Raw genomic sequence first — 56,756 nt, forward strand, 5'->3', positions numbered from 1 at the left:
GGACAGGATGGACTAGAATTTGGGGCACAAGGGCAATCCCCAATTCACATTCCACATAAGATTTCAGAGCCGTCATGCTACCAATTTCCATCGTGTCTAACGTGGTTATTCCATGTTCCTTCATGACCATTTCAAGTTTACGCCGATAGGGACAGATGGACGACGTAATAAGTAGGCGATGCCCTTGCAAATCTGCGGGTCCAATGCACTCCTTTTGTGCAAGAGGGTGATGTTCAGGCATCAAAACTACAAAATTCTCCTTAAATAAAGGTTCAAAATATAGTTCTGTACCTAAATCCGGAGCAGAGCATAATGCGATGTCCACATCCCCTTTGAGAATACGCTCGCTTAATGTAGGGGTATTCCCAAACTCAACAGAAATCCGAATGTAAGGATAATGGTTTAAGAATCGCTTTAAAATTTCAGGTAGTCGGTAACTGGCGGTCGGTTCAGTCACCCCTATGCGAATGTCGCCTGCGGTTCCCTTTTGCAGGTTCTCCATATTTTCCTGCAATTGCTCCATATCTTTTACAATATGCAGACTTTGCTCGTGAAACATCCTGCCCGCTTCAGTTAACTTTATTTTCTTGCCCCGTTCAATAAGCTGAACTCCTAGATCGGATTCCAGTCTCTGTATTTGCATCGTCACGGTGGATTGTGCATAATTCAACGCTTCCGCTGCACGCATAAAACTTCCGCAATTCACAATCATCTGAAATGTTTTAAGTGCTTTAATATCCATTCTCCTACTCCTAAGTCGCTCGTTTAATTCAGTTTTATTGAATTTCAAGTTCAGTTAATTCAATTATACATAATATAATACATCCTCTACAATGATCCATATTAGATCATATTATTTTTCACACAAAACTAACGAGTTGGATAAGGGGCGGACATACATGGATTTACATCAAAAAGTAGCACTGGTTACAGGAGGCGGTACAGGAATTGGGAGAGCCATATGTATGGAGCTGGCGGATCGTAAGGCTACGGTAGTCGTAAACTATTCCCGTTCTAAAGACGATGCAGAGGAAACCGTAGGTAGGATACTTGAACAGGGAGGAAGTGCAATTGCATTACAGGCAGATGTTTCCCAAGATCGGGAAGTTCGAGCGATGGTCGAGCAGATTGTTCTGCAATACGGCACGGTTGATGTACTGGTGAATAACGCCAGCATTACACATCATATTCCGATGGATGATCTAGAGGCCGTTACGGAAGCGGTGTGGAATGATCTCTTGGATGTCAATGTGAAAGGCATGTTTCACTGTGCCAGAGCCGTGGCTCCTTATATGAAGCATCGTCAACAAGGAGCTATCGTCAATCTGGGAAGTATAGCTGGACAAACAGGGCTAGGTTCCTCGCTACCCTATGCAGTATCCAAAGCAGCCGTCCACGGGCTGACCAAGTCGTTAGCACGATCGCTGGCACCTGATATTCGAGTCAATTGTATCGTACCAGGCGCGGTGGCCACAAGATGGTGGGCAGGTAGGGAAGAACAAATGAAACAATTGGCTCCCCACTTGCTGCTACAGCGCATTTCCACACCTGAGGATATTGCCAGCATGGTCTGCTCTGCTTTGGAACAGGAAGCCATGACAGGCCAGATCATTACGATAGACAGCGGACAAACGCTATAAAGTTACTGGGCTTCTAGGTAAAAAACAAGCCGCCTTCTTAGACAGAAGGTGGCTGTTAAGCTAGAACCTAAAAAGGAGAATGCTCCCGCAAGTTTGCCGGGGCGTTCTCCTCCTTATCTTATTCATAAATGATTTAAAACACTTTATTCTAATGATGATGAATACGACGTTTATTTCTCAAAATGTTGCGAATCATCTTATGATTAGGGAGCTGCCTGAATAACATATGTCCTGGATGCGGATTGGCCTCAATAATCCAGATTTGACCGCTCTTTTCAATAGCAAGATCGATGCCCAGCTCGCGAACCGGATGATTTTGGTCAATCGTGTCGGCAATGATTCTAGAAAGCTCAATGACCTGGTCCAAAATCTCTTTCATTTTCGCTCTGTCATTTTTAAAAACCCTTAAAAGCACTTTGGACAACGGCGCCGCATGTCCTCCCTTCCGATAGTTGGTAACGACCTTTCGAGGTGCAGCGACACGGCCGGTTATCCCTGAAATGACCCATTCCGATTCCGGCTTCTGCATATACACTCTGGCATCAAAAATCGAACCTTTGTACTTGGCTAACTTAAGTCCTTGCTGTACCAAATAACGACGATGAGGTCTCCGATAGCTTCTAATTGCTCTTCTTACAGCGTGGGATCTAACGACTCTGCGACTGGAGCCGCAACGAACCTCATATCTCCTCCCTACCTTTTTCGCGCGTATGATGCCGGTTCCTCCACTGCCATAATTAGGCTTGATAAAGACAGTGCGGTAGGTATCCAGCATCCGTAAAGTCCTTGCATTCGTAATCCAGCGGGTTTCGGGCAAGTGCGAGCGTAAAATGGGATGTTGTTGCATTTCCTTGTATTGAATCATCTTTCCAATGGGCACGAATATCCCTCGATTCTGTTGGGTTTTTGCACACACTACATGAATATGCATCTATATTCTATCTTGGTAACGGCGAATGCCACAGTTTGCTATGTAAGAGGCAAATCTCCTACTCTCTCTAAGCCAAGTCTTCTTTGATTTCAAAGAGAGAGAGAGGGGTACTATGGGTCTTTACATGACGCAATTATTGTAAATACCTATAAAGTTAATCCCAATAATATATTGGACCAATAACAACTCTAGATATATGATGTATTAAAAAATAACGCGAGGAGGAACGATAACATGTCTGTTTATGATTTTCAAGCAACCTCAATTAACGGGAAACCGATTGAATTGTCAGACTATAGAGGTAAGGTTCTCCTTATTGTAAACACTGCCAGCATGTGTAGCTTCTCCAGCCAATTCGCTGATCTGCAAAAGCTCTATGAAAGACGGAGAGAACAAGGTTTTGAAATCCTTGCTTTTCCTTGTAACCAATTCAATGGAAAAGAGCCGGGTAGCAATTCGGAGGTTCAGGGAATTTGTCAAATTAAGCATGGAGTAACTTTCCCATTATTTGAGAAGACGGAGGTAAGAGGATCTTCCCTTCATCCTTTATTTCAATATCTGACCCAACAGGCACCGTTTCAAGGCTTCGATACCCAGGCCAAAGACGGCCAATGGATGGACGATTTCTTGCAGGATAAATATCCAGAAATATACGTTGGCGACGGTATCAAGTGGAATTTTTCCAAATTCCTGATTGATCGCGGCGGCTATGTAAAAGCCAGATTTGAAGTAACAACGGCAACCTGTGCTATTGACCCTGTCATCGAATCGCTATTGTAGTTTTCCTGGTCACTTCTTTAGATTCTTAAACAAAGAGTATCAAATGACAAAAACGTATATTTGTCATTTGATACTCTTTGTGTTATCCTGACTTCAAGGAGGTGACTCACACGGTAAGTCAACCGTGTCTCTATGGAAAAGTCCTCAGATATACTGACCAAGGAACAGATTCTTATCGCTACAGAAGACACCCTTAGACGTTTTGGTGTAACCAAAAGCTCCGTGACGGATGTTGCCAAAGTGTTAGGAGTAAGTCACGGCACTATTTACCGACACTTTAAAAGTAAAGCCGAGCTTCTTGAAGGCGTGACCGAAAAATGGCTAAATGAAAAGATTATCGATCCGTTAACGGAGATATGCCAGGATTCATCTGTGCTAGGAATATCGCACTTAAAACGATATATACAGACCTTGGTCGAACTTAAGCAGTATTATGCCCGCGATGACGAGGAAATGTTCGAGATGTATACCCGGGTCACCGAGCAAGCCGCGGATTTAATCGACCAACATATCGCCCACATTGTGGATCAGCTCGCTGATATTATTGTGCGCGGGGGTATCACAGCCGATCAGCCGCCCCAACTGGCGCGTACGCTTTTCTATGCCACAGCCCGTTTTCATCATCCCGCACATGCTTATGAATGGAAGAATCCGACGATTGATCAGGAGTTTGCAGAAGTGTGGATACTTTTAGAAAAAGGGATATCTTAAAATATATAGAAAGAAGGCCAAACACATATGAAGCATTTGGAAGGAAAAATAGCGATTATCACTGGCTCCTCCAGGGGAATTGGACGTGCCATTGCCGAGCAGCAGGCTAATCTAGGTGCTAGTGTAGTCGTCAATTATGCCAGTAGTCCGGACAGAGCTAAAGAAGTGGTAGCAGGCATTATTCAAAAAGGCGGAAAGGCCATAGCTCTCCACGCTGATCTGAGCAAGATGGGCGATATTGAAGCCTTATTTACAAATACGATTGCTGAATTCGGCAAAGTGGATATTCTGGTTAACAACGCCGGGCTGATGATTACCAAACCTCTGGCTGAGGTGACCGAAGCTGATTTTGACCAACAATTCGCACTGAATGTAAAAGGTACTTTCTTTGCCTGTCAGCAAGCGATGAAATACATGGAGAACTACGGAAGAATTGTGAATCTGTCCACGTCCGTGATCGGACAAATGTTTCCGGCTTATAGCGTATACGCGGGTACGAAAGGCGCAGTGGAGCAATTTACCCGTCAGCTGGCCAAGGAGTTCGGAAGCAGGCAAATTACGATCAATGCCGTGGCTCCCGGTCCTGTCAACACAGAGCTTTTTCAGGCAGGAAAAACAGAGCAACAGATCGAAGGCATGAAGAAAATGAATGCTATGGGTCGTCTCGGTGAACCGGAAGATATCGCTGATGTGATTGAGTTTCTGGTCAGCGCTAAATCGCAGTGGGTTACCGGACAGACCATCCGCGTGAATGGCGGATTCATCTAAAAGCTGGAATACATGAAATGGAGGCTATACACGTTCATGATATTACACAAAGGCGAGACCTTATTTCGACAAGGGGAATCAGGCCCTTTATATCACTTAAAGAGCGGCTTGTTAAAAATTGTCCGAGTCCATGAAGACGGCTCGCAAATTTTAGTTAATGTAATTGTGCCCGATGAAATTATCCCGCACCACTCCCTCATCAGTCCCAATCCCTATTATGGTACCGCGATGGCGCTGGTCACCTCTGAGGTTGAGGTTCTGTCGCAAAAAGAATGGTACCTGAAGCTAGAGCAAGACCCGGCTCAATGTCGAGCCATTGCTTTGCAGCTACAGGATAAGCTGCGCATGATGCAGCAACGAATTGACCAGCTCACGGAGGTATCGCCTGCCGAGAAGCTTCGGAAGCTTCAACGCTGGTTCCACTCCTACATCGCACCCGCTACGTTAACAGACGTGCTGACGCAGGAGGAAATTGGGCAGTTCATCGGGCTGCGCCGAGAGACGATTAACCGGCTATTGCGTGCTTCAAGCGCTCCATCTGCAAAAGATGATGACGATAATGCATCTCGATGAGTCTAAACCACTCTCCCGCATTCAACGCGCCAAATCCGGGATGAGAGACGGTAGACGACCCTGTTGATTTCTCAACGGTCGGCTCAATCTCTCTCATTTTACGGATCACCACGTTTAATCCTTCTACAATCTCTTCTTTGCTCGTCGGTTGGGGGGGAGTATACTGCGGAGATGGTGGAACTTGTATACGTATGGGTGGAAAGCTTCCCAAGTTAAATGCAGCTGTGCCCGCCTCCGTTTTATCCCCCTTCTCCCCATTAGACTGTAGACAAAGATCTATGTTCCTAAGATGCATATAAAGAGCAGAGTTCACCAAATGAAGATACATTTGCCCAAGCGACCATTGTCCCTCCTGCGGTGTGTACTGCAATTGCTCCAAGCTGAAGCTGTCCAATTCAAGAAGATAGTGTTGTACCGTTTCTTCAAAACGCTGTAATGTTTCGCTTGTATTCATATAGTAAATGCCCCTCTCTATCAAAGTAGCTTTACTATACAAGAATGCTACTGACAGCATTATGTCAGTAGCATTTCAACATTTTTTCCACTTCCGTACGGACACGCTCGCGAAGCGATTCAGGCTCCAGCACAACCACGTCTGCACCCCATCCAAGTATCCATGATAGTAACTCCTCTGGCTGTCTGACGCGATAGAGTACATGCAGTCCATCTGCATGCTCCTCCATGGACTCCATGTAAAAATGGTTCGCTTCCTTCACTTTATCTACAATATTCGAATTGGCTTGTATGCGAACATTTACATGGCGGTCATCGGGTTGTTTATAATCCTGCAAATTAAAATCACTAGGCAACTGATAGCTATCCTCCAGCATGATCAGCTCGTCCATACGCGACAAACGGAAATGGCGCAGCTGCTGCCGCAATTCGCATTGTCCAATCAAAACCCACGAACCATGCAGCAGTACAAGACCATAAGGGGCGACCACACGCACACTTTGGCGATTCCCGTCAGCCTCTGGCAATTTTTTGGAGTAGCTAAACCGAACCTTCCGTTTGTTCAATACAGCGATGCGTAGCGTTTCCAAATACGTTTTCTCTCTCTGGTCTGCCCCTTTACCCACCGCCAGCAGTCTGATGGTCGTTCGCACCTGAGAAACTTCCCTGCGAACGCTCTCTGGCAAAATGGCTTCAATTTTTCTACGTGAAGCTTGTGCCTTCATGCCATAGTCTGTATCAAATTTTTGTTCGACAAAATCTGCTCCGATTAGCAGTGCCACAGCCTCTTCTACAGTAAAGCTTACAGGGGGCAGGAAGTATCCCTCCATCAAGGAGTATCCAATGCCCGGTGCCCCTACAATCGGCACGCCCGATTCGCTTAAAGCCTGAATATCCCGATAAATCGTTCTCACACTTGTTTCGAAAATCACCGCTAAATCCTCGGCCCGTAAAATATCGTTACGTTGTAACTCTAGCAAAATGGCCAGCAACCGGTCGGTTTTGTTCATACTACATCGCCCCGTCCTTGAAAGGATCTAAATGCACGAATTTAAAAGAGCAATAAGGGCAGTGCACGACTGCGGCTTATTGCTCTTTTATCATAAAGCAGTTGCTTCTTTACTTAAAAAACACTTTTTCAACGTTATATTTAGCCTTTTGCGAATTGATGATATAGGTCTCATAAATTTCTCGTTCCACCGCATCTTCCACAATACAGACCTCAATAATCGCCACTTCGTTCCGATTGGCCTTGATCGGCGATACGTTATCTTCAAAATGCTTTTTGATTCTTGGTCTTAGCTTTCTTGCTTTCCCAACGAACAGCAATTCCTCCTGTGCGTTGTAGAACATAAAGATACCAGCCTTATCTCTAGGGATCAGGTGGAAATCTGTAAATCCGTAAATATGGCTGAGCTCAGGGTTAACCTGTTTGGTAATCGTGATATCTGGAGTTGGAATCGTTATATTAATCACTATGTCACTTCCTCATTCTATATAGGTGTAAATACTATCATAAATCCTGCGCTAACACCATTTAATAAATCCTTGCCCGTCACTAAACAGATCGGTAGGAATTTTATGAATTACCTACTATGCGAGTAGGTTGGTTTCCGTTACAATATGTCAGTGTGATTCTGGCATCGGCAGATTGACGCGTACTTGAATATTATTGGAGGCTTCTATTTTTTCATGCAAAATGAATCTCATTCTAACGTAAAAATCATAACGGCCGATCCGAGCGCGATCGGCCTGTTTGGCTTGGCCATTGTAACGCTTGTAGCTTCATCCCAAAAGCTTGGTCTCACTGATGGCTTGAGCTTTATTATTCCTTGGGCTATTTTCCTTGGTGCCTTTGCACAGCTGTTTGCCTGCATTCAGGATGCAAAGCATAACAACACCTTTGGCATGACGGCATTTGGTGCTTACGCCTTCTTCTGGTTAGCCGTAGCTAGTAGCTGGATGATTAAAATGGGCGTATTCGGCTCAGAGCTGGCATCAGCGGTGGATGGCAGACAGCTCGGCTTTGCCTTTGCCGGCTATCTCATCTTTACGCTCTTCATGACCATTGGAGCCATGGAGACGCATAAGGTTCTATTTTTTATTTTTGTGTTGATTGATTTTCTGTTCCTCGGCCTTAGCTTCGATGCATTTGGCATCGCCCCAGAGGTGTTCCATACCATCGCTGCTTATGCTGAAATGGGCATCGGTCTACTCTCGCTGTACGGTACAGGAGCTGCTGTCCTGAATGCACATTTTGGCCGTACATTCCTGCCCGTAGGACGACCTTTCGGCATTTTCAAACCACGTCCTTAGTTGCATACGTATATCTCCAAAGCCGCCTTTCGCGCCGATCCGCGTTAAGGATGGCTTTGGGGATATAAGGCTGGAATTACTCGGCTTGCTACTAGATGCTGCTTATTAAAGTTAACTTGAAATCAAGTGTTGCCTTGTATCGCTGTATCTGAACTAAACTGCAAGTGCAGTATTGGTATAATAACAAAGTGAAAGGAGATGATATCGTTGAGAAAACGGCTGAACAATGGAGTTAATTGCACGCCGACTAAAGGCTGTCCGGTGGAAGTAACCTTAAGCATTATCGGCGGAAAGTGGAAAGGAATCATTCTGTACGAATTGCTGGGTGGAACTAAGCGGTTTCAAGAACTGCGGCGAGCACTTCCCACGGCCACCCAAAAAATGCTGACCCTCCAACTGCGAGAGTTAGAAGCAGACGGTCTCATTCACCGCGAAGTTCATCACCTTGTTCCGCCAAAAGTGGAATACTCGCTAACCCCGCTCGGGGCTTCGCTTGAGTCAATACTCACCCAAATGAAGGCTTGGGGAGAACGATTTCAAGCCGAACATCATCTCTCCGACTTTCAAACCTGAAATAACGAACCGGTGTAATAAATGAAACTGAGGATAAAAAAAGTGCCTAATTTACAAATCTCCGCGTGTCGGATTAAGCTAAAGATGCTCGCCGGCGAAATCCTAGGACGTATGATCACCGTCCGACATACAGAGGAGAATGAATATGAGCGCATATGTTATCGTAGATATAAAAGTAGAGGAAGAAGCTGTTTTCAAACAATACGCAGAGCTAGCAGATGCGCTGCTGCAGAAAGTTCCGGGATTCCGCAACCTTACGCTAGATCCACAGCCCGAGACACTGGAAGGCACATGGAAGCCGTCAATAGTCGTAGTTCACGAATTCCCGACTTACGAGGCTGCCAAGCAGTTCTATTATTCCGATGACTACGCGCCCTTAATTAAGCTGCGCCAATCAGGAACTCAAGCTAATGTTATTCTGGTTAACGGAAGAGCATAAACTCCTGTTCTGCTACTTTGCATATATTAGGACAATTCGCATTCAAATTAGGTAACTAGCTTATTTAATTTCATAGTCATTAAATAAAACAAACTGCTACGTCCTATTAAGGACGCAGCAGTTTTTCTAGTACAACGTAAAAAATGTAACCGTACACCTCCGCCAGCATCTTGTTCTCCCCCGGAATGAAGGTAACACCATTCCATAAAATTATAGAGTGTCCCCTGCGACAGGCTTCATCGTTTTCTCCGCCATTCTGTCGATTGTCCAGACTAGTCCCCCCACGGCAAGAGTGGCGATGACCGCCATAATTGCTGTTCCGCCGACATGCAGTAGCAGCACGGGAACCCACAGCAGTCCAAGTATACGATGGATGGTTCGCATCCACTTGTTACGTACTTTATTAATATAGAAACCGTACCCGGAGATAGCCAGTATAATAGCAAAGGCTGCTAGGCCGGAGTAGGTTTTGTGATCTTGAAATTTGGTAATCAGGAAATAGACACCATGAACGGCAATAAGAATCAAGGTCGCCCAACCCAGCAGTTTATGCAAGGAGTGAAACAACTTTCCGGCCTTTTGAACCAACATTGACGGTGATCTCAGTTTCTTCTTAAACCAGAACCAACAGAAAGAGGCCGCCCCAAGAAAAACGGAGATCGTTCCCAAGGTGTTAAATATTTCTCCGTTTCCCCCACCACCTTTTCCTCCGGGACTTCCGCCCATGTGCCCTGGTACATTGCCGCCTCCCGGAGGTCGCATGCCAGGCTTGCCACCGGAAACCGAGGACATGTAGTAATAGTAGATTACGAGTAGAGCCGCTACCGTAACTGCAATGATTGCCGGAATCCAAACCGTCTTTTTCGTCTTTGTTTTCATTAGTTATGCATCCTCCCCGGGAAAATTGCCTTGATTGTACCCAGTCAGGCTGAAAACAAGATGAAGGCTGGCTGAAAGTATCCCTTTTTAGGGTATATAAAATCATACAATGATAACAATGTATACAATAATTGTAGTCAAAGGGGTGCTTGTGAAAATGAAACAAGATGAAAATCATGTCGCCTTTCCGCAATTTCCAGAATCGTATTGGTTAGCTTCAACTGACATCCCCAGTTTTCCCAAGCTCAGTGAAGATATTCAGGTGGATGTTGCTATTGTAGGTGCGGGGATCACGGGTATTACCACTGCTTATTTACTGTCCAAAAAAGGGCTAAATGTCGCAGTCGTCGACGCAGGGCGGATACTTCATGGAACAACAGGCCATACGACCGCCAAAATTACCGCACAGCATGATTTGATCTACAGCGAGTTTCTTTCACATTTTGGCAAGGAGAAAACTCGGCTCTATTACGAAGCCAACCGTGATGCTCTTGAATTCATCAGACAAACGGTAGAAGAGAATCATATTGATTGTCAATTTACAGAAGAAGATGCCTATGTTTATACAAGTGCAGATACGCATGTGGAAAAAATCGCCGACGAGTATAAAGCTTATAAGGAACTTGGCATCCCGGGAAGTTATGTCGAACAAACACCTCTGCCTTTCTCAACTAAAGCAGCTATTATGATGGAAAACCAGGCTCAGTTTAATCCGGTTCCTTTCTTAAGGTATTTGGCAAATCAAGTCATTCGGCAAGGCGGGAAAATCTATGAACAGACTACCGTTGTGGGTGTGGATAAAGGAAACCCTGCCATCATTAAAACAAGCGACGGGCATAAAATTACCTGCAACCATGTCGTATCCTCCTCTCATTTTCCGTTTAATGATCCAAACAGTCTTTATTTTGCGCGATTGCATGCCGAGCGGTCTTATGTCCTAGCCGTCAAGACGGACAAAACCTATCCGGGTGGCATGTACCTAAGTGCGGAAACCCCCAAACGTTCGCTTCGCTCTGTACTAATAAACGGTGAACCGATGGTCATCGTCGGCGGCGAAGGCCACAAAACGGGTCAAGGAATCTGCACATTTCAATACTATGAAGCTTTAGAAAAGTTCGCAGAGCAAACATTTGGGTTAAAAGAAATCGTCTATCGCTGGTCGGCCCAGGACCTGTATTCGTTAGACAAGCTCCCTTATATCGGGCAGGAATTAGCCGATGTTCCTAACATCCTCTTGGCTACGGGTTATAGAAAATGGGGGATGACCACAAGTGTCGCAGCGGCTTTATTAAATACGAATCTGATTACCAGAAAGGAAAGCCCGTATCAGGATCTTTTCTCCCCTTCAAGATTTCATGCGGACCCCGACATTAAAACATTTGTGACACAAAATGCGAATGTAGCTAAACACTTGATTGCCGGGAAGCTGGGAATCAGCCACAAAAAAGCCGAAGAACTCCAGCAAGACGAAGGGGCAGTCATTCGGCTGAATGGCAAAAGGGCAGGCGCTTACCGAGATTTACAGGGGACACTGCACCTAGTAGACACAACGTGCACCCATATGGGCTGCGAAGTTGACTGGAACGAGGCGGAAAGAACATGGGATTGCCCATGTCATGGCTCTCGCTTTTCATATCAAGGCGAAGTAATTGAGGGACCCGCTAAAAAAGCACTTGGCAAGGTTGAAGCCGAATAGAACGATCCTTTCGGAATAAATCTAGTTATGCTGGACAACATACCTTCGAGAATCATAAAAGAAAGGTGATCCTATGATAAGCCAACAGCCTACATTAGCGGCGCATGAGTCCCTAGAGATCCATGAAGTGCTTAACTTCAAAACGTTATGTTTAGCCAAGTCCAAATTAATGCAGGGCTTAGTATTCGATCAAGAGCTAAAGGATTTAATGGAAAAAGATGTTCAGCAATCTATTCAGGCTATTGCTGATTTGCAAGCAATCTACGCTAAAGCACCGTTTCAAGCACCTGTTCCTGACTCCCGTCCAACACCAATTTTAAATTGAGGTGAATGATGTGACACCTAGCCAGACCCAGTCCGCCAAAATGGATTATGTGGACCCAAAAAACTCATTAAATATGCCCGAAATGGCAGACACGACACTTGCAATGGATTTTCTGGTTCGCGTCAAGGAAGGGGTTCGGAACACAGCAGTAGCTTTAACAGAAACCGTCTCTACCGATGCCAGAACCCTATTGCGCCATCAACTGCATCAAGGTATCGCGCTTCATCAGGAAATTACTGAACTGATGGTACGAAAAAAATGGTTTCATCCCTATGATTTGCAAAAGCAATATCAATTGGATCAACTGTCAGCCAATAAGACGGTGGACATTAGCAAGATGAAACTGTTCCCAGACGATACCACACGCAAAGGTATGTTTGACCGCACGCCGGACGAACATATTGGAGGGAAGCAGGCATGAAGGCAGTGACCTACCAAGGTATCAAAAATGTTGTCGTTAAAGACGTTCCGGACCCACGTATTCAAAAAGCCGATGATGCGATTGTCAGACTGACAACAACCGCTATTTGCGGTTCAGATCTGCATCTCATTCATGGAATGATTCCGAATCTACAAGAGAATTATGTAATTGGGCATGAGCCGATGGGGGTTGTAGAAGAAGTCGGCAGCGGCGTGACTAACTTGAAAAAGGGAGATCGCGTGATCATTCCGTTCAACATCGCGTGTGGTGAATGCTTTTACTGTAAAAACCAATTGGAAAGCCAATGTGATCATTCGAATGAAAATGGAGAGATGGGCGGTTTTTTTGGCTATTCCGGAACAACCGGTGGATATCCAGGTGGACAAGCTGAATATTTACGTGTGCCTTTTGCCAACTTCACTCATTTCAAAATTCCGGAGAGTTGCGAACATTCTGATGAGAAGCTTTGCCTGATTGCTGATGCTATGACTACTGCATTTTGGAGCGTCGATAATGCCGGAGTGAAGGCTGGGGATACTGTCATTGTTATTGGCTGTGGACCAGTAGGTCTATTAGCGCAAAAATTCGCCTGGTTCAAAGGGGCAAAACGAGTCATTGCGGCAGACTATCTGGATTATCGTCTGCAACACGCAAAGCGCACCAATCATGTGGAGATCGTGAATGTGGAATCGCAAGAAAACGTCGGCAACTATCTGAAGGAGATGACCAAAGGAGGCGCAGACGTAGTTATTGACTGCTCCGGCATGAGCGGCAAAATGTCTCCGCTGGAATCCTTGGCTTCAGGTCTTAAACTTCACGGTGGAGCTTTGGGAGGCTTAGTCATAGCTACACAGGCTGTCCGCAAAGGGGGCACCATTCAAGTTACCGGGGTATACGGCGGTCGATATAACGGTTTTCCGATGGGAGATATTTTTCAGCGAAATGTTAATTTACGTACGGGACAGGCTCCTGTTATTCACTATATGCCTTACATGTATGAGTTGATAGATACGGGGAAGGTTGACCCTGGTGACGTTGTCACACACGTCATTCCACTAAGCGATGCCAAGCGCGGATATGAAATTTTCGATACCAGACAAGACAATTGCATCAAAGTTGTACTTAAACCTTAACTATATATTGGACTGGAGGCAAATGTTATATGGTGTATGGCCTGCACGAAACACTTGAAGTCCATGAATTGTCAGCATTCAAAACAGTGTGTCTTACCAAGTCTAAAACAATGCAAGCATTGATCTCTGATCCGGTTCTCAAAGCTATTTTGCAAAAGGACGTTGACCTAACAACACGACAATTGCAAGAGCTGGGTAACGTTCTAAATCAAGCCTCGTCATCACAGGAGGTGGAGCAATGAATATACTCTTGGAGTATTTGACCGGACTCAATACGTTAACCGACCAAGTGATTGCTGCTGATTTTTTAAACACCGCCAAAAGCGGTGTGAGAAATTACGCTATGGCCGTAACGGAAGCGGGAACTCCAGAAATTAAAGCTATGCTTACAAAACAACTGGATGAAGCTATCGATATGCATGAGCAAATTTCAACGTACATGATCGAACGTGGCTGGTATCACCCCTGGAACGTAAAAGAGCAGCTGTCGGTGGATCTGCAAAATATCAATACTGCATTGCAAGCTCCTGTTTTGTAAAAGGATGCCTTCGGCATTATACGAAGCACGTTCCTGCTTATATATAAAGCCTTAAGCCGTCTTTCACGCCGATTCGTGTTAAAGACGGCTTAAGGGGTTATCTCGTGATCCTTATTATTCAGCTTGCCAATTTGGCATCCGCTCTGCCGGGTAACGAAGGCCGGCTGCCATTCCTTTAGGAATGATGGCGTTAATCGTCTCCATTTCTTCTGCGGACAAGCCCACATCAACTGCTCCTGCATTTTCCTCTAAATACGTGACCCGTTTGGTGCCGGGGATTGGTACAATTCCCTCTTGTGCAAGTAGCCAGGTCAAAGCAAGCTGAGAAGGCTTGACTCCTTTTTGAGCCGCAAGATCCTTAACATGCTGCACGAGATCCAGATTCTTTTGGAAATTCTCAGGCTGAAAACGCGGCACCGTGCGACGGAAATCATCTTCTGCGAAATCATCAAACTTCTGAATTTGCCCGCTCAAAAAGCCGCGGCCAAGTGGACTGTAGGCCACAAATTCGATGCCCAGCTCCTTACATGTCGGTATAACCTCATCTTCTGCTTCCCGGCTCCATAAGGAGTATTCTGTCTGCAACGCTGTAATCGGGTGTACCTTATGAGCACGTCTGATCAGTGCAGGAGACGCTTCAGATAGCCCCAGATAGCGGACTTTTCCCGCTTGAACCAGATCACTCATCGCCCCTACTGTCTCTTCAATAGGCACATTCGGATCGACCCGGTGCTGGTAGTACAAATCAATCACATCTACACCCAATCTTTGCAAGCTGCGATCACATGCCTGTTTTACATATTCAGGACGGCCACTAACACCCAGGAATCCCCCATCCTCTCCGCGCATAATGGAGAATTTGGTAGCCAACACCACCTCATCCCGGTGGCTCCGCAGGATTTGGCTGATCAGTTTTTCATTTTTCCCCACACCGTAGGTGTCGGCAGTATCCCAAAAGTTGATCCCCAGCTCTAACGCACGATGAAGTGTTTTGATCGATTCCTGATCATTCAACTCACCATAAAACTCAGACATCCCCATGCAGCCCAGCCCTAGAGCAGATACTTGAAGGTCGCTGTTACCCAGTTGTTTCTTTCTCAATTCTATCACTCCTAAATTGTCAGAATAGTTACGTATTTCCTAATCACCACGTTACACCCCGTATGTTACTACTTAAAGTTAACTTTAAGTCAAGTGGTGTCGTATATGATGTTCAAATTTTTTTTAAAAAATTTGATTTCAGGGTTGTAAAAGGCTGCTGTAAATTTCCTATATATATGAGAAACGAATTATCGCGCGAGATTCTGTTTCAAAATCATCTAATTGGAGGTTTCCCATGCCAGCAAACTACTCTTACACCAAAACGTCTGATGGTTTCCATGTGATCATTACGCCAGCCTCGAATATTCAAAATAAAAATATTCGAAGCCGGATCACACAGCAAACCGACTACGGGATTAATGGGGGCTTCTTTTACCCTATCAGCACTACAACGCCGCCGACTCAAGGTTTATCCATTGCGGTGACACCTAATAATACTCACGATATTAAGGCAAATGCCAAAGAGAATAGTCGGGGTACTGCATTTATTTTTACGGAAAGCAACAAAACAAAAATAGGGATTACCCGTACTTCAAGTGTGACGGATCTCAAAAAACAAATGGGAACGGCAATTAAGTACAAATCCATTATTAGCGGCGGTAGTCTATCACTGAAAAATGAGGAAGATGTATGGCTCAAGGAGCTGAAAGAGATTGAAAATTTCGACTTGAACGGAACCCTGCGATACACCGAATCCATCGGACGGACAGGCTTGGGCTTCAAAGTTGTCAATAACATTTGGCAGGTCTATCTGGTTGTTCATGAAAATGCAACACTGAAACAACTTCGCAACTATTTTATCAAGCAGGATTGTTTCGAAGCCATTCTTCTGGATGGTGGAGGCTCGTCCGGCATTCAGGTCAAAAATTCTGCAGGCACTATGGTCAAATATGAGCAAACACGTTATATCTACAACATGGTAAAACTCATTAATATCACCTAAGCCTTATGACGTGCTTTCATAGGTGTAAGGAGGCCCTACCGGCCTCCTCTACAAATCATCCAATACGGTAATTTCCAATGCCAGGAAAACAGGTGTTGCAGGGTACACGTAGGAGATTTCAATGGATTGCCCTGCCTGTAATTTTGCTGGACGGATTAATTGCCTCCGCTGACCATCCATCTGCTTATAAATATGTGTATCTGGAACGGATATATAGACCGATTGAATAGGCTTCTCCGTTGGATCGTCACTTTGGGGTAGTTCTTGAGCAAATTGAACTGGCTGTTCAAATCGGATCAAGTAGTTCATGCTGGGAGCGGCCAATGGTTGCTCGATTTCTTTATCCATTTTTTCGATGCTTTTAATTTTAGCACGCCCCGTATACACCATTGTGCTTTCTAGGCGCTCTAGATCAAAAATGGATTGAACCACCACTTCATTTTTATGAGGTTGTTTAACTGGCGGCGCCGATTCGGTTTTAGCGCATGCGGACAATGATGTTGCCATAAGTAAGACAAGGACAGAAACTCTTTTTTTCATCAGTGATCCTCCCTAATCTGGTTTATCATTTGCGAATTACTAATAAGACGTAACAGGAACAATTTGGTTGCTTTTATCCTGTATTTAACCATTACATTTTGAAAGGTGTGCAATTATATGTTAAAAAAACTCGGTTTAGCAGTCCTCGCTGCATCAACACTTTTAGTAGGAAGCTCTATTACGGCAAGCGCTGATTCTACTGTAAATTACGATCATTTGCTCTCGGCAGGGACCACTAATGCTTACTTGGCTATGGAAGATGGATCTTCATTTTACGCAACGGGAAGTAATGGTAATGGCAAGCTCGGTGTAGGCGATGGCGGTGGAAATAATAAAACAAGCCCGATGCAAGCAGATGTATCTGACATCGCTATGATTGATGCTGGTGATTTGCACTCAACCTTGCTCAAAAAAGACGGAACGATCTGGTCTTGGGGTTTTGCAAGTTACGGCGAGCTAGGGACCGGGAACAAGCGGGATACAGCAAGAGTCCCTGTGAAAAACAAATATATTGATCATGTTAAGGAAGTGAGAGCAGGAGGCCAGTTTACGCTTGCGCTCAAAAATGACGGAACCGTGTGGGCCTACGGAGAAAATAATTTTGGACAACTGGGCATTGGCACAAAAGGGGCTTCCGCCTTTTCCGTGAAACCTGTTCAGGTACAAGGCTTAGAAGATATTGTAGCCATTGACGCTGGTGATAGCTTTGGCGCGGCTCTAGACAAAAACAATCAGTTATGGGTATGGGGACGTGGCTTTGATGGCGCTCTGGGACAGGATGATAAAGAAAACCAGCTTACCCCTGTTCAATACCGAATTGATGATATCAAAAACTTTACCGCTGGAGCTGACCGCATTTATGTGTTAACGAATAGCGGAGAAGTATACGCTTCCGGTAGCAATACTTCGGGTAAGCTGGGGGATGGAACCTCTACCTTTAGAAGATCCCCCGTATTGATTAATATTTCCGATGTAAATAGACTGAAAGCAGGCAAAACCCAAACTTTCGCACTGAAAAATGACGGAACCCTTTGGGGGTGGGGAACCAATAATGAAGGACAAGTAGGTGATGGGACTGATGTGTTTTCGATTAAAGTCCCGACTCAGGTTGTAGATGAGATGAATACGCCTCTAACCGATGTAGTCGCTTTCAGTGCAGCAGGCAACCATTCGCATGCTTTGACAGCCGATGGAACAGTCTGGTCCTGGGGATTTAACAGAAATGGTGAACTGGGCATTGGCAATACCAAGGAACAATATGCTGCTACGAAAACGAATTTCCCGAATCCATTTTCCAAATAAGCTCCGTTCTCTCCAATTCAATCAGGGCAGGTTCAATCAACTGTCCTGATTGCTTTTTTATTTTCATATAGAACCTGCTTTATTATAAAAAAACTATTGTTATGTATGAACAGAAGCGCTTCGCGGCTTCTGAAAGACGGCGAGAAAATTCATTTACAGAGCTAAAGCCTCTTCCGTGATCTTTTTTATATCAATGGATGAAGGCGTTTCTTCCTTAACCATATCCGGCAGGATATTTTCCAAAAAATACTCAACGCATTTCAAATTAATATTTTTGATTTTTACAAGCGCATTGCGATACATCACGATAAATTCCTTTTCAGTATTCCCCCGCTGAAGCTCGGCAAACGCTTCATACACCTGATCCATTTTATCCGCTACTTCTAAAATTAAGCCTTCAACAGAATCATCTTTACCTTCTCTTAGCTGCTTGCGGAAAATTGCTTTAAAATCCTCGGGAATATTCTCTTCTATAAAATACTCTATCATACCCTCTTCAACTTGCTGGATTAATAACCGTAGTTCCTTGGAGGAATGCTTAACAGGCGTTTTAATGTCTCCAATAAAAATCTCGCCGTAATCGTGACTGCTGGTAATCTCGTATAGCTTTTTCCAATCAATATTGAGGCCGTTTCTCTCTTCGATATCAGCCAGGGTTTTGGCATATTGTACTACTTTCCAGGAATGAGCCGATACACTATGTTCCTCGAATTTAAACTTGCCTGGACAACGAATAATTCTTTCCAACTCATTTAGCGATCGAAAATAGGTGTGAATTCCCATCAATACATCCATCCTTTAACGGTATGAAATAGTAGATATAAACCAACTATAAACCTCAACTATTAACAGCAGATTATCGCAATATCAAGTTGATTCTTTCACATATAGCACATAAACAAATTTTGCTATACACTTTATATAAAAAAGTAAAAGTGGTGAAATCGTTGTTTAAAATCTTGCTGATTGAAGATGATGAAACTTTGTTCCATGAAATAAAGGACAGGTTAACTCAATGGGCCTATGATGTGTACGGCATCCAGGATTTTAGTAAAGTCATTCAAGAATTCACAACGATAAAGCCTGATCTGGTCCTGATTGATATTCAATTGCCGAAATTTGATGGGTTTCATTGGTGTCGAATGATTCGATCCCACTCTAACGTTCCCATCCTCTTCTTATCTTCACGGGATCATCCTACGGATATGGTGATGTCGATGCAGCTTGGAGCGGATGATTTTATCCAAAAACCCTTCCATTTTGATGTACTGATTGCAAAATTACAAGCGACACTTCGCCGTGTATATAATTACAATACCGAACCTGTTTCCCTGAAAACATGGCGTGGAGCGACGGTCGATTATGAAAAAAATGTAGTAGCCAATGAGGCTGGCTCCATCGAATTAACCAAGAACGAGATTTTTATTTTGAAGCTGCTGATTGAACAAAAAAATAAAATTGTCACACGAGAGGAATTAATTAAAAGCCTCTGGGATGATGAACGTTTTGTCAGCGACAATACCCTGACCGTCAACTTGAACCGCCTGCGTAAAAAATTGGACGAGCTGGATTTGGGCTGTTTCATTGAAACAAAAGTGGGGCAAGGCTACATGGCTACAGAAGAGGCACCTGCCTATGATTAAAAAATACCTTACAGAGAGGCGGAGCTGGATTCTACTTTTTGTATGCCAACAAATGCTGATCCTTCTCATTGCTTATGTGGATACGGCCATCCCGTTAATGCCGATCCTGTATGTCGTTTTCTTATCTATGTTGGTTTTCCTGGTTTTTTTAATCGTTCGCTATCCCAAGGAAACCAAGTTCTATAGAGCCTTGGAAGAATGGGAGGGGCCTCTCGAATTAACCGGAATGGGCGAACCTGAAAGTCCATTTGAGCGAATCATTGAACACAAAATTGTCTATCAGACCGAACGACTACAACAGATGATCTCGCAAAATCAATTGACTCTGGAACACGAAAAGGATGAGCTGTTATCATGGATTCATGAGGTAAAAACACCTTTAACCGCTATGCATTTGATGATTGAGCGACTGGATGACAAATCTCTTAAGGCTCAGCTAACTTATGAATGGCTGCGAATTCATTTACTGCTGGACCAACAGTTGCATCAGAAGCGCATATCTTTTATTGAAAACGATTTGTACGTCGAGCAAGTAGATTTAAAATCTCTGGTTTTTAAAGAGATCAAAGCATTACAGTCATGGTGCATCCAAAAAGGGATCGGTTTTGAAATCCGACTTGAGCAAATGGAAGTGCTAAGTGATGCCAAATGGCTAGCTTTTATCATCAGACAGCTCTTAACCAATGCCATCAAATATAGCGATGCCAGTGATATTATCATTCACAGCTATGAATATAAGGATCGAATACAGCTTAAGGTTCAAGACTTTGGGCGTGGGATTGATCCGAAGGATATACCTCGTATTTTTGAGAAAGGTTTTACATCCACGACCCAACATTCCGATCATACTTCAACAGGCATGGGGTTATATTTAACGAAAAAGGCAGCGCAGTCCTTGCTCATACATATAGATGTGCACTCCAAACCGAACACGGGTACTACCTTCACTTTAATTTTCCCCAAACGAAATGATTTCGTAAGTATGATGAGCATGTGACAGAGATGTCACATGCTTTTATGTATTGTTCGCCCAATCAAGGGAAAAGCATCGGCACGATTTTTATAATAAGGCTACAAGAACAATAAGGAGTGCATCGAAGTGAATATTTTAGAAGCCCATAAGATTCACAAAAGCTATGGTAATAAGCTAAATATGCAGGAGGTTTTGAAGGGAATAGATATCGTTATTGAGGAAGGTGAATTTGTCAGTATTATGGGAGCCTCCGGTTCAGGTAAAACCACTCTGCTAAATGTCCTTTCCTCCATTGATAAAGTAAGCCACGGTTCCATTAAGATCAATGATATCGAAATGACGAAAATGAAAGAAAAGCAACTGGCTGAATTCCGCAAACAGCATTTAGGCTTTATTTTTCAAGAGTATAATCTGCTGGATACGCTCACCGTGAAGGAGAATATCCTTTTGCCCCTATCTATCACCAAAACGCCTAAAAAAGAGGCCAACCGAAGATTTCAGGAGGTGGCTACAGAACTGGGGATTTATGAGCTCAAGGACAAGTATCCCAATGAAATTTCGGGTGGACAGAAACAGCGTACATCTGCGGCTAGAGCGTTTATTCATGAGCCTACGATTATTTTTGCCGATGAACCTACGGGTGCGCTTGATTCGAAGTCGGCTTCTGATCTATTAAACAAGCTGGGTCAGCTGAACCAAAAGCGCAAAGCAACTATTATTATGGTCACGCATGATCCTGTTGCAGCCAGCCATTGCAGCCGAGTCATTTTTATGAAGGATGGGCAAATGTATACGCAGCTTCATAAAGGCGTGCAGGAAAGGCAAAGCTTCTTCCAGGATATCATGAAAACCCAAGCAGTCTTAGGCGGGGTCCAATATGAACATTAATCTGCTCATTCTAAAGAATTTGAAAAAAAACCTGAAAAATTATTACCTCTATGTTTTTGCTCTCATTTTCAGTGTTGCGCTCTATTTCGCCTTTGTCACATTACAATACGATCCCTCCATGGACGAAGTGAAGGGCTCTGTTAAAGGCGCAGCTTCTATACGGGCAGCATCCGTCTTACTGGTCGCTATTGTATGCATTTTCCTTTTGTATGCTAATAATATTTTTATAAAAAGACGCAGTAAAGAAATTGGCCTATTTCAACTGATCGGAATGACAAAAAGTAAAATTTTTCGCATTCTAAGTGCTGAAAACTTAATTTTATACTTCGGTTCTCTTTTCGTTGGAATTGGGGTTGGATTTTCTTTTTCCAAATTAGTGATCATGATCTTATTTAAGACGACGGGCGTCGAGGCTATTGCCACTCTATATTTCTCGAACCAAGCACTGACTCAAACACTCATCGTTTTTGTTGTCATCTACTTGCTGATTATGGTCATGAATTACTCTTTTATCAAAAGACAAAGTATTTTGTCTTTGTTCCGAGTGACCTCAACCACCGAAGGGAAAATCAAGAAAATAACGATCTTTGAGATGATTATCGGGATCATTGGCGTCTCACTCATCGCGTTAGGTTACTATGTTTCCTCCAGATTATTTGGTGGAGACTTTACATCCCTAAATGAGCTATTTATGGCAATGGTGTTTATTTTGGGCTCTGTCATCATCGGAACATTTCTCTTTTATAAAGGGTCCATCCGCTTTATTTCCAATATCATCAGAAAAAGTAAAGGCGGCTACTTAAACATTCATGAGGTGCTGTCCCTCTCATCCATTATGTTCCGCATGAAATCCAATGCTTTGTTGTTAACCATTATTACGACAGTATCGGCACTTGCTATCGGTTTACTATCCTTAAGCTATATCGCCTATTATTCTGCGGATCAAGCAGCTGAGGATAATGTACCTTCCCATTTTGCCATGACGAATGTGCCGGATGCGGAGAAATTCAAAGCGTTACTTCATGAGCATGATATACAGTATCGAGAAAAGAAAATTGAAGTGATTCAAGTCAGTGTGAAGACAGCGCAAATTATGGAGACTCCTATGGAACAATTAAATAAGGGTGCGGATTTCACGACACTGCCTGTCGTAAGCGACCGATCTGTGGAGGATACGGATGTATCTCCAGGCCAAACGGTTTTAACGGGCTATAATGATATGTTACAGAAATTCATGTCCTTAAAAGACTTTGGACCCTTGGATTTGAAGGGGAAAACAGAAGTCATACCTCAACAATATGTGGGTCTAAAAAAGGATTATGTGATTCCCTACTATTTTGCAGCCGGGGGAGTACCCACTGTCATTGTAGACGAAACCATTTTTGAGCGGTTAAAGAAAGATGTAAATCCAGAGATTCAAAAGAAGTCCTCCTTATATATTGGAATTGATATGCTAAATTCAGCGCAGATTGAAGAAGCCGATCGCCTCTTTGCAGCTGCGAATTTTAATGATCAACAAACATCACAGCTTGAAATGAGCAGTAATCAGAAGAGAAATATGGGAGTGATCATGTTTGTCGTTGGCTTTTTGGGACTCACCTTTCTCATTACATCAGGCTGCATCCTTTATTTTAAGCAAATGGATGAGAGCGAAGACGAAAAGGCCAATTATACTGTATTGAGAAAGTTAGGCTTCACCCAAAGTGACCTGCTACGAGGCATTAAAATAAAACAACTCTTTAACTTCGGCATTCCGTTAGTGATCGGCCTATCACACAGCTATTTCGCCGTCCAATCCGGCTGGTTCTTGTTTGGGACCGAAGTTTGGATGCCTATGATCATCGTGATGGTACTATACACCGCCTTATATTCCATCTTTGGAGTGCTATCCATTCTGTATTATAAAAAGGTCATTAAATCAGCATTATAACTGGCAAAAAATCAAAAAATGCCCTCAGCACAAGTGCCGGGGGCTTTTCCAAATATTTGAGCATTTTTGTTCCTGCGTGTACAATAAAATAACTATCATCGTAACCCCAAGGGGGGGAGCTTATTTTATTATTAATCATCAATGGCATCGGCATCATAGCGAATATTATACTGGGTTCCTTTATAGGCGTGGCTATTTTTATGGGAATCGTTTTTTTCCTGATTGGCTTGCCTGAGTTTAAAAAATCGCCAAAACTTACGAAAAAGGCCAAAAAAGATATCGCCTATATTATGTCAACACTATTAACTCTTCTTATATTCGTAGTTATTGTTTCTTGGAATATTCATACTTCAGGTGACCTGTTTCTTGAAGGTCCGCTAACACCGCAAATGAAGCTTCAGTGGGGGCAAAAGGTATTGATACTAGCGTTACTGGAGGGCTTATGGGCTGTTATCACCCTAAAATGGCTGTTGCCCATCTTTTTTGATCCCCTGGATCTCAGCAAGAAGCAAATCCTTGTTTTAGTGAGCGGAATTGCATTTAGTGTGGTTTCAGGCATCTATGCCATGCTTGATGCCAGTTAAAAAGTCTCGCCCTTCTCTGTTACGGACAGGAAGAGCGAGACTTTGTTATTGATGGCTTCCCTCAATAGAGGCTCGTGTGGATGCTTAGCGCAAAGGCTCAAAACCCTCTGCTTGCTTCAGAATCTGCTCAATTTCCGCGCAGGTCTCCGGTTGCAAAGTCACCTCGACTGCCTTCACATTTTCCTCGATCTGTGCCGGTTTAGTAGCCCCAATCAGTGCAGCGCTGATCCCCGGTTCTCTCAGAATCCAGGCAAGCGCGAGTTGTGACAGGGTGATACCCAAGTCCTTCGCCAGCTGATCCAGCTCCTGAACGCAGTTTAGAACAGTATCGTTCATATAACTGCTGATGACATTATTGACAGAGGCATCAGCCCCGCGGCTACCCGTCGGTATAGGCTGTCCCGGCTTGTATTTACCTGTGAGGACACCTTGGGCCAGAGGTGAAAATACAATTTGGCCGATGCCTACCTGACCGGATACGGGAAGTACCTCATGCTCGATATAACGCTCGAACATATTATAGATCGGCTGATTGGCAATCAGCGGGCGCAGATTCAGCCGTTTTCCAATACCATAGGCATCCGTAAGCTGGGCAGCACTCCATTCACTAACCGCAGCATACAGGATCTTGCCTTGAGCCTGAAGATCATCAAGCGCCCGCAGTGTCTCTTCCAACGGAGTGTCTGGATCATAACGATGGCAGAAGTACATGTCGATATAATCTGTGCCGAGGCGCTTCAAACTCGCCTCACATTGTTCCATAATGTGCTTGCGTGACAACCCTCTGTCATTGGGACCAGAATCCATAGGAAAGAAAACCTTGGTAGAAAGCACATAGCTCTCTCTTCGATAAGGCTTCAAAGCGGCTCCCATAGCCTTCTCGCCTTCTCCACGGTTATACGCGTTCGCGGTATCAAAGAAATTGATTCCAAGTTCAAAGGCTTTGGCAATACAGGTATGAGCTGCTTCCTGCTCGGCGGCTGTACCGTACGTTAACCAGCTCCCCAGTCCGATTTCGCTAATTTTAAGACCGCTATTGCCTACATTTCTATATCTCATATCTACTCCTTCTTTCCTAAGAAGCTCGCATTTTTATATATTTTAGCATGTAAACCCTTTCATTAAAACAAATAATAAAGGACTCATGGAGTTACATGAAGACATCTACCACCCCGACTGCTAGGGTGGTAGATGCTGTAGTCTCATAATCTCAAATCATGTCTACTTGCTTCCTACAGGAAAAAGCGCATCATATGCAGGACAAGGCAGTTTGTCGAGAAACTCCTGAAGTTGCTTCGGCTTATTTTTGTAAATATCCTTTAAGGACGTTCCGTTATAAATATTACCGATGACCACAGGATGACAAAGTTCACAGATCAGAATATCCCCGTTCCCGTGAAGATGAAGCTGTTTCTTACCGTCAACACAGTTGGAAAAATATACACCTGGCTCTTCCTTGAAGCCCAGCGCCTCAGCAAAACGGTCCATACAGGTGAAATACAGCACGGTATCGTCTTTTTTATGAGCGATCAGGTCATGAACGGAACGGACAAGTGCTTCCTTGGTGGAGATCGCGTTCCAATTCGTATGATCCATCACAATGCTGTTTTGGATTTCGTGGATGCGCACACCGAGTTCGTATACTTTTTCACTGATTGCTGGCATATTGTTCTGTGTCTCTGCAAATAGCAAAGTTTCCAGCACCGTTTCCAACTTGGCTTCGGTACACAACCGAATATTTTGAACGATTTTCTCATACATGCGAGGGTGAACATGATAATACTGTGCATATTTATCGGCATCCGTAAAGTTGAAGGAGATATGAATGTTGGAAAGCCCCGCGTCACGCAGCTTCTCAATTCGTTCAGGGCTGAGCAAGCTGGCATTGGTATTGAGCTGGGTAGCGATTCCTTTGCTCGAACAGTGAGCCACAATATCCAGACAGTCCTCATACTTCAAGGTCACTTCTCCCCCGGACAGTCGCACACGTTTTAACGTTGGAATATCATCAATGATACTTTTGACCTCTTTACTGCTAATGCATTGTCCGTCGTTCCGCTGATATGCGCAGCAGTAATCACACTTGAAGTTGCAATTAGAGGTGACCCCGACTTCCAGTCCCTCTAGCTCATAAATGCCCGGCTTCTCCAGCTCAAGTGCTTTATATTTGTTCTCTATACTCACTTTCTTATTGTCCTCCCGATCTCAGGCTTGTGTCTTGAATTCCCTTGAGATTATACAGAATGGGAGCGGTTTGTAGATATGACATTGGTAACGGTGAGCTTACTTTACCGGAGTAAGAAATTCTTTATCTATATACTTATAAGTCTCAAATAAACCTTGAGAGCCATAAGGCACATCTAATTCATGTCCATTTAAAGTAATATAGGATTGCCCTGTTACAGCTAACTCCTGATGAAAGGGATCTATCTTTTTAATGTTTTCTACATTTGTAAATGAAAAAACCCATATCTCAGCATTCGTAGCTAAGTCACCCGCTGCAATGACTAATTCGTTGGTTCCATCATGATCAAAATCGTAAACGCTCGCTTGAAGCCTATAGCCTGCTTTCAATTCACCAAACTCGTCAAAGGCTTCCGATTCTCCAGTTGAAGACAAGTCGAGTGGCCAACCTGTAGACTCGGAAGGGAATACCACCAATGTTTTCACTCCGTTAGGATGATCCATCCCTAATACGAGTTCAGCCTTAGTTGCCCCCATTTGAAGGGGTAACTCCACATCAGGTTGGCCTGACGTCCAATCTGCATGAACTAACGAATTTCCCTCTTCTGAACGTATTATAGCTTTTTCTTTAGATACGACCACTTTCATAGATTGGCCTGCATCAGTTGCATCTTCCTTCTTCTCTTCAGAATTTATCGGTTGCTCGGAGGACATATTTTTGGAGATTGAGGCTTTTGAAAATGAATCCGTATTCTTCTCTTGATGGGTTCCACATGCTGTCACAATCAGCAATAAAAACAAAAACATTATAGACGATGTTTTCCTCATAAATTTCAAAACCCGTTCCTTCCTCATTTGTTCTTATATTCCATAAACAATGGTGCTATGTAATTTCCATAGATAATAATAACATATATTGAATAGTGCTCTTGAATCCGACACATCTCCTACAATTGTGATCAATATGTGAACTGGGCATAGTTCTCCTTTCCAAATCCATACTGAATATATCTGTTGGTAATGGAGGCGGAAGATCGTGGACAAAAGGATGAATCTGCTGATGTTCAGCGGCGATTATGATAAAGCTATGGCTGGACTGATTTTGGCCAATACAGCTCGGGAGCTGGGTGTCGAGGTTACGATGTTTTTTGCATTCTGGGGATTATCATTGGTTCGTGATCCCGATAAAATGACGCTTGAGGACAAGACCATTTACGAGAAACTTATGGATCTGGTGACTCCCAAGGGGCCTGAAGCTTTACCGCTATCCCATATGAATTTTAGCGGTCTGGGCAAGCTGATGCTGACGGAAATGCTGGAAGACAATGAGGCACCGAAGCTGATCCATTTCCTGAAAGGAGCCCGGAAGAAAAACGTCAAATTTTATGCCTGCAAGCTATCGGTGGATATTATGGGTTTTAAACCGGAAGAATTCATCCCTGAACTGGAAATTATCGAGGCAAAAACGTATCTAAAAGATGCGCTTGAGTCGGATATGCAGCTTTTTATCTAATATATCCTCATGCCTTATCCTGCTATTGGATGAGGCTTTTTATTTTGACTAAATGATGACATTCGCCTATTTTTTTTAACCTATTCCAGCCTCCCTACGTACCCTAAGAAGATAGAACGACTTGGGAGGCGCCGTATGCTCATGGCTCGAATCGGAAGTAGTAACTGTAGGTATCAGCCTTCTAACGAGGCTTATTTCCAAAAGTATCGCGAAAATACAATCGGTTATCACCAGACCTTTGAATCTCCATATGGGCTTAAAAAGCTGATTTATGCGGATTGGGCAGCCAGCGGTCGTTTGTATGGCCCCATCGAGTCGAAAATAGTTCATGAATTAGGTCCATTTGTGGCGAACACGCATACGGAGTCTAATTTGACAGGTACTCTAATGACCCAAGCCTATGAAAAAGCAAAACAAATCATTAAGAACCACGTTCATGCCAATGAACATGATATCATTCTATTCGCCGGGTCCGGGATGACAGGTGCGGTGAATAAACTTCAGCGACTATTAGGATTGAAAATACATGAAAAATTAAAGCACCTCTACCCCATCGCTGAAAAAGACCGTCCCGTTATTTTTGTTACACACATGGAGCATCATTCCAACCATATTTCCTGGGCAGAAACCATTGGAGACGTTGTGTGTCTTCCTCCAGGTCCTGGAGGAATGGTCGATCCAGCTCATCTCGAACGACTGCTGCTTCAATTTCAGCATCGCCCGATCAAGATTGGCGCTTTTACCGCCTGCTCCAATGTTACAGGGTTTGAAGTGCCGATTCACCAGTTATCCCGCAAAATGCATGAACATGGCGGCGTATGTTTCGTTGATTTTTCGGCAAGCGCACCTTATGCGGAGATCGACATGCACCCTACAGATCCCCTTGAGAAACTGGACGGAATTGTATTTTCCCCTCACAAATTCCTTGGTGGCCCCGGTACAAGCGGCGTTCTCATTATGGATTCGCGGCTGTGCCTCCATTGTGCTCCCGATCAACCCGGGGGCGGTACGGTGAGTTGGACCAATCCTTGGGGTGGATACGAGTATAAGGATAGTATTGAAGCACGCGAGGATGGAGGGACCCCTCCTTTTCTACAGGCTGTTCGAACCGCGCTCTGTATTCAGCTGAAGGAACAAATGGGATACAGCCGCATGTTGGAGCGTAAAAAGGAGCTGACCTCATTATTGCTAAAAGGCTTGGGCACCATACCAGGTCTGCATATTTTGGGAGGAAGCAGCCAAGATCGGCTGGGAATCGTTTCTTTCGTTGTCGGTCATATTCACTATAACCTGATTGTAAAACTACTAAATGATCGATTTGGCATTCAGGTCCGAGGCGGCTGTTCATGTGCAGGCCCCTATGGACATTATTTGCTGGGCATCGACCAGCAAGCATCTCAGCAAATGACAGACCTGATTCATGAGGGAGACTTATCTCGAAAGCCGGGCTGGGTGCGTCTGTCGCTTCATCCCATGATGACCAATCAGGAAGTCTCCTATATTGTCTCTTCCATACGGGCTATCGTGGAAAACATCATAACCTGGCAAAAAGATTATACCTATCAACCGGAATCAAACGAATGGCGATCTATGAATGAACATCACAAAATAGACATCAGCAAATGGTTCAACTTTAGCAATTAAAAGACTCTTGTCCGTTTCCTTCTTTCAAAATACTCATAAGCTACACTGTAAGATTACTATATGAGGAAAGAAGGGGCGACAATGGGTGTCAATTTTCGCAACAGCACCAATGCGGCTATCTTTCTAGTTTTTCCCTATCCGGACTTCAGCTGTACTCCTGTTAACTACTCTAAAGCAGGCTGGTTTCGTGTGAACCCCGGTCAAACGATTCAAGTATGGAGCGGCTTCGCCGGAGGTAATACGTTTTTCTATTATGCCGAGGATGACTTTGGACGTACATGGCGAGGTTCATACTTCACTCAAGTTCCTGAAAATGCCTTCGATTGGTGCTGGGATACAGGCTGTACCACTTGTAGAAACGTGGGACTGCGGAGAATTGCGGTTAGCCCGTTCGTCTTGAACTATACTATCGACTTTATAACAAGCAGCAGTCAAAGAAAACCTGCATCAACCACACTCCGCATGACGCTGCCTTCCAAAGCAACTCAAGAGAAACCTATCTTGCGCAGAGTTCCTGCAAAACCTAAGAGACTTAAACAAGGAAAGCCTCTCCTGCAAAGACGCATCACGCATAAAAAACGGACCAAATAAACAATGATCTGATTGGCCCCACCTGTACAGATTATTTAGAACCAAAAAAGGAGCGACCTCCTCACATGGTCTGCTCCTTTATCTTTCTCTATACTAAGGTCAATCCGCCTATTTGTTCTCGGATTCCCACTTTGATATCTCTTCACGCACCCGTGGCGCTACCTCTGTTCCCAATAATTCAATAGCTCTCATGACATCATCATGCGGCATCGTGCCGACGGGCACATGCAATAGAAACCGTGTAATGCCTACCTGTTTACGGAGGTGAATGATTTTCTTGGCTACCGTATCAGGATCGCCCACATATAATGCTCCTTCAAAGCTGCGCGCGGCATCGAAGCTGGAACGAGTATAAGGACCCCAACCACGTTCACGCCCAAGCACATTCATGCTCTGCTGAGTGGAAGGGAAAAACTTATCCGCTGCAAGCTCGGTAGTCTCCGCGATAAAACCATGCGAGTGGGATGCAACTGGAAGCAGCGATGCATCATGACCTGCATGTTTAGCTGCCTTTTTGTACAACTCCACCAATGGTGCAAACTGCATAGGGCTGCCTCCAATAATGGCAAGCACCAACGGCAATCCAAGCAAGCCCGCACGAACCACTGATTCCTGATTGCCTCCACTCCCAATCCATACAGGCAAAGGATTTTGCACCGGACGCGGGTACACGCCCAAATTGTTGATTGCGGGCCGATGTCCGCCTTTCCAGGTCACTTTTTCGGATTCACGTATTTTCAATAACAGCTCCAGCTTTTCATCAAACAACTCATCGTAGTTATCCAGGTCATATCCAAACAACGGGAACGATTCGATAAAAGAACCTCGGCCTGCCATAATCTCAGCTCGTCCATTCGAAATACTGTCCAGCGTAGCAAAGTCCTGAAACACGCGCACCGGATCATCCGATGAAAGCACCGTAACCGCACTGGTTAGACGAATTCGTTGGGTTTGTGTCGCAGCAGCAGCCAGTATAACAGCCGGAGCAGATGCCGCATAATCTTTACGATGATGCTCTCCCACGCCGTACACATCCAGTCCTACCTGATCAGCAAGTACAATTTCCTCGACCACTTCACGTATCCGTTGTGCGTGACTGATGACCTCACCGGTTTGGGGATCCGGTGTTGTTTCTACAAACGTGCTTATACCTATCTCCACTTATGCTACCCCCTATTGTATGTTTCATTTTTATTCGGCTGCTTCCAAAGTAAATCATTTTAAAAACCGATATCTTTATATTGAACCTTTTTCGTATCTTTTTCAAGCTCTCCTTTTCTGAGTCTGAAAATCAGGCGAGAGAAGTGCCGAGATCCACGCAGGAAAAGCAGTCTCTTTGTCGAATTTATGGTATGGAATAAATAAGATTTCCATCCCCACACCATGAAAACAACAAGGAGGCACATACATTATGGCTTTTGTCATTAATAATTTAAAGGATAACAGCAATGTTGCCATCACTGACCAATTAGGTGGATTTACGGTACTGGAATACATAACAGATTTGAGTTGCACCTCGGTTGCAGCTGCAAAAGACAATTACTATATGAGCAAAAGTAACATGCGCCGCAAGCAGCTCATGATCGAAATCAATAATAGTGAGATTATGATGAGGGCAGGTGCCATGCAATATACTGTAGGCAGCATGGAAATGACTACCGGTGTAAAAGGCGTCGGAGGCTTAATGCGAAACTTGGTATCCGGTGCTGTAACGGGGACAGGTGCTATTAAACCGCATTATAAAGGCACGGGGACCATTATGCTGGAGCCTACCTACCAATATATTTGGCTCATTGATGTGGATAATGATGACATTGCCATCGAAGACGGATTGTTTTTAGCTTGCGACACCACGCTGGACATATCCGTCGTTGCACGCAGTAATCTTTCTTCTGCTGCACTGGGCGGAGAAGGGTTATTTAATTTAAGCGCCCGTGGAAAAGGAGTGCTGGCACTTCAAGCACCGATCCCTTCTGATGAAGCGGTCGTTATAGAATTGCAAAATGATGTGCTCAAGGTGGATGGCAACTTTGCCCTTATGTGGTCCAACACCCTACAGTTCACCGTCGAAAAATCGGGAAAAACCAAAATGGGCTCGGCCGCTTCCGGCGAAGGGCTGGTTAATGTATACAGGGGAACCGGAACCGTATGGCTAGCACCACTATGACATCTATGTGGGCATGAGCATTGGAAGCCCAATGATGCCAAATGCTAGTAAAAAAGGAGAAGCCTCGGCTTCTCCTTTTTTTAATCCTCATGGAACTGAATAGTTTCTCTGCTGTACACTTTAATTCTTTTTGACAAACTCCGATTTTAGCTTCATTGCTCCAAAACCATCGATTTTGCAATCAATATCGTGATCGCCGTCAACCAAACGGATATTTTTTACTTTGGTGCCGATTTTCAAGACGGAAGAGCTTCCCTTCACTTTAAGGTCTTTAATGACCGTTACAGAGTCACCATCCTTTAGAATGTTACCATTCGCATCTTTGACGACTTTTACATCTTCACTGCTTACGGATTCTGACTCGGCAGACCACTCATGAGCGCATTCCGGGCAAATGAACAGACTGCGGTCCTCATAGGTGTACTCTGAATTACACTCAGGACAGTTTGGCAAATTAGACATGGTATTATGTACTCCATTCATATATTATTTCTATTCCAAGCCTACCTTGGAGTTCCCTACAAGTATATTGGATAGTCAGTCGCGGTTCCACTTATGAATGTAACTAAACAGATGCTAACCTTCCTAGGTAGCATCCGTTCTTGACAGTACGGTTATTATGCTTGAATTTGCTTGACTAGTTCACTAATCCCTTGGTTAAGCGGTGTAAGGGGACGCTTCAACAGCTTCTCTAAATCGTTGCTTGCGACATCCAAGGCTCCTTCGCGAATTGCCTGTTGAATGCCTACCACAATAGGGATGGCACCTTCCGGTACTCCCGCACCGAGCATAATCTCGGCATACGCAGCATCGTCCACTTGCTGTACAGAAACGTCTTTACCTAGGACCTCGGCAAGTATGGCTGCCAACTCTTCTTGGGTAATCGGCTTACCGGAGAGCTCGTATATGGTATTCTCATGCCCTTCGCCAGACAACACGGCTGCAGCCGCTTCCGCGTAATCAGCACGGGTTGCCCAACCTACTTTACCGGACCCTGCCGAGGTTAGCCATGGAGCTCCTGCGAGTACGGATTGGATCGTGCCTGCTTCATTCTCAAGATACCAATTATTACGCAAGAAGGAATAAGGAATACCCGACTCACGTATGAACTCCTCCGTAATACGATGTACAGGTGCAAGGAATAGAGTGCTGTCAGCGGCATTGGCAGCACTGGTATACGCGATGAAGCCCACTCCCGCACGCACAGCAGCATCAACAGCCGCTTTATGCTGACGAATTCTAGTATCATTATCTCCGTCTGCGGATATAATCAACAGTCGGTCTACACCAGCAAATGCCTGATCCAGCGTTTCCGGCTTATCAAAATCGCCATGACGAACGTCAACGCCACGATTACGTAACCCCTCGGCTTTTTCCGGATTTCTTACGCTAACAATAAGATCTTGTGCCGGAACGGATGCAAGCAATGTATCTACCACAATGGCCCCCAGCTGCCCCGTTGCTCCTGTTAATGCGATTTTCATACGAAATCCTCCATTCATATTTTTATTTACTTTTATATAGTAACTAAAAATATGATACATGTCTAATTTAGAGTCTAAAGGTATGCTTTACGGGTAAGGGTTGGTAACCCTGGTAACCCAGACCTTCCACAAAGAGAGGAATATGTGTATGAAGAAAGCTATGGTCATTGTAAATCCCTCTTCCGGCAAAGAGGAGTCCCTCCAACATGTCAGAAACGTAGAAGAAATTCTACGTGAGCAAGGATACGCTGTTACAGTCGAAGAGACGGTACAAGAACTTGATGCCACCCGTTTTTGCGTCACTGCTTGTCAGGAAACTTATGATCTAGTCGTTTCCCTCGGTGGAGATGGCACGCTCCACGAAACCATTAATGGTTTCATGGATCAAGACCATCGTCCAAAACTGGGGGTCATCCCTCTTGGGACGGTCAATGATTTTGCCCGTGCCTTACAAATTCCGCTAAGTCCCGAACTGGCGATCCGTACACTCACTTCTGCTCGCGTGAAAGCCGTAGATATGGGCCTCTTAAACGGTCAAATGTTTGCTAATGTTGTTGCCACTGGCTCGCTTGCCGAATCGCTATCCGCTGTGTCGTCAGACGATAAATCCATGTTTGGCACATTTGCCTACATTAAAGAAGGTATGAAAGAACTGATCAACCATCCTGCCCATCCGCTTATCGTTCGCTATGATGACAAGACTTGGGAAGGCGAATCCCCACTCTTTCTTGCTGCTTTAACCAACTCAGTTGGCGGATTTGAGAAACTGGTGCCCGGGGCAGCAGTTGATGATGGCCTGCTTCACTGCTTTATTTTCAAAAACCTCAATATATTGAATACGGTGACAGCCAGTATATCCTTATTTTTGGGCAACTTGAAGGATCATAAAGACGTCGTTTACTTTACCGCAAAGCATGTAAGTGTCAGCTCCGCAGAATCGGTCAGTACGAATGTAGATGGTGAGGAAGGACCGTCTTTGCCTATTGAGGTTCGTATTCTACCTCGTCATATCGAGGTGATTGTGCCTGAGGAGTCTGAGTAATACGGTGCTTATCCTCAGGCTTGAGGCTCATACTCGCTCAATTTTCCTTCGTAGATCAAATGGAATCGGTCACTTTGCCGAAAATCGTCTGGTGTGATAAGGGCAGGCAACTTGTTCCATATTTTTATGCCGGATCGCTGTAAAATTTCCGCGACGAATTGCGAACAAAAATAAGAATTACTGAACTCGACTGGTTCTTTGAGTGCAACGCCAATCAAGCCCAGTAAGTTATACATATATTTTTGTCGGCTTCGGATAAAAACGTGTAGAACTCTCTTCATTTTTTCGACTTCGCGATTGGTTACTTGAAGCTCGTAGATAACACATGTTGTATTCGGAAATCTGCTGTATGTACCTGTCTTAATATCCTCTTTCACGAAACCACCATCCAGAGGGTTACTGGGGGTCTTTCTCCCGAAGCTGTATAACTCCGAAAGTTCTCGGTCGAAGGAAATGGAGGCGTGATTGTATGGCGCTCTTGTATAGCTTTTAATGACTCTCGTAAGAAACGTTCCCGTATTCGTAAGCAAGATAAAAACGGACTGATCAGCTACCATTTACGAAATTTCCCCTTATCAAGTTTGAATTATTCCTTCATAATAACATAGGACCCCCTTCATGGAATCCTATTTTGCTATAAGTTGGTGAGTCGCAATGGACAGCTCGTTATTCACGTTAACCCTCATTTGTATAGCCTTATTAATCATCCATCTGATTTATATAGTGGTAGCCAAAACACAGCCAAACAAAGACTATGCAGCTATTGGGCTTCGCATCAAGACCTGGTGGGGCATGTTCTTTATCTTTTGCCTGGCAACACTTTTCAATCCGATCGTTTCACTGCTTTCCTTGATGGTGCTTACTTTCTTTGCGTTAAAAGAATACTTCTCCATGATTAGATCTAGAAAAGCTGACCGCAGGTTATTTTTATGGGCATACTTGGCGATTCCTGTACAGTTTTATTGGATTTATATCGGGTGGTATGGAATGTTTATTGTCTTTATCCCTATCTATGTATTCTTGCTGCTGCCGCTCCCTCGATTGATCAATAAAGGAACCGTTGGTTTCTTGCGCAGTGTCAGCTCGACTCAATGGGGACTCATGCTGATGGTTTTTGGACTGAGTCACCTGGCATATTTTCAGTTTGCTACGCCGCAATACGGAGCGAAACTTGTACTTTTTCTAGTGGTACTGACACAACTCAATGATGTCGCACATTATCTGGCATCGCTCTATTTCGGCAAGCGGAAAATCGTCCCGACATCCAATCCCAATATAACTTGGGAAGGCTTTGCATTCGCTTTTCCCGTAACCATAGCGACTTCCTATCTAATCTATCCATACCTGACGCCGTTTGATCTGAAATTTGGGATTATTTTCGGCATGTTGATTAGCTTGAGCGGTTTCTTCGGGAGCTTAACGGTTTCCGTGCTGAAGCGAGATTTATTAATCGGTGATGATGATAAGTTCGATGCTTTGAAAAAAAGCTACTTAAGCCGGGTGGATAGCTTGACCTACACCTCGCCCGTCTTTTTTCACGTAATTCGTTATTTTTTCGACTTTATGTAGCAATTGTCTCCCTGCACTCCGCTTCTCACCGTTTTCATTTTAGTGAGCCGGGGTAAGTACTACTGTACCGCAAGCAGTCCTTATCCTAGAAAACAATCTTGAGGAGGCGTTAGAAATGGCAGAGCACAATCATGTTGTAAATAAGGAAGGCGAAGTGGCACTGAACAAAGTAGATGACGCGTTAAATCGGATAGACGACAGCAAAAAGGATGACATTTTGGGCAGCTTTGATTCATTCAAAAGTTATTTGAGCGACAAAATTGAAATGGCTCAAAAAATCGGCTTGAATGAAGAAGTGATGGCAAAAGCAGCTGAGAAGATCGCAGGCTATCTGGCAGCCAAGGAAGAACCGCGCAATAGCGAGGAGAAGCTTCTTCAGGAATTGTGGAAGGTAGGGGACAAAGAGCAGCAGCACGCGCTTGCTCATATGCTCGTACGCGTGGCTCAATCCTCGTAGAAATATTTAATTGATGAAAAACAATATTTTATTTTTTACTATAAAAGAGCAGTCTATCCTTAAATGAGGATAGACTGCTTTTGCGTTTACTATCGTTGCAGCGCGTTCCGTTAGGGATTACAATATGTTCTGCTTAGCGTATGGAATTAATGTACCTGGGACAACAATTCATATGCATCTTCCTTGGTAGTAACCGCCAGAAGTGCTTCTCTGAAATGATCGTCCATCAGCTTACGAGACAGCATTTGCAGCACCTTCAGATGTGCATTGTCCTTGCTATTACGCGGAACAGCAATCATGAAGATTAGTTTCGCTTCACTGCCGTCCAAGCTTTTCCAGTCCACTCCGCTCCGCTTCAATCCAAAGACCACGCTTGGCTTCAGTACAGCTTCCGATTTACCGTGAGGGATGGCAATATTCATTCCAATGCCTGTGGAGCTTTCCTTCTCTCGGTCCAATATGGCCTGTTTAAAACCACTGGCAGAACTTACGGCTCCATTTCTCTCAAGTGTTCCGATCATTTCATCAATCACGGCATCCTGTGTCGTTCCTTCCAGATCCAGATCAATCAGATCCATCGTTACAATATCTGTCAACTTCTCAATGTGAATGGCTTGCGAAGATACGGCTGGATCGTTATTTGCAGTTGCTACAGCTGATGACTCGGCGGCAGTCGTAGTCATCATAGATTGTTCCGTTACTGCGGCAGAATCTCCAGATGTCTCTTCTCCAGCAACAGCTGGATTTGCAGTTGCAATATCTCTTTTCAGCAGACTCACCAGGATGACCGACACAGCTGCGCCGACAATAACGGCAATGAAGAACATCAATACATTGTCCACTGCACCAAGGACGGCTACGATCGGTCCACCATGAGCTACCTTATCTCCTACATTTCCCAACATCGCAATGACTGAACCGACCATAGACCCTGCCATGATACTAGGAATAACACGCAATGGATCTTGTGCAGCGAAGGGAATCGCCCCTTCAGTAATACCGAATAGTCCCATCGTGAATGTCGCCTTTCCAGCCTCGCGTTCTGCTGGTGCAAATTTACGCTTGTTGATCATTGCTGCAAGTCCCATTCCAATCGGTGGAATACAAATCGCAACGGCGATCGGTCCCATAATTTCGTAATTCCCTTCACCAATCATGGCCGAGCCAAATAAAAATGCGACTTTATTGACTGGACCACCCATATCAAAGGAGATCATAGCACCTAAAATCAGTGCCAATAAAATTGAACTTGTACCTTGCATACCTGCAAGCCAACCCGTTAAAGCTTCAAACAATTGTGCGACTGGAGAACCGATGATAAAGACAAAGATTAATCCTACAATTAAGGATGACAACACAGGGATAATAATAATAGGCATGATCGGCTGTAACGCTCGCCCAACCTTCATTTTCCGAATACCCAGTGCAACATAACCTGCCAGGAAACCAGCGATAATTCCGCCGATAAATCCGGCTCCCGCCTCACTTCCATAAAAACTGCCGTTCGCAGCAATGAATCCGCCAACCATACCCGGTGCAAGCCCCGGTCTATCTGCAATACTCATCGCGATGAACCCAGCGAGGATGGGTATCATAAAGGTAAATGAAGCCGAACCGATATCCTGAACCGTCTTCCAAAATGAACCGTCCGGTATAACCAGACCGCCCGGTGTCTTCTCACCGCCAATCGTCAACGCAATGGCAATGAGCAATCCTCCAATGACGATAAAGGGTACCATATAAGATACACCATTCATCAAGTGGCGGTAGATAGGATTTTGCTTCGGTTTATTCTCCTGTGAGCTAGCTTCGGAGGTACGTGACTCTGCCTGGTACACAGGCACATTCCCCTTCATCACCCGCTGGATCAATTCTTCCGGACGGCGAATCCCATCCTGTACTCCAACGACCAGCAGTTTCTTGCCGACGAAGCGGTCTTTGACCACCGTCTTATCCGCTGCAATAATAATGCCATCCGCTTCACGGATCTCCTGCTCAGTTAGTTGATTTTCTACCCCAATGGAGCCTTGTGTCTCGACCTTCATCTCGATACCCAGCTTGGCTGCTGCCTTTTGCAAATTCTCAGCTGCCATATACGTATGTGCAATTCCGTTAGGACATGAGGTAATCGCTAATATCTTCATAGTCATTCCCCTTCTCTCTGGTGTTTCCGCTTACATTGATAGTATAACCGCCTTTTTTGCTGTTATCGGGCGAACTTTTTACCGGAACTTTCGGAAAAATAGAATAATACGGACAAAAAAACAGGACTTATCTATAAGTCCTGCTCCAAAGCATGGCTTTTAATTTAGTTTATCCCTTTAGCTTCCCTAATAGTCTCATCGCATCGGTCTCCTTGGATAAAGCATGAACTAGAGCTGGCTGCTCACTGATTAGGGACAACTCCTTAAATAACTGCCGCATTTCTTCCCGCCCATCCTGTTTTACCGCAAGCAAGAACACAAGCTCCACTTTCTCGGTTCCCCAAGTAAGTGGCTTCTTTAAAGTAGCGACTACAATGGCTGACTGCCTTATCCACTCTGAGCCGCCATGCGGGATGGCTATGCCTCCCCCGATCGTCGTAGCCGACATTTTCTCTCGCGCCAATACGCTGTCCACATAACCTGTTTCCACATATCCTTTGTCCTCCAGTATTTGCGCCAGCTTGGAAATCAATTGTTCGGGAAGCTGCACTTCTTGCTGAGGAAAGACTAAAAAAGGGGTTGTGTACTTAAAAAATACAGATTCATCTGCGACTCTAGGTTCCGGCTCATCCATTCGTCTGATCACTTGCTCCAGTTGACGCTCATCCTTGGCATCTAGCAATGGAGAGACGAGAATATGCGGAACACTAAGCTCTGGAAGATCCACGGTTGTAATGATCAGATCCAACTCCCGGGTTGCCAGATAGTCCTGGACTTCTGCCTTCGAAAGAGTTGTCTCCACATGTACAGCCGGAAACTTACGTTCCACCTTTGTGCGCAATAGCTGGGACATACCAATGCCCATGTGACACACGATAATGGCCCTCTGAGGATGACTTTCTTTCTGGTGAAGTCGCTCCACAGAAGCCTGAAAATGTAGCGTTAAATACGCCGCTTCCTCCTCGGGGAACGATAACCGAACCAAATTCCCTACCTCTTCCAGCGTAATAATAACCCGGTCGAACATGTAAGGGTACATCTTCTTGATCTCGGTCAGCATAGGATTAGACACCGTCAACCCATATTGAAGCCGATTCAGGGTCGTATATAAATGGACTTTCAACCCTTTCACCAACATCTTATCCTTGGAAAAGTCAATCATATTCAGCTCCGACATCCGCCGGACTAACTGCTCAATCAGTTTAGGCAAAAGCGGATGGCTGTCTGCCAGATCGCTGTGTTTCCCCTTGCTATCCTCCTGCTGATAACGAAACTTTCCACCCAACAAATGCAGGGTTAGATAGGCCGTTTCTTCCTTGGAAAAAGGTACGGAAAACAACTTTTGCAGCTGCCGTAAAAACGCAGTAGCCCATGTAAACTCAACCTTCTCCTGCAAAAAGGCAATGTCTTGTTCGGAGAGAGAAATGGGCTGTCCCAGCTTGGTTCGTTTGACCATTAAGAGAATATGGAGCATGAGACCCTCAAAGGCTTCATCCGTAAAGCTGAGTTCATGATGCTTTTGAAATACTTTTAATTCATGATGGATGGTGGCAATCTCGTGTGGCTCAAACTGCTTGCGCATCATCTGTCCCGTCAACTCAGGACTATCAATCAGCTGATTCATCCGCGCCAAAGCGATCCGCTTGTTTTTCTCAGTGCCTTGAATGGTCAAGCCTACGCGCTGCTTGGTAATCAAGGCAAGATCAAAGCTGTGCAGCCAGTCATCAATCTTTTCCATATCTCTACGGATCACCGTCTTGTTCACATAATACTGAGAGGCCAGATCTTGTATCGTTACAGGCTTGGCATCCATCAAGAGCCGATAGGCGAGATGCAGCACCCTCTCCTCATCCGATTCATGCTGGGCTGTACTATCGCCTGCATACAGCCGGTGAAATAAATCAGCCTGCTCCGCTTCACTGATCTCCAAATAAATGCCACGTCCCGGTCTTCTCACCAGATTGGCATTGGAGTGCTTGACTAGATATTCTTCAATTACTTTTAGATCGTTTCGAATCGTCTTTTCTGAGCAATCCGTTTGATCGGCCAGATCCTGCACTAACCACAGTCGGTTCGATTCAGTTAACAACTTGCGAAAAATTTCTACTTGCCTTTTGTTCATTCCAATCTCCTATCTTCCAAAATAAAGAATGTCCAGGCATACCGGGTTATATTTTGTTAGCCTTATATTAGCTTATCGATATACTCATTGTAACCCTACAGCAACATACGGAGTGTATAATAAGACAATCCCAATATACTGGATTTTCAGGAGGAAGAACAGTGATCACCTATTTGAGATGCAATGAAGTCAGCATGGAGCACATTTTCCAGGCATTTTCGCTCGGATTCTCAGACTATTCCATTCGCCTGACCATGGAACAAGACGATTTCGCGGCACGTTTTTTCGGTCCAGAGGGTAATTCACGGAGCCACTCTTTCCTTGCCATGGATGAAGATCAGCCAATTGGCTTGATTCTAGGCGGTATCCGGCAGTTTGACGGGTATAAGACCATGCGTTGCGGCACGCTATGCATCGGTCCAGCTTACCGTGGCCAGGGTATTAGCAACAGGTTGCTCGAATTGCATAAACAAACGGCCATCTCCGAGAACTGTCAGCAGCTATGGCTCGAAGTCATTACAGATAATGATCGGGCTGTCCAGTTCTATAAAAAGCACGGCTATGAGGTATGCTATACACTAAAATACTACAACGGTACTGTTCCATCAATCTCTCCCGCTCCCTCATCACCGTACATGTTTAAAGAACTAACATTTGATGATGTCGCAGATTCTCGTACAACTCTTACCGACTGTCACATCCATTGGCAAAGTGACACACCTTATTACGCTAACAGCACACAGGAAGTTTTTCTCGGCATCTATGCGGTGAATCAAACCCGAGTCGGTATGATTGCTATGAGTGCTCAAGGTAAAATCAACTTTCTTTGGGTCGATCCCAAACATCGAAACCAAGGCCTTGGACGTACCCTACTTCATAAAGCGGCAGAAATCCAAAAGGTCGAGAAGGTATATATCTGCCTGTCCGACAATCACTCTCTTGAAGGCTTTATCCAAAAAACAGGCTTCTCGAAGGACCCTATTGAGCAATATGAAATGTGTATACCCCTTGATCCAACTACTTCTCTCATTTCTGAGAACGATTGATATATTCTGATTTAACGAGTGCGCACATGCAAAGATCATCATATTTCCCGGATGTAAATTCATACTGGGACAGGATTCCTTCCTGCCGAAAGCCTGCTTTTTCAAGCAAACGCAAGGATTGTGTATTCTCCGGCTCTACTAGCGCCTGAATGCGGTTCAACGGTAGGGTATGAAACCCATAGTTGATCACAGCCGCAAGTGCCTCGGACATTAACCCTTGACCCCAATAGGCTCTGGACAATTCATAGCCCATTTCTGCCCGGTGATGACGTTGATCCCAGTTATGAAATCCGCAAGAACCGATGATTTTACCTTCCTTCGTTTGAAGAGCCCAGCGGATTCCCTGATCTGTCTCCAAAATCCGATCATACCAACGGATCTCATCCAGTGCCTCCTGTTCAGACTCAAATGGGCTCAGCCCGTAAAACTTCATCACCTGCTCATCTGAAAAGTATTCCAACATGTCCTTGCTGTCCGTCGCTACCATTTTTCGTAATACAAGACGTTCGGTTGTTATAACCGGAAACTCACGTTTCATATTCTCACCACCTTCTCCGTTGTTCACTTTCGCAAGCTTTTCCTTGCATACCTATGCCGCTAAGTTCAATATTCGATGATCATTACTTGCTTCTTCCAATTATAAAGTAAATGAAAGAATACCTCTAAAGGGATATTTATAATTACTTCTTTGTTTATAGAATATTTTCCTAATCATGGATGATAAAAAGACCGTTATATAAGGAGTGTGTTTTTAAATTATGGATTATTAAAATGAGGTGTACGATTTGGAAGACCAGCACATACCACAGAATTCACAAGTAGCAGCAAGAGAGAAGTACATTCGGCATGGGCAAAACTATGGGGAAACAAACAGAATGGCCGAAATATCAAAAACCTACGGTTCGTCTATTTTGTTTAGACGTTGGGGAGCAACCCTTTTTGATTTTATATTTTTTATAATCGGGTATATTTGTTTCTTTATCTCAGTCATTCAGATAACAGACAGATGGTTGTTGCCCTTAGCGATTGCTTCCCGTTGCCTTCTGATTATAGCTTTCTTCTGCTATTATTTGCTCTTGGAAGGTTACACAGGCTATACGCTTGGCAAATTCGTTTTTCGTATTAAGGTGGTTAACGGAGAAGGAAGACCTCCTGGTTTTCTTAAATCACTCATTCGTACGCTGCTCAGGTTAATAGACACCAATCCATTGCTAATGGGTTCACTACCTGCTGGTATCAGCGTGTTAGTAACTGCCTCTAGACAACGAATTGGTGATTTAGCTGCAGGCACATATGTGGTAAAGGTGCGGGACTTGGAGCCGATTAGCAAAAAGACAATGAGACGGTCGCTCTTCATATTTTTTACCGCAATGGTGATCTTGGGAGCCTCGTTTGTAAATGCTATTTTTGTACTGGCAAACAGTTACAAGTCCAGTGAAGCTCCGGTAAGCAAGCAGGAGCAGAGCTTTGTAAGTAGAGATGGACATTTTCAGATTTCTGCCCCATTAGACTGGTCGACAGACCCGGACCGGGAAGGAAAAGCAGATATTGCGATATTCAATCCCTACATTCAAAAGTCTGTTATCGTACGATCCAATTCGAAGGAGAAATTGGGTAATGTAACGCGCCAGTACTACACAAAGAAAATTCAAAACAACATGACCAAAGAGTTTAATCTCTCTACGGTAGGACCTTCATCCAACACCACGATTCAAGGATATCCTGCCACTCAGTTCACGATTAAAGGACAGAAAGATATAAACCATTATGTCACCCATGTAGCTATTATTGAGACTGAAAATAATTTCTATCAGATCATCGGGTATACGCCTGCATCAAAATATAGCCGTTTAAAGAAAGAAATTCATGATATTACCTATAGCTTTCGTGAGGTTCGACCTTAGACAGCGTGACGGACCAGGACGAATAATGAAAGAATAAGACGCAAAAGACAGGTGCTCCTTGGAGCCCTGTTTTTTGCATACAGCTATTCTTGATATCTATGATAAAATAGGCTGACATGTTCGGCGCCCTGCTTTATTATATTGTTCAGATGCACAACAAATTGAAAGCCCTTTCAATTAATGTGATACAGTAAAACACCTTACATCACTAGATAAAGGAGGAATCCTGATCTGTTTCCGCTCTCCGAAAGACAAGCCCAAGACATCGTAGACAAAATGATGAAGGATATCCCATACAATATCAATATTATGAATGAACGAGGCATCATCATTGGCAGCGGCGAGAGTGAACGAATCGGAACCATTCACCAAGGGGCTGTTCAGGCGCTCGAAACCGGGAAAATGATTGAAGTGTGGCAGGACGGACATTACGAGAAAAAAGGAACCAATGAACCGATAGTCATTCATCATGAGCTAGTTGGTGTCATTGGTATTTCAGGCAATCCTGACGAAGTGCGTCCTTTTTGCAATATTGTTAAAACTACGGTGTCTCTCCTGATTGAACAGCGTATTTCCTTGGAGCACTTGGCCCATGAGGCCAACCGCAAAAAATCTGTACTGGAAATGCTTTTAAATCATCAGGGAGCCTATACCCAAAAAATAAAAAAAGAAGCTGCTCAATATCACATTGATTTGCTTCTCAAAACTTCGGCCGTATATGTAAAGCATCTTCCTTCCGATCCTGCTCATTTCGCCGAGTTATCCAATATATTCATGCAGCATCCATCCTTTCATATGGAGGAAGACAGTTATCTCATCCTGATGCAAAATCAGGAACCAACGACCAAGCTACTGGAACCACTTGTACGCAGCCATCCTGATGTGCTAATTGCCATCAGCAGACAAGAGCACAGCATTGCGGATGTTTATATGCAAGCCAAGTCCGCTATGAATGTTGTACTAGCTCTGCGTCCACCTGTGCAGATTGTCTCTTTTGCAGAAGTCGAATTCTTGGTCAAATTAAGCCAAACCAACCTGACTAACACAATCCACCTGGTCAGCAAGCTGGAAGATACCGTGGATTTGCTGGATACGCTGCGGAGCTTTATTAATCATAATGGCAGTGTCTCCTTTACCGCAGATGAATTAAACATTCATCGAAATACACTGCAATACCGCTTGAAGCGCATCCATACCTTAACTGGCAAAGATCCCCGGAATCTCCTTCAGCTTTTTGAACTTACGCACGGCTTATTGGCGCTGTATCAATGAACTGCTGTATCACGCCAGATCATGCTGCGATTATATCCTATTTTCGCTCGCCGTCACTCCCGAATTTTTCTGCCAATCTCCATTGGCTAATGAAAACCGGGATTACAGGCGAGCGCTCGTATTCCATTGTAATTATATTATGCCGTTTTATGTTCCTCGCCTATCAATCCGATCATTTCTCACTGATTTGAAGCACTCTCGCGATATTCTCGCATGTACGCTCTACGTTTTGTGGCCCTTCGGCCAGCAGCTTACTCAGCTCCGAGGCTCCCGGCACGATGCCAAACACCGCATCTATTCCTTCCTTGTATAGCGTGTCGATCCCTTCCCCGATATAACCTGCGACCGCAATGACCTTTTTGCCGGATTGTTTGGCTGCCTGAGCTACTCCATACGGAGTTTTACCGAATTTGGTCTGAAAATCAATGCCGCCTTCTCCCGTCAATACGATATCGGCCGTGGCGAGCTTCTGTTTTAAATCGGTGTATTCAATCACGATTTCAATGCCCTTTTGCAGCGCCGCCTGAGTAAAAATCAATAAACCGGCGCCCAATCCGCCTGCTGCACCCGCGCCTGGAAGATCGCGCACATCCTTGCCCAGCTGCTGCTTCACCACATCCGCATAATGGGCAAGATTAGCATCCAGTTGCTGCACCATTTCCGGGGTTGCTCCTTTTTGTGGGCCGAATACACGAGATGCCCCATGCTCCCCACATAACGGATTTGTCACATCACAGGCTACAATCAATTGCACCTGCTGCAAGCGGTCATCCAGTGATGAAATATCAATACTGTCCAGCTCGCCCAAACTGCCGCCGCCGCGTGGAAGAGTATTGCCTGCCGCATCCAGAAATCTAGCTCCCAGCGCTTCCGCCATACCTGTACCGCCATCATTCGTCGCGCTTCCGCCAATGCCGATGATAATTTTTCGAATTCCCTGGTTCAGACACTCACGTATTAACTCACCCGTACCATAGGTTGTTGTCTTTAACGGGTTTTTATTGTCCCTATTAACCAGATGGATTCCACTGGCAGATGCCATTTCGATTGCCGCAGTGGTGCCGTCTCCCAGCAAGCCATATGCCGCTTTTACAGGTTCTCCAAGCGGTCCTGTCACCTCCATGTAACGAAGCTGCCCGCCTGTCGCATCCACCAGTGACTGCACTGTTCCTTCACCACCGTCTGCCATCGGAACGTGGACATAATGGGCTGTCGGATAGACCTTGCGCAATCCTTTCTCCATTGCGATGCACACTTCCTTTGCCGTCATGCTTTCTTTAAAAGAATCCGGTGCCAGTACAAATGTTTTCTCTCTCATTTTGTCACCCCATCGTGAATATTAAAGTATGAATCCATACAATATGGTTGCTACAATCGCCATAGTTCCGCCCACAATAGCTTCATAAGGGATTAATCCCATCCGTTGCTTAATGCTCATTTTCATGCTGTCTGCCGTAACGTGGAAATAGTTGCCCTGTGGCAAGGAATCAATGACGGTAGCTCCTGTATGCACCATCACAGCAGCAGCTAACGGGGCTGTCCCCATGTTCAGAATGGCTTCCCCAAACGAGCCAGTCGCCAAAATAACGCCAGTTGAAGTCGATGCTGTGGCGGCCGCCATCAGAATCCCTGCAAGCGGTGCCAAAAATGTGCCAGAAACTCCCGAAGCCTCAATCAAGCCAACTACCTGAGCAGATAAATTAGACGCAGATATCAGACCCGCAATTCCGCCTGCACCGATCAAGATGAGCACGGTTGCCGTCATTTTATTCAAACCGGAAGCCGAATATTTCAGGATATTGCGCCCTTGTCCCATGGCCAGCATACCTACAATCCCGGCGATCGGCAAAATGTACATCGCGTCGACCTTGAAGTTCGACAGTGCTTCAATGCCAGAGATGGAACCAATCGGGTTAATCATCAGCAAAATAACGGCTACCACCGGGGCTACAATTGCCCGTCCCAATGCTGGGTACTTCGACGTATCGACATCACTATCCATAATATCCTGTTCGGATACCTTCACGCCCTTGTTTTTCAACATAGACGCCACCAGAACCGTCATGATTAATCCGCATATCGCAGGTACCACACCCGCCAACATAACGTGGCTTAAATCCAGATTAAACCCACGCGCCGCCGCAATGGTATTGGGATTCGGAGAGATAATGTTCCCCGCCTTTCCGCCTCCAGACAAGGCCAGCAGAAGAGCCAGCTTGGAAATCCCCATTTTGTTCCCAACCGACAAGGCAATAGGTGCCACAATGAGCACTGCCACGGGAATAAATACGCCTACTGCTGTAATAATCATCGTCGCTAACGCTAGTGCAAGGATCGCTTTACTGCCACCAAACTTCTTCACAATAGCCTGTGCAATCGTCTCCGCTGCCCCAGACTCCATCATCACGCCTGCCAATACACCTGCCGCGAGCACACGAATGACCGTCCCCATCACGCTCTGCGTACCACTAATTAATACGCTGATCGTTTGCTCCAGATTGGCTCCGCCCAATAAAGCGCCTACAATAGCTCCCAAAAATAAAGCGTAAACCGGATTCAGCTTTCTCAATATCAAAATAATTGCAATAGCCAGCCCTGCTAGAGCTCCTATCCAACTGATCGTTAACCCTTCCATCTGCCTAACCCCCCGGGCAATTTTTGATTACGCTTTCATTATATCGATTGCAACGTGTGAATTATATTGAAGAACAGACGAAATTGATTGTGCATTTGCACAAAAAGGCCCGAACAGGCTTACAAAATCAATTTAATGAATACGCTTGCAAATTTAAAATTTTAGATTATAATACTTGTATACAAGTATACTTGATTAATGAGAAGGTGAATTTATGGTTCTGTCCAGTGAATTCCTATATCCCTCCAAATGGCTTCTCAAAGCCTCTGCTGGAGACCGTGTAACATCCGAGCTTAGAATGCGCATTATTTCTGGCTCAATTGAAAGCGGTACCATACTATCTGAAAATAAATTAGCTGCTGATTTTGCTGTAAGTCGCTCCCCCATTCGTGAAGCGTTAAAAATATTGGCTTCTGAAAATATCATCCGACTCGAAAGAATGGGTGCGGTCGTTATTGGTCTATCAGAGAAAGAAATAGAAGAAATTTATGATGTTCGTCTACTTATAGAATCCTTCGTATTTGAACGTCTTATAAAGATGGACACTCATGATTTAGCAAAGGAACTTAGTAAAATACTCGAAATGATGAAAGTCGCAGTCAAATATAGTGATGCCGATGAGTTTTCATATCAAGATGTCTTGTTCCATGAAACGATTATTCGTGCAGTTAATCATTCATACATTCTGATGATCTGGAATAACCTAAAGCCCGTGATGGAAAGCCTCATTCTGTTGTCGATGCGTATGCGTTTCAATGAAAAGTATGAAGACTTTACACGGATTGTATCAAATCATGAACTTTATATTGAAGCAATCCAGGCAAAAGATAGAGACCTTATGATTAAGTCTTTACATGAAAACTTTGATGATGTTCAAGGTAAAGTAGAAGACTTATGGATGTCCCAACAACTGCTGTCCAAAGGAGTCGTGCCACAAAATGACTAACTACATGTTAGGTATAGATATCGGAACCACCAGTACGAAAGCCGTTTTATTTAGTGAAAAAGGTGAAGTCATCCAACAAGAAAATATCGGGTACCCGCTTTATACACCAGATATAGCGACAGCTGAACAAAATCCTGAGGAGATTTTTCAAGCAGTCCTACAAGCGACTTCGAATATCATGAAACATCACTCACAAAAAAAACTATCGTTTGTTTCATTTAGCAGTGCCATGCATAGTGTTATTGCCATGGATGAACATGATCAACCACTTACGCCTTGTATCACTTGGGCAGATAATCGCAGTGAAGCGTGGGCACATCAAATAAAACAGGAGTTGAACGGCCAAGAGGTCTACAGACGAACAGGAACACCCATCCACCCCATGTCACCCTTAACTAAAATAGCTTGGATTGTGAATGACCTTCCTGAAATCGCTATCAAAGTTAAAAAGTATATCGGAATTAAAGAATACATTTTCAAAAAATTCTTTGATTTATATGTTGTTGATTATTCCCTGGCTTCAGCCATGGGCATGATGAATCTCGAAAAGCTGGATTGGGATGAAGAAGCATTAAAAATTGCGGGTATAACCCCTTCTCAACTATCTGAGCTCGTGCCCACAACCAAAATATTCACCGACTGTAATTCAGATTTAGCAAAAAAGATGGGGATCGATCCACAAACACCATTTGTCATTGGGGCCAGCGATGGAGTTCTCTCTAATCTAGGTGTCAATGCGATACGAAAAGGCGAAGTTGCCGTCACTATTGGGACAAGCGGTGCCATTCGAACCATCATAGACAAGCCGCAAACAGATGAAAAGGGAAGAATATTTTGTTATGCCTTAACGGAAAAGCACTGGGTCATTGGCGGACCGGTAAACAATGGCGGGATGGTTCTTCGCTGGATTCGTGACGAGCTTGCCTCATCAGAAGTAGAAACAGCGAAACGACTAGGAATTGATCCATATGATGTGTTAACCAAAATTGCTGAACGCGTAAGACCAGGGTCTGATGGATTGTTATTCCATCCCTACCTAGCTGGTGAACGTGCACCCTTATGGAATCCAGACGTACGTGGCTCATTCTTCGGTTTAACGATGTCGCATAAGAAAGAACATATGATTCGCGCAGCCTTAGAAGGAGTCATTTACAATTTATACACCGTATTTTTGGCCCTAACCGAATGCATGGATGGTCCCGTGACCCGAATCCAAGCTACAGGAGGCTTCGCAAGGTCAGATGTTTGGCGGCAAATGATGTCTGATATATTCGCATCTGAAGTCGTCGTTCCAGAAAGCTACGAAAGTTCTTGTCTAGGAGCTTGTATTTTAGGCTTGTATGCCACTGGAAAAATCCAATCATTTGAAGTGGTTTCTGAAATGATTGGCAGTACCAACAAACATGCACCCAAAGAAGAAGCAACCAAGGAATATAGGAAGTTGCTACCGATTTTCATTAACCTATCCAGAGTATTGGAAGAAGATTATACACGGATTGCTCATTACCAAAGAGGCTTAATTAAACACTAAAAGGATAAATACAGGGGGTAATTACAATGCCATTAGTCGTTGTAGGGATTGGAATTTTAGCATTACTCGTTTTAATCATGGGCTTCAAATTAAACACCTTCATTTCCTTAATCATTGTATCGTTCGGTGTAGCCTTAGCCCTTGGAATGCCATTAGAGGAAATTGTTAAAACCATTGAAGCTGGATTGGGCGGAACATTGGGTCACTTAGCGTTAATCTTTGGACTCGGAGCGATGTTAGGGAAGTTGATCGCGGATTCTGGTGGTGCCCAAAGAATTGCCATGACCCTCGTTGACAAATTTGGTGAAAAAAATATTCAATGGGCGGTCGTAGCTGCTTCATTCATTATCGGAATTGCGTTATTTTTTGAAGTAGGGTTAGTATTATTAATCCCAATTGTATTTGCCATTTCAAAAGAATTAAAGGTTTCTATCTTATATCTCGGTATTCCGATGGTCGCTGCTTTATCCGTAACACACGGTTTCTTACCTCCACATCCGGGACCGACTGTTATTGCTGGTGAATATGGCGCGAATCTGGGTGAGGTTTTACTTTATGGCTTCATTATTGCTGTTCCAACTGTTATTTTGGCTGGCCCTGTATTTACGAAGCTTGCCAAAAAACTCGTACCTGCCTCATTTACGAAAACCGGTAATATTGCCTCTTTAGGAGAACAAAAAGTATTTAAGTCTGAGGAAACTCCTGGATTCGGAATCAGTGTATTTACGGCAATGCTTCCTGTCATCTTAATGTCGATTGCTACGATTATTACTTTGCTTCAAAAAACAATGGGGTTTGAAGATAATAGTTTACTGGCCGCGATCCGATTTATTGGTGATGCATCCACTTCCATGTTGATTTCCTTACTGGTTGCCGTCTACACCATGGGAATCGCAAGAAAAATTCCAATCAAAGATGTAATGGCATCATGTACAACGGCTATTACTCATATTGGAATGATGCTCTTGATCATTGGGGGAGGCGGTGCCTTCAAACAAGTACTGATTAATGGCGGCGTAGGTGACTATGTAGCCGATTTATTCAATGGAACTACATTATCACCAATTCTGCTAGCCTGGATCATCGCTGCAATCTTACGTATTTCCCTGGGTTCTGCAACTGTTGCAGCTTTAACAACCGCTGGTTTAGTGATTCCGATGTTAGGACAATCCGACGTTAATCTTGCTTTAGTCGTGCTTGCCACGGGAGCGGGTAGCTTAATAGCTTCCCATGTTAACGATGCCGGGTTCTGGATGTTTAAAGAGTATTTTGGTTTAAGCATGAAAGAAACCTTTGCCACATGGACATTGCTTGAAACCATCATTTCTGTAGCCGGATTAGGATTCATCTTAATACTAAGTTTATTCGTATAAACCATGATTTCCGGGCGGTAGATTCCCCACTTATCATTCTTAGAATCTTCTAAGTCGATAAGTGAGGAACTACCGCCTATTTACGAACTGGAGTGATATCATATTATTTCACTTTTGAACGATTGAACTGGTTGCTTCTGTTGTTCCTTTTGCCTCACCATGTCCTGCACCAAATAGGTTCAATACCACCACGCCAATAACAATTAAAGCAATCCCTACGATACTTCCTGTGTTGATTTTCTCCTTCCAGATCAATACTGAAATCACCGTTGTAGCAACAGCCCCCACCCCTGACCAGATGGCATAGGTCATATTAAGAGGAAGTGTCTTGAGGGTTAGTGAAATAAAGAAGAAAGAGATTACAAACGCGACAATCGTGAATAGAGTCGGATACAGTCTCGTAAAACCTTCTGAAGCTTTTAGCATTGAAGTACCAATAAGCTCACTAGCAATAGAGATTGCCAAGAAAAAATAAGCCATCATTCATTCTCCTTTATATATGTCTTTAATTCTTCTATAATTTTTTGCTTCAATTCTTCATTGGGAAGAGCGAGTCCGAACATTTCGGCAAACCACAAACCGTCTATAGCTAATCGGACGATCGTAGAACGGACTGGGTCCAATTCGTCGTTTTCGATTTTATTTTGGATATTCGCATACTCATCCTGAAGCAGCTTGAGCATGTGAGGGTTCGTAAATTGTGCTGCCGAGAGAGCGGTATACAGGTCACTTGCATCCTGATCCCCGGAAAATGACGTATTCATATAAGCGCGAGTCCATCTACCTTGGGAATGTGTATCGTTTTCTGCCCTTTCATTAAATTCGGCGATAAAGCTGGTCGATAGCTGTTCAACCATTCCCAGAATCAATTCATCTTTATTCGGAAAATGGTAAAGCAATCCTCCCTTACTTACTCCCGCTTTCTTAGCCACCGCTTCTAACGTTAATTTTTCTACTCCTGCTTCTTGTACAATTATAGAAGCCGCTTTAAGGATTAATTCTCTTTTTAATGTTTTTTTAGTTGTGTTCATTCTGATCACCGCCCATTTAACTATACCGTCCGGACGGTTTTATTTCAAGTAAAAAAAACGTTTAAGCTAAATAAAAAGAAGCCTTGGGCGTGTAACATTTCAGCCAAGACTTCTTTAAATAAACAACTACTCAGCCCGGACATTTGGCAAAAGTCCGCATCTGTTGGGTTTTAAGTGCCACCTATAGCTTATCTCTTCAGATACTGTCTCAGCCATTGGAGCGCAGGGCGTTCCGTGCCGTTCGAGTTCAGCAGATGTGTACCATCTTTCCAAGTTTGTCCTTGGATATACCCCCAAAGCGTAACTCCCTTCACTGAGGGGTTTTGCCAAAGGACTGGAAACTTCTCTTTGTATCTGGCAAGTTGGGTGTTATCATTCCCAGTTATATCCAGTTCCGACACATAGATCGGTAACCCGGTCGCCGACAGCTTATTTAGTACAGTATTCATCGTGTTGACTGAGACGTTGTCCATACTGAAATGGTGGCATTGAATGCCAATACCGTCAATCAGGCCTCTACTCTTGAGCTGATTAATAATATTGACATATTGGTCGGCTAAAGAAGGGTCGTTGATAATACCATAATCATTTATATGCAGTTTGGCATTCGGGAAAGCTTGTCTAGCCTGTTGAAACGACCATATGACCCAATCCCATCCGGTCGACCCGTCACCACCAATGGCATTGCGGTAGGACGGCTTCTGATGCAACGGCTCATTCACCACATCTACAAACGCCGCATTCGGATAGCGCTGACCTGCTGCTTTAATCCACTGAGTCACTTCCGCTTTCTGATCAGCAGCCGACAGTCCTTTAACCCATCCTGGCTCCTGGGCACCCCATACCAACGTATGGAACTTGAACGGGAAACCATTGCTACGGGCATAATTGTAGGCGGTATCCGCCTGCGACCAGTTCATGTTGTTACGACTGCCTTCAACCGATTCCCACTTAGTCGAGTTCTCCGGCGTCACTTGATTCCAGTATGTCCCGTAACTAGGAGGGACACTGCCCGCAATGATATTCCCCAGAAATTTGCTTCCATTTGCCAGGCCAGCATCAGCCTGGTTGACCAGAACAGATGATAACAACACACCCGCCAACGCCAAACTGCTCACCAGCTTGCCCACTTTAGTTCTTAACATAAAATCTCCTCCTCACACGTATAATTTGATAATACTCTTCCTCAATAATTTAAGCGCTTACATTTCCAATTATAAGAATGAATAGTTGTTTTCTGCTACATGTGAAAGTATAGATTTTACCCGAAAAATCTTACATCATTGCAGAACAGCCACAACACGAATCCCAAACAACTCTGAAACGATAACAAAAGGCTGCTGCGAAAAGTGATATACTCCCTTCACAGTAGTAGGTTTTATTATTCAACCTGTCTATCTTCTTGGGAGCATATCACCTGAAGACCGCTCCTTAATTATTTAAGGATTAAGCGCTCTTGCAATCGCGTCTACATAACTTTGGCTGGCGCGTTGACTTACTTCTGCTTGAGGAACCATCCCTTCAAAATTGTGGAATGTGCCGGGATACAGATGAAATTCGACGTCAACGCCCGCTTGGGCAAGGCGTGCCACATATTCGATCGTCTCATCTCGGAATAGATCGAGCTGCCCTACGCACGTGTAGGTCGGCGGCAGACCAGCCAAGCTTTCTGCTCTCGACGGCACCGCATATGGGGAAACCTCGCTATCTTCGGTACGATTACCCAAGTACATGTTCCAGGCCGTCAAGTTGTTCTTCCGGCTCCATGGTGCATTATCGGCCGTAATTTCATGACTTGATGCCGTAACATTGCGGTCGTCGATCATCGGATATAGCGGCATTTGGAAGATAAGGGCTGGTCCGCCTTTGTCACGAGCCATTAAAGCAAGTGCTGCGGTTAGACCGCCACCCCCGCTTGCACCAGCAATTGCGACCCGGTCCAAGTCGATGCCCAGCAGCTCAGCTTCATCGGTCATCCACGTCAAAGCGGCATAACAGTCATCGATGGCAGCTGGGTAGGGGTGCTCGGGAGCAAGTCGATAATCGACCGATACGACGACGCAATTAGCCGCCTGCACGAAGCGTTCGCACAAAGCATCGTCCATATCAGGATGCCCCATTACATAGCCTCCCCCGTGAATCCACAGCATGGCCGGAAGCTTAACATCAGTTCGCTGGGCAGGTTCGTAGATTTTGACTAATATCTCGCCTGCAACGCTCGGAATCATCCGGCTTGTCGTGCGTACGTGTTCCGACTGCTCAATAGGCGGACTCGACAAATAACTTCTGCTCAGTTCTAAATTCTCCTCCAGTTGAAAACCGGGAAATTGTGCAATTACTGACCTTAGTTCTGGTAATAAACGATTTTCAAAATCCATGCGAATCACTCCTATGTTAGGTTATTTTATAGTCTTTTTTCCGTCTCCGCTTCCCACTTGGCTATTTCCTTCCGCACTCGGGGTGCTACCTCTGTTCCAAGTAGCTCAATGGCTCTCATCACCTCGGCATGCGGCATCGTGCTTAACGGAACATACAGCATAAAGCGTGTAACACCTACATGCTTGCGAAGATGAATGATCTTCTGGGCAACCGTCTCGGGATCGCCAACATACAGCGCACCTTCAAAGCTGCGCGCGGCATCGTAGCTGGAACGATCATAATGCGCCCAGCCTCGCTCCCTACCCAATCTATTCATACCTGCCATCGTAGAAGGGAAATATGTATCTGCCGCTTGCTCATTATTCTCTCCGACAAATCCTATCGAGTGCGACCCAACCCTAAGCTGCGATTCATCATGACCAGCGTGCGCTGCTGCTTTCTTATAAAGCTGGACAAGCGGTGCAAAATTTATCGGGTTTCCTCCAATGATCGCCAGCATCAAGGGCAGTCCTAACAGACCTGCACGAATAGCAGAATCCTGCCTTCCCCCGCTGCCTACCCATATTGGTAAAGGGTTCTGAACTGGCCGTGGATACACGCCCAAATTGTTAATGGCTGGCCGATGACCGCCCTTCCAGATTACCTTTTCGGACTCCCGTATTTTAAGGAGAAGTTCCAAATGTTGTTCAAACAGCTCATCATAGTCATCCAAGTCATAGCCGAACAGAGGAAAAGATTCAATAAAAGAACCCCGACCCGCCATAATCTCGGCACGTCCATTTGAAATACCATCCAGCGTAGCAAAGTCTTGAAAAACGCGCACCGGATCAGCTGAAGAAAGCACCGTCACTGCACTGGTTAGCCGAATCCGTTGCGTCTGCGCTGCAGCCGCGGACAGCACCATTGCTGGTGAAGATGCCGAATAATCCTTTCGATGATGCTCACCTATACCAAACACATCAAGTCCCACTTGATCAGCAAGGATAATTTCCTCGACAACTTCACGCAACCGCTGTGCGTGACTTATCACTTCGCCTGTCTGAACATCAGGCTTTGTCTCTACAAACGAGGTAATACCTATCTCCATGGTCCATCTCTCCCGTTCTAATAGCTTTCTTTGTGTGCCAATTGAATAACAATAAAATATCGTACCAATCGGTAAGTTATTTTTCCCAGTAAATATAACTCACAAAAAAGAATACTGTCAACAATCATAGTAAATCCACTTTGATTTTCTTTCATATTTACCTCCCCTTTTCGGGAAAGACCAACCTTCATTTGACAATTTCAAGGACTAATTATAAGATAATAACGTACCGATTGGTAATTAAATAAATGTCACTGAACATTATAATCAGATACATGGAGCCATTAAGAATAAAATCATGAGTAACGAGAGGTATTGTTATGGGACGAATCCGCGAATTTGACGAAGAGAAAGTTTTAGATGCAGCTATGCAAATATTTTGGGAAAAGGGATATGAAGCCACCTCATTAAGTGATTTAACTTCAAGAATGGAAATTCAACGCCCCAGTATATATTCCACTTTTGGGGGCAAAAAAGAATTGTTCGAAGCCGCGCTACGCAAATACACGATGTCCCGTGCTTCTCTGATCCGAACCAAACTTCAAAGTATTCCAT

At 44.4% G+C, this 56,756-nt stretch carries 61 protein-coding genes (2 of these 61 only partly in view); 35 read left to right on the forward strand and 26 right to left on the reverse strand.

Translation table 11 applies throughout. The features are described from left to right. On the reverse strand, positions 1 to 742 hold the 5' portion of the coding sequence (locus ACUC6J_RS24195; protein WP_447249549.1) for a LysR family transcriptional regulator. Its footprint begins 146 nt before the window's first position; only the first 742 of its 888 coding nucleotides appear in the window; the start codon lies at positions 740 to 742; its stop codon lies off the left edge, out of view. Between the two features lie 157 nt (positions 743 to 899). Between ACUC6J_RS24195 and ACUC6J_RS24200 the strand changes: the two genes are divergently transcribed. Next, positions 900 to 1,640 carry an SDR family NAD(P)-dependent oxidoreductase gene (locus ACUC6J_RS24200; protein WP_016822581.1) on the forward strand — a complete coding sequence of 247 codons (741 nt, stop codon included), beginning with the start codon at positions 900 to 902 and terminating at the stop codon, positions 1,638 to 1,640. 148 nt (positions 1,641 to 1,788) lie between these two features. Here the strand turns inward: ACUC6J_RS24200 and ACUC6J_RS24205 are convergent, their stop codons facing one another. Next, positions 1,789 to 2,520, reverse strand: coding sequence for a YheC/YheD family protein (locus ACUC6J_RS24205; RefSeq protein ID WP_025366187.1), 732 nt, complete (start codon positions 2,518 to 2,520; stop codon positions 1,789 to 1,791). A gap of 285 nt (positions 2,521 to 2,805) precedes the next feature. Between ACUC6J_RS24205 and ACUC6J_RS24210 the strand changes: the two genes are divergently transcribed. The 4 genes from ACUC6J_RS24210 to ACUC6J_RS24225 all read left to right on the forward strand — a co-directional run bounded on the left by ACUC6J_RS24210 (position 2,806) and on the right by ACUC6J_RS24225 (position 5,403). Beyond that, entirely contained in the window at positions 2,806 to 3,351 is a 546-nt protein-coding gene (locus tag ACUC6J_RS24210) for a glutathione peroxidase (protein WP_016822579.1), read from the forward strand. A gap of 132 nt (positions 3,352 to 3,483) precedes the next feature. Next, positions 3,484 to 4,062, forward strand: coding sequence for a TetR/AcrR family transcriptional regulator (locus ACUC6J_RS24215; protein ID WP_123797816.1), 579 nt, complete (start codon positions 3,484 to 3,486; stop codon positions 4,060 to 4,062). A gap of 27 nt (positions 4,063 to 4,089) precedes the next feature. Then, entirely contained in the window at positions 4,090 to 4,830 is a 741-nt protein-coding gene (locus ACUC6J_RS24220) for an SDR family oxidoreductase (RefSeq protein WP_447249550.1), read from the forward strand. Positions 4,831 to 4,866: 36 nt separating this feature from the next. Continuing rightward, positions 4,867 to 5,403, forward strand: coding sequence for a Crp/Fnr family transcriptional regulator (locus ACUC6J_RS24225; RefSeq protein WP_017426072.1), 537 nt, complete (start codon positions 4,867 to 4,869; stop codon positions 5,401 to 5,403). Here the strand turns inward: ACUC6J_RS24225 and ACUC6J_RS24230 are convergent. From ACUC6J_RS24230 to ACUC6J_RS24240, 3 genes are all read right to left on the reverse strand, one after another. Beyond that, positions 5,336 to 5,857: a DinB family protein gene (locus tag ACUC6J_RS24230; protein ID WP_026065359.1), complete on the reverse strand. Its 522-nt coding sequence runs from the start codon at positions 5,855 to 5,857 to the stop codon at positions 5,336 to 5,338. The two genes, ACUC6J_RS24225 and ACUC6J_RS24230, sit on opposite strands and share 68 nt — an antisense overlap. Positions 5,858 to 5,921: 64 nt before the next feature. Beyond that, positions 5,922 to 6,866: a helix-turn-helix transcriptional regulator gene (locus tag ACUC6J_RS24235; protein WP_447249551.1), complete on the reverse strand. Its 945-nt coding sequence runs from the start codon at positions 6,864 to 6,866 to the stop codon at positions 5,922 to 5,924. A 109-nt stretch (positions 6,867 to 6,975) separates the two neighbouring features. Beyond that, the gene (locus ACUC6J_RS24240; protein ID WP_123797820.1) at positions 6,976 to 7,332 is read right to left on the reverse strand and encodes a nucleotide excision repair endonuclease; all 357 of its coding nucleotides are present in this window, start codon (positions 7,330 to 7,332) and stop codon (positions 6,976 to 6,978) included. 216 nt (positions 7,333 to 7,548) lie between these two features. Here ACUC6J_RS24240 and ACUC6J_RS24245 point away from each other — a divergent pair, with 216 nt between their 5' ends. The 3 genes from ACUC6J_RS24245 (at position 7,549) to ACUC6J_RS24255 (ending at position 9,184) form a co-directional block, all read left to right on the forward strand. Next, positions 7,549 to 8,172: an acetate uptake transporter gene (locus tag ACUC6J_RS24245; protein WP_016822572.1), complete on the forward strand. Its 624-nt coding sequence runs from the start codon at positions 7,549 to 7,551 to the stop codon at positions 8,170 to 8,172. A 198-nt stretch (positions 8,173 to 8,370) separates the two neighbouring features. Beyond that, on the forward strand, positions 8,371 to 8,745 hold the full coding sequence (locus ACUC6J_RS24250) for a winged helix-turn-helix transcriptional regulator (RefSeq protein ID WP_085980133.1): 375 nt from the start codon (positions 8,371 to 8,373) through the stop codon (positions 8,743 to 8,745). Positions 8,746 to 8,890: 145 nt separating this feature from the next. Next, positions 8,891 to 9,184, forward strand: coding sequence for a DUF1330 domain-containing protein (locus ACUC6J_RS24255; RefSeq protein ID WP_016822569.1), 294 nt, complete (start codon positions 8,891 to 8,893; stop codon positions 9,182 to 9,184). Between the two features lie 210 nt (positions 9,185 to 9,394). Here the strand turns inward: ACUC6J_RS24255 and ACUC6J_RS24260 are convergent, their stop codons facing one another. Then, entirely contained in the window at positions 9,395 to 10,063 is a 669-nt protein-coding gene (locus ACUC6J_RS24260) for a hypothetical protein (protein WP_090889114.1), read from the reverse strand. Between the two features lie 157 nt (positions 10,064 to 10,220). Between ACUC6J_RS24260 and ACUC6J_RS24265 the strand changes: the two genes are divergently transcribed. The 6 genes from ACUC6J_RS24265 (at position 10,221) to ACUC6J_RS24290 (ending at position 14,176) form a co-directional block, all read left to right on the forward strand. Then, a complete protein-coding gene (locus ACUC6J_RS24265) occupies positions 10,221 to 11,759 on the forward strand; it encodes an FAD-dependent oxidoreductase (RefSeq protein WP_123797822.1) in 1,539 nt (512 codons plus the stop codon). 73 nt (positions 11,760 to 11,832) lie between these two features. Beyond that, positions 11,833 to 12,084 carry a hypothetical protein gene (locus ACUC6J_RS24270; RefSeq protein ID WP_016822564.1) on the forward strand — a complete coding sequence of 84 codons (252 nt, stop codon included), beginning with the start codon at positions 11,833 to 11,835 and terminating at the stop codon, positions 12,082 to 12,084. A gap of 40 nt (positions 12,085 to 12,124) precedes the next feature. After that, complete coding sequence (locus ACUC6J_RS24275; protein WP_090889294.1) at positions 12,125 to 12,505, forward strand: spore coat protein; 381 nt, start codon at positions 12,125 to 12,127, stop codon at positions 12,503 to 12,505. Next, on the forward strand, positions 12,502 to 13,638 hold the full coding sequence (locus ACUC6J_RS24280) for a zinc-dependent alcohol dehydrogenase (RefSeq protein ID WP_107733684.1): 1,137 nt from the start codon (positions 12,502 to 12,504) through the stop codon (positions 13,636 to 13,638). Before ACUC6J_RS24275 ends, ACUC6J_RS24280 begins: the two co-directional genes overlap by 4 nt. A gap of 29 nt (positions 13,639 to 13,667) precedes the next feature. Continuing rightward, positions 13,668 to 13,880 (forward strand): hypothetical protein, encoded by a 213-nt coding sequence (locus ACUC6J_RS24285; protein WP_151255227.1) that lies wholly within the window; start codon positions 13,668 to 13,670, stop codon positions 13,878 to 13,880. Further along, on the forward strand, positions 13,877 to 14,176 hold the full coding sequence (locus tag ACUC6J_RS24290; RefSeq protein WP_016822558.1) for a spore coat protein: 300 nt from the start codon (positions 13,877 to 13,879) through the stop codon (positions 14,174 to 14,176). Before ACUC6J_RS24285 ends, ACUC6J_RS24290 begins: the two co-directional genes overlap by 4 nt. 114 nt (positions 14,177 to 14,290) lie before the next feature. Here the strand turns inward: ACUC6J_RS24290 and ACUC6J_RS24295 are convergent, their stop codons facing one another. Continuing rightward, positions 14,291 to 15,277 (reverse strand): aldo/keto reductase, encoded by a 987-nt coding sequence (locus tag ACUC6J_RS24295; RefSeq protein WP_447249552.1) that lies wholly within the window; start codon positions 15,275 to 15,277, stop codon positions 14,291 to 14,293. A gap of 235 nt (positions 15,278 to 15,512) precedes the next feature. On the opposite strand from ACUC6J_RS24295, the gene ACUC6J_RS24300 reads away from it, so the two are divergent. Then, on the forward strand, positions 15,513 to 16,220 hold the full coding sequence (locus ACUC6J_RS24300) for a phosphodiester glycosidase family protein (RefSeq protein ID WP_174821028.1): 708 nt from the start codon (positions 15,513 to 15,515) through the stop codon (positions 16,218 to 16,220). Between the two features lie 48 nt (positions 16,221 to 16,268). Here ACUC6J_RS24300 and ACUC6J_RS24305 read toward each other — a convergent pair whose 3' ends face one another. Continuing rightward, positions 16,269 to 16,760, reverse strand: a complete 492-nt coding sequence (locus tag ACUC6J_RS24305) for a hypothetical protein (protein ID WP_090889118.1) — start codon at positions 16,758 to 16,760, stop codon at positions 16,269 to 16,271. A 117-nt stretch (positions 16,761 to 16,877) separates the two neighbouring features. On the opposite strand from ACUC6J_RS24305, the gene ACUC6J_RS24310 reads away from it, so the two are divergent. Beyond that, entirely contained in the window at positions 16,878 to 18,062 is a 1,185-nt protein-coding gene (locus ACUC6J_RS24310; RefSeq protein ID WP_090889120.1) for an RCC1 domain-containing protein, read from the forward strand. A gap of 153 nt (positions 18,063 to 18,215) precedes the next feature. Here the strand turns inward: ACUC6J_RS24310 and ACUC6J_RS24315 are convergent, their stop codons facing one another. Continuing rightward, positions 18,216 to 18,845, reverse strand: coding sequence for a YfbR-like 5'-deoxynucleotidase (locus ACUC6J_RS24315; RefSeq protein ID WP_019689016.1), 630 nt, complete (start codon positions 18,843 to 18,845; stop codon positions 18,216 to 18,218). 164 nt (positions 18,846 to 19,009) lie between these two features. Between ACUC6J_RS24315 and ACUC6J_RS24320 the strand changes: the two genes are divergently transcribed. The 5 genes from ACUC6J_RS24320 (at position 19,010) to ACUC6J_RS24340 (ending at position 24,080) form a co-directional block, all read left to right on the forward strand. Further along, positions 19,010 to 19,705, forward strand: a complete 696-nt coding sequence (locus ACUC6J_RS24320; RefSeq protein ID WP_447249553.1) for a response regulator — start codon at positions 19,010 to 19,012, stop codon at positions 19,703 to 19,705. Continuing rightward, positions 19,698 to 20,702, forward strand: coding sequence for a sensor histidine kinase (locus ACUC6J_RS24325; RefSeq protein ID WP_447249554.1), 1,005 nt, complete (start codon positions 19,698 to 19,700; stop codon positions 20,700 to 20,702). The genes ACUC6J_RS24320 and ACUC6J_RS24325 overlap by 8 nt, the downstream gene beginning before the upstream one ends. A 102-nt stretch (positions 20,703 to 20,804) precedes the next feature. Further along, positions 20,805 to 21,566, forward strand: coding sequence for an ABC transporter ATP-binding protein (locus tag ACUC6J_RS24330; protein WP_025366200.1), 762 nt, complete (start codon positions 20,805 to 20,807; stop codon positions 21,564 to 21,566). Continuing rightward, positions 21,556 to 23,496, forward strand: a complete 1,941-nt coding sequence (locus tag ACUC6J_RS24335) for an ABC transporter permease (protein ID WP_257126490.1) — start codon at positions 21,556 to 21,558, stop codon at positions 23,494 to 23,496. The genes ACUC6J_RS24330 and ACUC6J_RS24335 overlap by 11 nt, the downstream gene beginning before the upstream one ends. Positions 23,497 to 23,684: 188 nt before the next feature. After that, positions 23,685 to 24,080 carry a hypothetical protein gene (locus tag ACUC6J_RS24340; protein ID WP_257126491.1) on the forward strand — a complete coding sequence of 132 codons (396 nt, stop codon included), beginning with the start codon at positions 23,685 to 23,687 and terminating at the stop codon, positions 24,078 to 24,080. 84 nt (positions 24,081 to 24,164) lie between these two features. On the opposite strand, the gene ACUC6J_RS24345 is transcribed toward ACUC6J_RS24340, so the two are convergent. The 3 genes from ACUC6J_RS24345 to ACUC6J_RS24355 form a co-directional block, all read right to left on the reverse strand. Further along, positions 24,165 to 25,139 (reverse strand): aldo/keto reductase family protein, encoded by a 975-nt coding sequence (locus ACUC6J_RS24345; RefSeq protein WP_025366203.1) that lies wholly within the window; start codon positions 25,137 to 25,139, stop codon positions 24,165 to 24,167. Positions 25,140 to 25,301: 162 nt separating this feature from the next. After that, complete coding sequence (locus ACUC6J_RS24350; RefSeq protein ID WP_019689021.1) at positions 25,302 to 26,264, reverse strand: radical SAM protein; 963 nt, start codon at positions 26,262 to 26,264, stop codon at positions 25,302 to 25,304. Positions 26,265 to 26,363: 99 nt separating this feature from the next. Further along, positions 26,364 to 27,101, reverse strand: a complete 738-nt coding sequence (locus ACUC6J_RS24355; protein WP_090889130.1) for a hypothetical protein — start codon at positions 27,099 to 27,101, stop codon at positions 26,364 to 26,366. A gap of 199 nt (positions 27,102 to 27,300) precedes the next feature. Here ACUC6J_RS24355 and ACUC6J_RS24360 point away from each other — a divergent pair, with 199 nt between their 5' ends. The 3 genes from ACUC6J_RS24360 to ACUC6J_RS24370 all read left to right on the forward strand — a co-directional run bounded on the left by ACUC6J_RS24360 (position 27,301) and on the right by ACUC6J_RS24370 (position 30,012). Further along, the gene (locus tag ACUC6J_RS24360; RefSeq protein WP_447249555.1) at positions 27,301 to 27,777 is read left to right on the forward strand and encodes a DsrE/DsrF/DrsH-like family protein; all 477 of its coding nucleotides are present in this window, start codon (positions 27,301 to 27,303) and stop codon (positions 27,775 to 27,777) included. A 135-nt stretch (positions 27,778 to 27,912) separates the two neighbouring features. Next, the gene (locus ACUC6J_RS24365; protein WP_447249556.1) at positions 27,913 to 29,421 is read left to right on the forward strand and encodes an aminotransferase class V-fold PLP-dependent enzyme; all 1,509 of its coding nucleotides are present in this window, start codon (positions 27,913 to 27,915) and stop codon (positions 29,419 to 29,421) included. Between the two features lie 81 nt (positions 29,422 to 29,502). Beyond that, positions 29,503 to 30,012: a DUF1036 domain-containing protein gene (locus ACUC6J_RS24370; RefSeq protein ID WP_447249557.1), complete on the forward strand. Its 510-nt coding sequence runs from the start codon at positions 29,503 to 29,505 to the stop codon at positions 30,010 to 30,012. A 108-nt stretch (positions 30,013 to 30,120) separates the two neighbouring features. Here ACUC6J_RS24370 and ACUC6J_RS24375 read toward each other — a convergent pair whose 3' ends face one another. Then, the gene (locus ACUC6J_RS24375) at positions 30,121 to 31,173 is read right to left on the reverse strand and encodes an LLM class flavin-dependent oxidoreductase (RefSeq protein WP_126666319.1); all 1,053 of its coding nucleotides are present in this window, start codon (positions 31,171 to 31,173) and stop codon (positions 30,121 to 30,123) included. A gap of 250 nt (positions 31,174 to 31,423) precedes the next feature. On the opposite strand from ACUC6J_RS24375, the gene ACUC6J_RS24380 reads away from it, so the two are divergent. Then, positions 31,424 to 32,179 carry an AIM24 family protein gene (locus tag ACUC6J_RS24380; protein WP_016822536.1) on the forward strand — a complete coding sequence of 252 codons (756 nt, stop codon included), beginning with the start codon at positions 31,424 to 31,426 and terminating at the stop codon, positions 32,177 to 32,179. A 120-nt stretch (positions 32,180 to 32,299) separates the two neighbouring features. On the opposite strand, the gene ACUC6J_RS24385 is transcribed toward ACUC6J_RS24380, so the two are convergent. Beyond that, positions 32,300 to 32,641 (reverse strand): zinc ribbon domain-containing protein YjdM, encoded by a 342-nt coding sequence (locus tag ACUC6J_RS24385; RefSeq protein ID WP_016822535.1) that lies wholly within the window; start codon positions 32,639 to 32,641, stop codon positions 32,300 to 32,302. A 155-nt stretch (positions 32,642 to 32,796) separates the two neighbouring features. Next, positions 32,797 to 33,663 carry an SDR family oxidoreductase gene (locus ACUC6J_RS24390; protein ID WP_447249558.1) on the reverse strand — a complete coding sequence of 289 codons (867 nt, stop codon included), beginning with the start codon at positions 33,661 to 33,663 and terminating at the stop codon, positions 32,797 to 32,799. A gap of 148 nt (positions 33,664 to 33,811) precedes the next feature. Between ACUC6J_RS24390 and ACUC6J_RS24395 the strand changes: the two genes are divergently transcribed. Continuing rightward, positions 33,812 to 34,705 (forward strand): diacylglycerol/lipid kinase family protein, encoded by an 894-nt coding sequence (locus tag ACUC6J_RS24395; RefSeq protein WP_447249559.1) that lies wholly within the window; start codon positions 33,812 to 33,814, stop codon positions 34,703 to 34,705. Between the two features lie 14 nt (positions 34,706 to 34,719). Here the strand turns inward: ACUC6J_RS24395 and ACUC6J_RS24400 are convergent, their stop codons facing one another. Further along, complete coding sequence (locus tag ACUC6J_RS24400) at positions 34,720 to 35,262, reverse strand: hypothetical protein (RefSeq protein WP_016822532.1); 543 nt, start codon at positions 35,260 to 35,262, stop codon at positions 34,720 to 34,722. A gap of 97 nt (positions 35,263 to 35,359) precedes the next feature. Here ACUC6J_RS24400 and ACUC6J_RS24405 point away from each other — a divergent pair, with 97 nt between their 5' ends. Then, positions 35,360 to 36,274 carry a phosphatidate cytidylyltransferase gene (locus ACUC6J_RS24405; protein ID WP_290404958.1) on the forward strand — a complete coding sequence of 305 codons (915 nt, stop codon included), beginning with the start codon at positions 35,360 to 35,362 and terminating at the stop codon, positions 36,272 to 36,274. A gap of 115 nt (positions 36,275 to 36,389) precedes the next feature. Next, positions 36,390 to 36,731 carry a DUF3243 domain-containing protein gene (locus tag ACUC6J_RS24410; protein ID WP_013373818.1) on the forward strand — a complete coding sequence of 114 codons (342 nt, stop codon included), beginning with the start codon at positions 36,390 to 36,392 and terminating at the stop codon, positions 36,729 to 36,731. Positions 36,732 to 36,877: 146 nt separating this feature from the next. On the opposite strand, the gene ACUC6J_RS24415 is transcribed toward ACUC6J_RS24410, so the two are convergent. Both ACUC6J_RS24415 and ACUC6J_RS24420 read right to left on the reverse strand, forming a co-directional pair. Then, positions 36,878 to 38,875, reverse strand: a complete 1,998-nt coding sequence (locus tag ACUC6J_RS24415; protein WP_447249560.1) for a fructose-specific PTS transporter subunit EIIC — start codon at positions 38,873 to 38,875, stop codon at positions 36,878 to 36,880. Positions 38,876 to 39,044: 169 nt separating this feature from the next. Further along, positions 39,045 to 40,997, reverse strand: a complete 1,953-nt coding sequence (locus tag ACUC6J_RS24420) for a BglG family transcription antiterminator (RefSeq protein WP_447249561.1) — start codon at positions 40,995 to 40,997, stop codon at positions 39,045 to 39,047. A gap of 161 nt (positions 40,998 to 41,158) precedes the next feature. On the opposite strand from ACUC6J_RS24420, the gene ACUC6J_RS24425 reads away from it, so the two are divergent. Then, on the forward strand, positions 41,159 to 42,043 hold the full coding sequence (locus ACUC6J_RS24425) for a GNAT family N-acetyltransferase (protein ID WP_447249562.1): 885 nt from the start codon (positions 41,159 to 41,161) through the stop codon (positions 42,041 to 42,043). Here ACUC6J_RS24425 and ACUC6J_RS24430 read toward each other — a convergent pair. Continuing rightward, positions 42,024 to 42,581, reverse strand: a complete 558-nt coding sequence (locus ACUC6J_RS24430; RefSeq protein WP_103042630.1) for a GNAT family N-acetyltransferase — start codon at positions 42,579 to 42,581, stop codon at positions 42,024 to 42,026. The genes ACUC6J_RS24425 and ACUC6J_RS24430 overlap by 20 nt on opposite strands. Positions 42,582 to 42,828: 247 nt before the next feature. On the opposite strand from ACUC6J_RS24430, the gene ACUC6J_RS24435 reads away from it, so the two are divergent. After that, on the forward strand, positions 42,829 to 43,947 hold the full coding sequence (locus ACUC6J_RS24435; RefSeq protein ID WP_103042631.1) for an RDD family protein: 1,119 nt from the start codon (positions 42,829 to 42,831) through the stop codon (positions 43,945 to 43,947). Positions 43,948 to 44,223: 276 nt separating this feature from the next. After that, a complete protein-coding gene (locus tag ACUC6J_RS24440; RefSeq protein ID WP_045244769.1) occupies positions 44,224 to 45,219 on the forward strand; it encodes a CdaR family transcriptional regulator in 996 nt (331 codons plus the stop codon). Positions 45,220 to 45,391: 172 nt separating this feature from the next. On the opposite strand, the gene ACUC6J_RS24445 is transcribed toward ACUC6J_RS24440, so the two are convergent. Together ACUC6J_RS24445 and ACUC6J_RS24450 are read right to left on the reverse strand one after the other, a co-directional pair. After that, positions 45,392 to 46,537 (reverse strand): glycerate kinase, encoded by a 1,146-nt coding sequence (locus ACUC6J_RS24445; RefSeq protein WP_447249563.1) that lies wholly within the window; start codon positions 46,535 to 46,537, stop codon positions 45,392 to 45,394. 21 nt (positions 46,538 to 46,558) lie between these two features. Then, entirely contained in the window at positions 46,559 to 47,854 is a 1,296-nt protein-coding gene (locus ACUC6J_RS24450; protein WP_016822522.1) for a GntP family permease, read from the reverse strand. Positions 47,855 to 48,068: 214 nt separating this feature from the next. Between ACUC6J_RS24450 and ACUC6J_RS24455 the strand changes: the two genes are divergently transcribed. The 3 genes from ACUC6J_RS24455 to ACUC6J_RS24465 are packed head-to-tail and all read left to right on the forward strand — an operon-like array spanning position 48,069 to position 51,704. Next, on the forward strand, positions 48,069 to 48,800 hold the full coding sequence (locus tag ACUC6J_RS24455; protein WP_016822521.1) for a GntR family transcriptional regulator: 732 nt from the start codon (positions 48,069 to 48,071) through the stop codon (positions 48,798 to 48,800). Continuing rightward, positions 48,793 to 50,331, forward strand: a complete 1,539-nt coding sequence (gntK, locus tag ACUC6J_RS24460; protein WP_447249564.1) for a gluconokinase — start codon at positions 48,793 to 48,795, stop codon at positions 50,329 to 50,331. Before ACUC6J_RS24455 ends, gntK begins: the two co-directional genes overlap by 8 nt. 26 nt (positions 50,332 to 50,357) lie before the next feature. Next, positions 50,358 to 51,704: a GntP family permease gene (locus ACUC6J_RS24465; RefSeq protein WP_031462501.1), complete on the forward strand. Its 1,347-nt coding sequence runs from the start codon at positions 50,358 to 50,360 to the stop codon at positions 51,702 to 51,704. A 108-nt stretch (positions 51,705 to 51,812) separates the two neighbouring features. Here ACUC6J_RS24465 and ACUC6J_RS24470 read toward each other — a convergent pair whose 3' ends face one another. The 5 genes from ACUC6J_RS24470 to ACUC6J_RS24490 all read right to left on the reverse strand — a co-directional run bounded on the left by ACUC6J_RS24470 (position 51,813) and on the right by ACUC6J_RS24490 (position 56,201). After that, positions 51,813 to 52,184 (reverse strand): DMT family transporter, encoded by a 372-nt coding sequence (locus ACUC6J_RS24470; RefSeq protein ID WP_016822518.1) that lies wholly within the window; start codon positions 52,182 to 52,184, stop codon positions 51,813 to 51,815. Further along, positions 52,184 to 52,735: a TetR/AcrR family transcriptional regulator gene (locus ACUC6J_RS24475; RefSeq protein WP_447249565.1), complete on the reverse strand. Its 552-nt coding sequence runs from the start codon at positions 52,733 to 52,735 to the stop codon at positions 52,184 to 52,186. The genes ACUC6J_RS24470 and ACUC6J_RS24475 overlap by 1 nt, the downstream gene beginning before the upstream one ends. A gap of 188 nt (positions 52,736 to 52,923) precedes the next feature. Further along, positions 52,924 to 53,880 carry an endo-1,4-beta-xylanase gene (locus ACUC6J_RS24480; RefSeq protein WP_090889165.1) on the reverse strand — a complete coding sequence of 319 codons (957 nt, stop codon included), beginning with the start codon at positions 53,878 to 53,880 and terminating at the stop codon, positions 52,924 to 52,926. 294 nt (positions 53,881 to 54,174) lie between these two features. Then, positions 54,175 to 55,113, reverse strand: coding sequence for an alpha/beta hydrolase (locus ACUC6J_RS24485; RefSeq protein WP_016324913.1), 939 nt, complete (start codon positions 55,111 to 55,113; stop codon positions 54,175 to 54,177). 26 nt (positions 55,114 to 55,139) lie between these two features. Then, complete coding sequence (locus ACUC6J_RS24490; RefSeq protein WP_016822515.1) at positions 55,140 to 56,201, reverse strand: LLM class flavin-dependent oxidoreductase; 1,062 nt, start codon at positions 56,199 to 56,201, stop codon at positions 55,140 to 55,142. Between the two features lie 320 nt (positions 56,202 to 56,521). Between ACUC6J_RS24490 and ACUC6J_RS24495 the strand changes: the two genes are divergently transcribed. Continuing rightward, on the forward strand, positions 56,522 to 56,756 hold the start of the coding sequence (locus tag ACUC6J_RS24495; RefSeq protein WP_025366224.1) for a TetR/AcrR family transcriptional regulator. The gene runs 347 nt beyond the window's last position; the window shows 235 of its 582 coding nt (coding positions 1-235); its start codon is at positions 56,522 to 56,524; its stop codon lies off the right edge, out of view.

It is taken from the genome of Paenibacillus sp. JJ1683 (assembly GCF_053006485.1).

Coding starts and splice junctions, on each gene's coding strand:
- ACUC6J_RS24270 (WP_016822564.1), top strand. CDS start 11,833: ATGATAAGCCAACAGCCTACATTAGCGGCGCATGAGTCCCTAGAGATC.
- ACUC6J_RS24390 (WP_447249558.1), bottom strand. CDS start 33,663: ATGAAAATCGCATTAACAGGAGCAACGGGGCAGCTGGGGGCCATTGTG.
- ACUC6J_RS24455 (WP_016822521.1), top strand. CDS start 48,069: ATGGTTCTGTCCAGTGAATTCCTATATCCCTCCAAATGGCTTCTCAAA.
- ACUC6J_RS24300 (WP_174821028.1), top strand. CDS start 15,513: ATGCCAGCAAACTACTCTTACACCAAAACGTCTGATGGTTTCCATGTG.
- ACUC6J_RS24450 (WP_016822522.1), bottom strand. CDS start 47,854: ATGGAAGGGTTAACGATCAGTTGGATAGGAGCTCTAGCAGGGCTGGCT.
- ACUC6J_RS24260 (WP_090889114.1), bottom strand. CDS start 10,063: ATGAAAACAAAGACGAAAAAGACGGTTTGGATTCCGGCAATCATTGCA.
- ACUC6J_RS24290 (WP_016822558.1), top strand. CDS start 13,877: ATGAATATACTCTTGGAGTATTTGACCGGACTCAATACGTTAACCGAC.
- ACUC6J_RS24440 (WP_045244769.1), top strand. CDS start 44,224: ATGATGAAGGATATCCCATACAATATCAATATTATGAATGAACGAGGC.
- ACUC6J_RS24490 (WP_016822515.1), bottom strand. CDS start 56,201: ATGGAGATAGGTATTACCTCGTTTGTAGAGACAAAGCCTGATGTTCAG.
- ACUC6J_RS24345 (WP_025366203.1), bottom strand. CDS start 25,139: ATGAGATATAGAAATGTAGGCAATAGCGGTCTTAAAATTAGCGAAATC.
- ACUC6J_RS24475 (WP_447249565.1), bottom strand. CDS start 52,735: ATGAACACAACTAAAAAAACATTAAAAAGAGAATTAATCCTTAAAGCG.
- ACUC6J_RS24225 (WP_017426072.1), top strand. CDS start 4,867: ATGATATTACACAAAGGCGAGACCTTATTTCGACAAGGGGAATCAGGC.
- ACUC6J_RS24315 (WP_019689016.1), bottom strand. CDS start 18,845: ATGGGAATTCACACCTATTTTCGATCGCTAAATGAGTTGGAAAGAATT.
- ACUC6J_RS24245 (WP_016822572.1), top strand. CDS start 7,549: ATGCAAAATGAATCTCATTCTAACGTAAAAATCATAACGGCCGATCCG.
- ACUC6J_RS24410 (WP_013373818.1), top strand. CDS start 36,390: ATGGCAGAGCACAATCATGTTGTAAATAAGGAAGGCGAAGTGGCACTG.
- ACUC6J_RS24395 (WP_447249559.1), top strand. CDS start 33,812: ATGAAGAAAGCTATGGTCATTGTAAATCCCTCTTCCGGCAAAGAGGAG.
- ACUC6J_RS24265 (WP_123797822.1), top strand. CDS start 10,221: ATGAAACAAGATGAAAATCATGTCGCCTTTCCGCAATTTCCAGAATCG.
- ACUC6J_RS24420 (WP_447249561.1), bottom strand. CDS start 40,997: ATGAACAAAAGGCAAGTAGAAATTTTTCGCAAGTTGTTAACTGAATCG.
- ACUC6J_RS24480 (WP_090889165.1), bottom strand. CDS start 53,880: ATGTTAAGAACTAAAGTGGGCAAGCTGGTGAGCAGTTTGGCGTTGGCG.
- ACUC6J_RS24255 (WP_016822569.1), top strand. CDS start 8,891: ATGAGCGCATATGTTATCGTAGATATAAAAGTAGAGGAAGAAGCTGTT.
- ACUC6J_RS24380 (WP_016822536.1), top strand. CDS start 31,424: ATGGCTTTTGTCATTAATAATTTAAAGGATAACAGCAATGTTGCCATC.
- ACUC6J_RS24310 (WP_090889120.1), top strand. CDS start 16,878: ATGTTAAAAAAACTCGGTTTAGCAGTCCTCGCTGCATCAACACTTTTA.
- ACUC6J_RS24250 (WP_085980133.1), top strand. CDS start 8,371: ATGATATCGTTGAGAAAACGGCTGAACAATGGAGTTAATTGCACGCCG.
- ACUC6J_RS24210 (WP_016822579.1), top strand. CDS start 2,806: ATGTCTGTTTATGATTTTCAAGCAACCTCAATTAACGGGAAACCGATT.
- ACUC6J_RS24215 (WP_123797816.1), top strand. CDS start 3,484: ATGGAAAAGTCCTCAGATATACTGACCAAGGAACAGATTCTTATCGCT.
- ACUC6J_RS24365 (WP_447249556.1), top strand. CDS start 27,913: ATGCTCATGGCTCGAATCGGAAGTAGTAACTGTAGGTATCAGCCTTCT.
- ACUC6J_RS24305 (WP_090889118.1), bottom strand. CDS start 16,760: ATGAAAAAAAGAGTTTCTGTCCTTGTCTTACTTATGGCAACATCATTG.
- ACUC6J_RS24280 (WP_107733684.1), top strand. CDS start 12,502: ATGAAGGCAGTGACCTACCAAGGTATCAAAAATGTTGTCGTTAAAGAC.
- ACUC6J_RS24400 (WP_016822532.1), bottom strand. CDS start 35,262: ATGGTAGCTGATCAGTCCGTTTTTATCTTGCTTACGAATACGGGAACG.
- ACUC6J_RS24465 (WP_031462501.1), top strand. CDS start 50,358: ATGCCATTAGTCGTTGTAGGGATTGGAATTTTAGCATTACTCGTTTTA.
- ACUC6J_RS24230 (WP_026065359.1), bottom strand. CDS start 5,857: ATGAATACAAGCGAAACATTACAGCGTTTTGAAGAAACGGTACAACAC.
- ACUC6J_RS24285 (WP_151255227.1), top strand. CDS start 13,668: ATGGTGTATGGCCTGCACGAAACACTTGAAGTCCATGAATTGTCAGCA.
- ACUC6J_RS24405 (WP_290404958.1), top strand. CDS start 35,360: ATGGACAGCTCGTTATTCACGTTAACCCTCATTTGTATAGCCTTATTA.
- ACUC6J_RS24370 (WP_447249557.1), top strand. CDS start 29,503: ATGGGTGTCAATTTTCGCAACAGCACCAATGCGGCTATCTTTCTAGTT.
- ACUC6J_RS24430 (WP_103042630.1), bottom strand. CDS start 42,581: ATGAAACGTGAGTTTCCGGTTATAACAACCGAACGTCTTGTATTACGA.
- ACUC6J_RS24485 (WP_016324913.1), bottom strand. CDS start 55,113: ATGGATTTTGAAAATCGTTTATTACCAGAACTAAGGTCAGTAATTGCA.
- ACUC6J_RS24415 (WP_447249560.1), bottom strand. CDS start 38,875: ATGAAGATATTAGCGATTACCTCATGTCCTAACGGAATTGCACATACG.
- ACUC6J_RS24385 (WP_016822535.1), bottom strand. CDS start 32,641: ATGTCTAATTTGCCAAACTGTCCTGAGTGTAATTCAGAGTACACCTAT.
- gntK (WP_447249564.1), top strand. CDS start 48,793: ATGACTAACTACATGTTAGGTATAGATATCGGAACCACCAGTACGAAA.
- ACUC6J_RS24325 (WP_447249554.1), top strand. CDS start 19,698: ATGATTAAAAAATACCTTACAGAGAGGCGGAGCTGGATTCTACTTTTT.
- ACUC6J_RS24275 (WP_090889294.1), top strand. CDS start 12,125: ATGGATTATGTGGACCCAAAAAACTCATTAAATATGCCCGAAATGGCA.
- ACUC6J_RS24200 (WP_016822581.1), top strand. CDS start 900: ATGGATTTACATCAAAAAGTAGCACTGGTTACAGGAGGCGGTACAGGA.
- ACUC6J_RS24220 (WP_447249550.1), top strand. CDS start 4,090: ATGAAGCATTTGGAAGGAAAAATAGCGATTATCACTGGCTCCTCCAGG.
- ACUC6J_RS24445 (WP_447249563.1), bottom strand. CDS start 46,537: ATGAGAGAGAAAACATTTGTACTGGCACCGGATTCTTTTAAAGAAAGC.
- ACUC6J_RS24335 (WP_257126490.1), top strand. CDS start 21,556: ATGAACATTAATCTGCTCATTCTAAAGAATTTGAAAAAAAACCTGAAA.
- ACUC6J_RS24235 (WP_447249551.1), bottom strand. CDS start 6,866: ATGAACAAAACCGACCGGTTGCTGGCCATTTTGCTAGAGTTACAACGT.
- ACUC6J_RS24470 (WP_016822518.1), bottom strand. CDS start 52,184: ATGGCTTATTTTTTCTTGGCAATCTCTATTGCTAGTGAGCTTATTGGT.